The 56435-nt window shown below is 63.9% G+C and carries 54 protein-coding genes, 1 other RNA gene and 1 pseudogene (2 of these 56 running past the window's edge); 24 read left to right on the forward strand and 32 right to left on the reverse strand.

What is annotated here, in order from left to right:
• A protein-coding gene (gene serB / locus QUH67_RS27865) for a phosphoserine phosphatase SerB (RefSeq protein ID WP_300942661.1) crosses the window boundary here: on the forward strand, positions 1-356 show its 3' end. Its footprint begins 550 nt before the window's first position; only the last 356 of its 906 coding nucleotides appear in the window; its start codon lies off the left edge, out of view; its stop codon occupies positions 354-356.
• 171 nt (positions 357-527) lie between these two features.
• Here the strand turns inward: serB and QUH67_RS27870 are convergent, their stop codons facing one another.
• The 12 genes from QUH67_RS27870 to QUH67_RS27925 form a co-directional block, all read right to left on the reverse strand.
• Positions 528-2039: a Do family serine endopeptidase gene (locus QUH67_RS27870; RefSeq protein WP_300942663.1), complete on the reverse strand. Its 1512-nt coding sequence runs from the start codon at positions 2037-2039 to the stop codon at positions 528-530.
• A 202-nt stretch (positions 2040-2241) separates the two neighbouring features.
• Positions 2242-2442 carry a DUF2065 domain-containing protein gene (locus QUH67_RS27875; RefSeq protein ID WP_300942664.1) on the reverse strand — a complete coding sequence of 67 codons (201 nt, stop codon included), beginning with the start codon at positions 2440-2442 and terminating at the stop codon, positions 2242-2244.
• 92 nt (positions 2443-2534) lie between these two features.
• Positions 2535-3434, reverse strand: a complete 900-nt coding sequence (gene hflC, locus QUH67_RS27880) for a protease modulator HflC (RefSeq protein WP_300942666.1) — start codon at positions 3432-3434, stop codon at positions 2535-2537.
• Complete coding sequence (gene hflK, locus QUH67_RS27885) at positions 3431-4570, reverse strand: FtsH protease activity modulator HflK (protein ID WP_300942668.1); 1140 nt, start codon at positions 4568-4570, stop codon at positions 3431-3433. Before hflK ends, hflC begins: the two co-directional genes overlap by 4 nt.
• A gap of 167 nt (positions 4571-4737) precedes the next feature.
• Complete coding sequence (locus QUH67_RS27890; protein WP_300948199.1) at positions 4738-5250, reverse strand: dihydrofolate reductase; 513 nt, start codon at positions 5248-5250, stop codon at positions 4738-4740.
• A complete protein-coding gene (locus tag QUH67_RS27895) occupies positions 5250-5735 on the reverse strand; it encodes a GNAT family N-acetyltransferase (protein ID WP_300942670.1) in 486 nt (161 codons plus the stop codon). The genes QUH67_RS27890 and QUH67_RS27895 overlap by 1 nt, the downstream gene beginning before the upstream one ends.
• 22 nt (positions 5736-5757) lie before the next feature.
• On the reverse strand, positions 5758-6552 hold the full coding sequence (locus QUH67_RS27900) for a thymidylate synthase (RefSeq protein WP_300942671.1): 795 nt from the start codon (positions 6550-6552) through the stop codon (positions 5758-5760).
• 176 nt (positions 6553-6728) lie between these two features.
• Entirely contained in the window at positions 6729-7712 is a 984-nt protein-coding gene (locus QUH67_RS27905) for a tripartite tricarboxylate transporter substrate binding protein BugD (protein WP_300942673.1), read from the reverse strand.
• 121 nt (positions 7713-7833) lie between these two features.
• Positions 7834-9351, reverse strand: a complete 1518-nt coding sequence (locus QUH67_RS27910; protein WP_300942674.1) for a tripartite tricarboxylate transporter permease — start codon at positions 9349-9351, stop codon at positions 7834-7836.
• A gap of 7 nt (positions 9352-9358) precedes the next feature.
• Positions 9359-9859, reverse strand: a complete 501-nt coding sequence (locus QUH67_RS27915) for a tripartite tricarboxylate transporter TctB family protein (RefSeq protein ID WP_300942675.1) — start codon at positions 9857-9859, stop codon at positions 9359-9361.
• A 76-nt stretch (positions 9860-9935) separates the two neighbouring features.
• Positions 9936-10469 (reverse strand): chromate transporter, encoded by a 534-nt coding sequence (locus QUH67_RS27920; protein ID WP_300942676.1) that lies wholly within the window; start codon positions 10467-10469, stop codon positions 9936-9938.
• A complete protein-coding gene (locus QUH67_RS27925) occupies positions 10466-11077 on the reverse strand; it encodes a chromate transporter (protein WP_300942677.1) in 612 nt (203 codons plus the stop codon). The genes QUH67_RS27920 and QUH67_RS27925 overlap by 4 nt, the downstream gene beginning before the upstream one ends.
• A gap of 73 nt (positions 11078-11150) precedes the next feature.
• Between QUH67_RS27925 and ssrA the strand changes: the two genes are divergently transcribed.
• From ssrA to QUH67_RS27955, 6 genes and pseudogenes are all read left to right on the forward strand, one after another.
• Positions 11151-11508: a transfer-messenger RNA gene (gene ssrA, locus QUH67_RS27930) on the forward strand.
• Between the two features lie 143 nt (positions 11509-11651).
• Entirely contained in the window at positions 11652-12170 is a 519-nt protein-coding gene (locus QUH67_RS27935; RefSeq protein ID WP_300942678.1) for an SspB family protein, read from the forward strand.
• A gap of 72 nt (positions 12171-12242) precedes the next feature.
• The gene (gene fumC / locus QUH67_RS27940) at positions 12243-13658 is read left to right on the forward strand and encodes a class II fumarate hydratase (protein WP_320416104.1); all 1416 of its coding nucleotides are present in this window, start codon (positions 12243-12245) and stop codon (positions 13656-13658) included.
• A 269-nt stretch (positions 13659-13927) separates the two neighbouring features.
• Complete coding sequence (locus QUH67_RS27945; protein WP_300942680.1) at positions 13928-14116, forward strand: DUF4169 family protein; 189 nt, start codon at positions 13928-13930, stop codon at positions 14114-14116.
• Entirely contained in the window at positions 14113-14376 is a 264-nt protein-coding gene (locus tag QUH67_RS27950) for a ribbon-helix-helix domain-containing protein (protein WP_300942681.1), read from the forward strand. Before QUH67_RS27945 ends, QUH67_RS27950 begins: the two co-directional genes overlap by 4 nt.
• A 290-nt stretch (positions 14377-14666) precedes the next feature.
• Positions 14667-14858: pseudogene (locus QUH67_RS27955) on the forward strand (LysR family transcriptional regulator); the annotation flags it as partial.
• Positions 14859-14884: 26 nt separating this feature from the next.
• On the opposite strand, the gene QUH67_RS27960 reads toward QUH67_RS27955, so the two are convergent.
• Entirely contained in the window at positions 14885-18565 is a 3681-nt protein-coding gene (locus QUH67_RS27960; RefSeq protein ID WP_300942682.1) for an AsmA family protein, read from the reverse strand.
• Positions 18566-18746: 181 nt separating this feature from the next.
• On the reverse strand, positions 18747-19979 hold the full coding sequence (locus tag QUH67_RS27965; RefSeq protein ID WP_300942683.1) for a cytochrome P450: 1233 nt from the start codon (positions 19977-19979) through the stop codon (positions 18747-18749).
• 112 nt (positions 19980-20091) lie between these two features.
• Between QUH67_RS27965 and QUH67_RS27970 the strand changes: the two genes are divergently transcribed.
• Positions 20092-20745 carry a TetR/AcrR family transcriptional regulator gene (locus tag QUH67_RS27970; protein WP_300942685.1) on the forward strand — a complete coding sequence of 218 codons (654 nt, stop codon included), beginning with the start codon at positions 20092-20094 and terminating at the stop codon, positions 20743-20745.
• A gap of 9 nt (positions 20746-20754) precedes the next feature.
• Positions 20755-21804 carry a M23 family metallopeptidase gene (locus tag QUH67_RS27975; protein ID WP_300942687.1) on the forward strand — a complete coding sequence of 350 codons (1050 nt, stop codon included), beginning with the start codon at positions 20755-20757 and terminating at the stop codon, positions 21802-21804.
• Positions 21805-21808: 4 nt separating this feature from the next.
• Here QUH67_RS27975 and QUH67_RS27980 read toward each other — a convergent pair whose 3' ends face one another.
• A complete protein-coding gene (locus tag QUH67_RS27980; protein ID WP_300942688.1) occupies positions 21809-22753 on the reverse strand; it encodes a LysR family transcriptional regulator in 945 nt (314 codons plus the stop codon).
• 105 nt (positions 22754-22858) lie between these two features.
• Between QUH67_RS27980 and QUH67_RS27985 the strand changes: the two genes are divergently transcribed.
• Together QUH67_RS27985 and QUH67_RS27990 are read left to right on the forward strand one after the other, a co-directional pair.
• On the forward strand, positions 22859-23830 hold the full coding sequence (locus QUH67_RS27985) for a Bug family tripartite tricarboxylate transporter substrate binding protein (RefSeq protein WP_300942689.1): 972 nt from the start codon (positions 22859-22861) through the stop codon (positions 23828-23830).
• Entirely contained in the window at positions 23827-24696 is an 870-nt protein-coding gene (locus tag QUH67_RS27990) for an MBL fold metallo-hydrolase (protein WP_300942690.1), read from the forward strand. Before QUH67_RS27985 ends, QUH67_RS27990 begins: the two co-directional genes overlap by 4 nt.
• A 30-nt stretch (positions 24697-24726) precedes the next feature.
• Here the strand turns inward: QUH67_RS27990 and QUH67_RS27995 are convergent, their stop codons facing one another.
• From QUH67_RS27995 to QUH67_RS28020, 6 genes are all read right to left on the reverse strand, one after another.
• A complete protein-coding gene (locus QUH67_RS27995) occupies positions 24727-26028 on the reverse strand; it encodes an MFS transporter (RefSeq protein WP_300942691.1) in 1302 nt (433 codons plus the stop codon).
• A gap of 123 nt (positions 26029-26151) precedes the next feature.
• Positions 26152-27414: a tetratricopeptide repeat protein gene (locus QUH67_RS28000; protein WP_300942692.1), complete on the reverse strand. Its 1263-nt coding sequence runs from the start codon at positions 27412-27414 to the stop codon at positions 26152-26154.
• The gene (locus tag QUH67_RS28005; protein ID WP_300942693.1) at positions 27398-27808 is read right to left on the reverse strand and encodes a hypothetical protein; all 411 of its coding nucleotides are present in this window, start codon (positions 27806-27808) and stop codon (positions 27398-27400) included. The genes QUH67_RS28000 and QUH67_RS28005 overlap by 17 nt, the downstream gene beginning before the upstream one ends.
• A 74-nt stretch (positions 27809-27882) precedes the next feature.
• Positions 27883-31251, reverse strand: coding sequence for an ATP-binding protein (locus QUH67_RS28010; protein WP_320416105.1), 3369 nt, complete (start codon positions 31249-31251; stop codon positions 27883-27885).
• Positions 31252-31402: 151 nt separating this feature from the next.
• The gene (locus QUH67_RS28015; RefSeq protein WP_300942695.1) at positions 31403-32395 is read right to left on the reverse strand and encodes a hydroxyacid dehydrogenase; all 993 of its coding nucleotides are present in this window, start codon (positions 32393-32395) and stop codon (positions 31403-31405) included.
• Between the two features lie 79 nt (positions 32396-32474).
• Positions 32475-34517, reverse strand: coding sequence for an adenylate/guanylate cyclase domain-containing protein (locus QUH67_RS28020; RefSeq protein ID WP_300942696.1), 2043 nt, complete (start codon positions 34515-34517; stop codon positions 32475-32477).
• 201 nt (positions 34518-34718) lie between these two features.
• Between QUH67_RS28020 and QUH67_RS28025 the strand changes: the two genes are divergently transcribed.
• From QUH67_RS28025 to QUH67_RS28070, 10 genes are all read left to right on the forward strand, one after another.
• Positions 34719-35450, forward strand: coding sequence for a cytochrome c biogenesis CcdA family protein (locus tag QUH67_RS28025; RefSeq protein WP_300942697.1), 732 nt, complete (start codon positions 34719-34721; stop codon positions 35448-35450).
• 147 nt (positions 35451-35597) lie between these two features.
• On the forward strand, positions 35598-36062 hold the full coding sequence (locus QUH67_RS28030) for a DoxX family protein (RefSeq protein WP_300942698.1): 465 nt from the start codon (positions 35598-35600) through the stop codon (positions 36060-36062).
• 89 nt (positions 36063-36151) lie between these two features.
• Entirely contained in the window at positions 36152-37933 is a 1782-nt protein-coding gene (locus QUH67_RS28035) for a DUF255 domain-containing protein (protein WP_300942700.1), read from the forward strand.
• A gap of 378 nt (positions 37934-38311) precedes the next feature.
• A complete protein-coding gene (bufA2, locus tag QUH67_RS28040) occupies positions 38312-38575 on the forward strand; it encodes a BufA2 family periplasmic bufferin-type metallophore (protein WP_300942701.1) in 264 nt (87 codons plus the stop codon).
• Between the two features lie 194 nt (positions 38576-38769).
• Positions 38770-39027, forward strand: coding sequence for a BufA2 family periplasmic bufferin-type metallophore (bufA2, locus tag QUH67_RS28045; protein ID WP_300942703.1), 258 nt, complete (start codon positions 38770-38772; stop codon positions 39025-39027).
• A gap of 105 nt (positions 39028-39132) precedes the next feature.
• Entirely contained in the window at positions 39133-40026 is an 894-nt protein-coding gene (gene bufB / locus QUH67_RS28050) for an MNIO family bufferin maturase (protein WP_300942704.1), read from the forward strand.
• Positions 40023-40808 carry an HvfC/BufC N-terminal domain-containing protein gene (locus QUH67_RS28055; protein WP_300942705.1) on the forward strand — a complete coding sequence of 262 codons (786 nt, stop codon included), beginning with the start codon at positions 40023-40025 and terminating at the stop codon, positions 40806-40808. Before bufB ends, QUH67_RS28055 begins: the two co-directional genes overlap by 4 nt.
• A gap of 15 nt (positions 40809-40823) precedes the next feature.
• A complete protein-coding gene (locus QUH67_RS28060; protein ID WP_300942706.1) occupies positions 40824-41612 on the forward strand; it encodes a creatininase family protein in 789 nt (262 codons plus the stop codon).
• The gene (locus tag QUH67_RS28065; protein ID WP_300942708.1) at positions 41609-42607 is read left to right on the forward strand and encodes a hypothetical protein; all 999 of its coding nucleotides are present in this window, start codon (positions 41609-41611) and stop codon (positions 42605-42607) included. Before QUH67_RS28060 ends, QUH67_RS28065 begins: the two co-directional genes overlap by 4 nt.
• A 313-nt stretch (positions 42608-42920) precedes the next feature.
• Positions 42921-43313, forward strand: a complete 393-nt coding sequence (locus QUH67_RS28070; RefSeq protein ID WP_300942709.1) for a hypothetical protein — start codon at positions 42921-42923, stop codon at positions 43311-43313.
• Between the two features lie 39 nt (positions 43314-43352).
• On the opposite strand, the gene QUH67_RS28075 is transcribed toward QUH67_RS28070, so the two are convergent.
• Positions 43353-44690, reverse strand: a complete 1338-nt coding sequence (locus QUH67_RS28075) for an MFS transporter (protein ID WP_300942710.1) — start codon at positions 44688-44690, stop codon at positions 43353-43355.
• 139 nt (positions 44691-44829) lie between these two features.
• On the opposite strand from QUH67_RS28075, the gene QUH67_RS28080 reads away from it, so the two are divergent.
• Both QUH67_RS28080 and QUH67_RS28085 read left to right on the forward strand, forming a co-directional pair.
• Entirely contained in the window at positions 44830-45753 is a 924-nt protein-coding gene (locus QUH67_RS28080; protein ID WP_300942712.1) for a LysR family transcriptional regulator, read from the forward strand.
• Between the two features lie 140 nt (positions 45754-45893).
• Positions 45894-47090, forward strand: coding sequence for an MFS transporter (locus QUH67_RS28085; protein WP_300942714.1), 1197 nt, complete (start codon positions 45894-45896; stop codon positions 47088-47090).
• Between the two features lie 126 nt (positions 47091-47216).
• Here the strand turns inward: QUH67_RS28085 and QUH67_RS28090 are convergent, their stop codons facing one another.
• The 9 genes from QUH67_RS28090 to QUH67_RS28130 all read right to left on the reverse strand — a co-directional run bounded on the left by QUH67_RS28090 (position 47217) and on the right by QUH67_RS28130 (position 55045).
• Positions 47217-48272, reverse strand: coding sequence for an ABC transporter substrate-binding protein (locus QUH67_RS28090; protein WP_300942715.1), 1056 nt, complete (start codon positions 48270-48272; stop codon positions 47217-47219).
• Positions 48273-48274: 2 nt separating this feature from the next.
• Positions 48275-48607: a hypothetical protein gene (locus QUH67_RS28095; protein ID WP_300942717.1), complete on the reverse strand. Its 333-nt coding sequence runs from the start codon at positions 48605-48607 to the stop codon at positions 48275-48277.
• Positions 48604-49362, reverse strand: coding sequence for an ABC transporter ATP-binding protein (locus QUH67_RS28100; RefSeq protein ID WP_300942718.1), 759 nt, complete (start codon positions 49360-49362; stop codon positions 48604-48606). Before QUH67_RS28100 ends, QUH67_RS28095 begins: the two co-directional genes overlap by 4 nt.
• Positions 49359-50165, reverse strand: coding sequence for an ABC transporter permease (locus QUH67_RS28105; RefSeq protein WP_300942719.1), 807 nt, complete (start codon positions 50163-50165; stop codon positions 49359-49361). The genes QUH67_RS28100 and QUH67_RS28105 overlap by 4 nt, the downstream gene beginning before the upstream one ends.
• The gene (locus QUH67_RS28110; RefSeq protein WP_300942722.1) at positions 50162-50932 is read right to left on the reverse strand and encodes an ABC transporter permease; all 771 of its coding nucleotides are present in this window, start codon (positions 50930-50932) and stop codon (positions 50162-50164) included. Before QUH67_RS28110 ends, QUH67_RS28105 begins: the two co-directional genes overlap by 4 nt.
• Positions 50933-51069: 137 nt before the next feature.
• Positions 51070-51870 (reverse strand): FadR/GntR family transcriptional regulator, encoded by an 801-nt coding sequence (locus QUH67_RS28115; protein WP_300942724.1) that lies wholly within the window; start codon positions 51868-51870, stop codon positions 51070-51072.
• Positions 51871-52354: 484 nt separating this feature from the next.
• Positions 52355-52555, reverse strand: coding sequence for a hypothetical protein (locus tag QUH67_RS28120; RefSeq protein ID WP_300942725.1), 201 nt, complete (start codon positions 52553-52555; stop codon positions 52355-52357).
• A gap of 84 nt (positions 52556-52639) precedes the next feature.
• Positions 52640-53176, reverse strand: coding sequence for a DUF421 domain-containing protein (locus QUH67_RS28125; protein WP_300942726.1), 537 nt, complete (start codon positions 53174-53176; stop codon positions 52640-52642).
• A 450-nt stretch (positions 53177-53626) separates the two neighbouring features.
• Positions 53627-55045, reverse strand: coding sequence for an FAD-binding oxidoreductase (locus QUH67_RS28130; protein ID WP_300942728.1), 1419 nt, complete (start codon positions 55043-55045; stop codon positions 53627-53629).
• Between the two features lie 78 nt (positions 55046-55123).
• Between QUH67_RS28130 and QUH67_RS28135 the strand changes: the two genes are divergently transcribed.
• Positions 55124-55651: a thioesterase family protein gene (locus tag QUH67_RS28135; protein ID WP_300942729.1), complete on the forward strand. Its 528-nt coding sequence runs from the start codon at positions 55124-55126 to the stop codon at positions 55649-55651.
• A gap of 12 nt (positions 55652-55663) precedes the next feature.
• Here QUH67_RS28135 and QUH67_RS28140 read toward each other — a convergent pair whose 3' ends face one another.
• Positions 55664-56435, reverse strand: partial view of a helix-turn-helix domain-containing protein gene (locus QUH67_RS28140; protein WP_300942731.1) — the 3' portion only. 764 nt of this gene lie beyond the right edge of the window; the window shows 772 of its 1536 coding nt (coding positions 765-1536); its start codon lies off the right edge, out of view; it ends in the stop codon at positions 55664-55666.

Genomic DNA, 56435 nt, shown 5'->3' on the forward strand with positions numbered 1-56435 from the left:
CGCTGTTCACCAACGCGGTTGCCGCCATGATCGGCTTCCAGGAAAACCGCGCCAACCGGCTCGGGATCGAGAACGGAAAATTGACCGGCCACGTCATCGAGCCGATCGTCGGCCGCGCCGCAAAACTTTCCACCCTGGTCGAGCTCACCGAAAGCTTCGACCTCGACGATATCGACACGCTGGTGACCGGCGACGGCGCCAACGACCTCGGCATGATCCAGGCGGCAGGCCTCGGCGTCGCCTATCACGCCAAGCCTGCGGTCGCGGCGGCAGCGGCGGCGCGGATCGACTACGGCGACCTTACGGCGTTGCTGTATGCGCAGGGATATCGGCGCGAGGAGTTTGTTGGGGGATAGCGCGTTACGTCGTCCCTGCGAACGCAGGGACCCATACCGCGTTGTGCTATCGGTAAAAGCAAGACGGTTGACGCCGTCCAAAACAATTGGCGCCGCGGCGTTTGGGTCCCTGCGTTCGCAGGGACGACACTGTCAATCGGAGCACCAGCAAAATCACTCGACGTCAGCGTCCTACTGCACGCTCAGCGCGACAAAACGCAATTCGCCCTCGCCGTTCGAGACCAGCAGCAGGACCGACTTCTTGCCGTCCTTCTTAAGCTGGTCGACACGCTTCTTGATATCGGCCGCGTTGGTGACGGCTTCCTGCGCCACCTCGACGATGACGTCGCCGGCGGAGAGCCTCTTCTCGGCGGCGTCGGAATTGCCGTCGACACCGGTGACGATCACGCCCTTGACGCTTTCCTTGATCTTGTACTTGGTGCGCAGATCCTTGCTCAGCGCGGCGAGATCGAGCCCGAGCGCCTTTTGCGTCACCGGCTTTTCGACCGGGTCTTCCTTGGTCTTGGCGGCGGCCTGCTGCACCTTTTCATTATCCTCGAGGCGGCCGAGCGTGACCTTGCGGCTTTCCTCCTTGCCCTTGCGGATGATCACCACGTCGACTTCCTTGCCGACCGCGGTGTCGGCGACGACGCGGGACAGATCCTTCGGGTCCTTGACGTCCTTGCCGTCGAACTTGACGACGACGTCGCCGGGCTCGATGCCGGCGGGCTTGGCCGGCCCCTTGTCGTCGACGCCGGCCACCAGCGCGCCGCGCGCGGGCTTGATGTTGAGGCTCTCGGCGATCTCGTCGGTGACCTGCTGGATTCGCACGCCGAGCCAGCCACGGCGCAACTCGCCGAACTGCTGGAGCTGATCGACCACGCGCGACACCGTCTTCGACGGCACCGCGAAGCCGAGGCCGATCGAACCGCCGGTCGGCGAGATGATCAGCGTGTTGACGCCGACCACTTCGCCTTCGAGGTTGAACAAAGGACCGCCGGAGTTGCCGCGATTGATGGAGGCGTCGGTCTGGATGTAGCTGTCGTACGGCCCCTGGCTGATATCGCGGTTGCGCGCCGAGACGATGCCGGCCGTGACCGAGCCGCCGAGGCTGAACGGGTTGCCAATTGCGATCACCCATTCGCCGAGCCGCAGCTTGTCGGAATCGCCGAACTTCACCGCGTTGACCGGCTTCACCGGCTTGAACTTCAAGACCGCGATGTCGGTCTTCTTGTCGACCCCGACCAGTTCGGCCTTGATCTTGGTGCCGTCGTTCATGATGATGTTGATCTCGTCGGCATCGGCGATGACGTGGTTGTTGGTGACGACGACGCCGGCGGCGTCGATGATAAAGCCGGAGCCGAGCGAATTGGTCTTGCGCGGCGGCTGCATCTCGCCGCTCTTCTCGCCGCCCTTGGGCGATCCACCCCCGCGGCGGTTCTTGAAGAAGTCGTCGAAGAACTCCTCGAACGGCGAGCCCGGCGGCAATTGCGGTACCGCCTCCCTGCCGCCGCCCTTGGCCTCCACGCTCTGCGATGTCGAGATGTTGACGACGGAATCGATCACCTTCTCGGCGATATCGGCGATGCCGTCAGGCCCTCGCGCGCCGGCCGGCGCCGCGGCCATCAAGCTGGCGGCCGTGAGCGAGATCGCAATCCCCATCAGGCGCAGGCGGCGGCTCAAGGCGGGTCTGGCACCTGTCATGTCGGCTTGTCTCCAAAAGGGGTCAGATGAGGCCCCACACTGCGCCCGAACGGGTCCGGGGCGCAAGCATCCGTGCCGGATATTCCGGCGAAAAACCGGCGCCGGGCGGCTCACGATTGCGTTGATGCCACAGCTACTTGCGGTGGATATTCAACAATATGGGGCGCATCGAAGATGTGGGCCGCAACGACGGTGGCGGAAACTACCGGCGCACCACCCATATCAGCACCAGACCCACGACCGCCGAGACGATGCCGACGATCCGCAGGATGTTGTCCGGAGTTGCCAGTGCGCTCTTCATGGCCCGGCGCATCCAGGCCGGGCTGGCGGCGAACATCAGGCCTTCGAGCACAAAGAGGATGCCTACACCGATGAGGAAGTCGGTGAACGCTATGGACCTCATCGGATGACCATCCCCCGCTATTCAAGCGTTTTTTGCTTTTTATGCCGGCGAAGCGGAGTCCCGCTTCGCCGTGACGCGTATCCGACCGGCGTCTATTGCTTCGGCACCGCAGCCGCCGGCGGGCGACCGGACGGATTGGCAAAGAAGCGGAAGAACTCGGAATCCGGCCGCAGCAGGAAACGGGTATCGTTGGAACGAAGCCCGGTCTCGTAGGCCGACATCGAACGGTAGAACGCGAAGAACTCCGGGTCCCTGCCATAGGCCTCGGCGAACAGGCGGTTGCGTTCGGCGTCGCCGACGCCGCGGGTCTGCTCAGCGGTCGAGTTCGCGTCGGCGACGATGACGACCGCTTCGCGGTCGGCCTTGGAGCGAATCTCCTGCGCTTTCTGGCCGCCCTGGGCACGGAACTCCTGGGCCTCGCGCTCACGCTCGGTCTGCATCCGCTTGTAGACCGCCAAGCTGTTCTGCTCCGGCAGATCGGCGCGGCGGATGCGCACGTCGACCACCTCGATGCCGTACTGATCGGCCTCGCGGTCGAGCTGGTCCCGGATCCGCGTCATCAGGCCCTCGCGTTCGTCACGCACCACGTTGATGAACGTGACCTCGCCGAGCACGCGGCGCAGCGCCGCGTTCAACAGTGTGGTGAGCTGGATGTTGGCGGCCTGGATCGAGCCGATGCTCTGATAGAAGCGCAGCGGGTTCTTGATCCGGTAGCGGGCGAAGGCGTCGACGACGAGCCGCTTCTGGTCGGAAGCGATGACTTCCTGCGAGGGATTCTCCAGGTCGAGAATGCGCTTGTCGATGCTGATGACGGTGTCGATGAACGGCGCCTTGAATTTGAGGCCGGGCTCCGACACGACGTCGACCGGCCGACCGAGCCGGACCACGAGCGCCTGTTCGGTCTGCGACACCGTGAAGATCGAGCTGTAGCCGACGACCACCACGAGGAGCAACAAGACCAGGGTGACAATACCTGCGACTGGAGACCTCATCGCGTACCTCCGGTCTGCTGCTGGGAAGCCGTTGACGGCGGACGCCGCGGCGTCAATTCGCTGAGCGGCAGATACGGCACCACGCTCTGTCCGGAACCGCCGCCGTCATAGACCAGCTTCTCGGAGCCGCCGAGAATCTTTTCCATCGTCTCGAGATAAATACGTTGCCGCGTCACGTCGGGCGCCTTCTTGTATTCGTCGTAGACCTTCGTGAAGCGCGAGCTTTGGCCCTTGGCCTCGGCGACCGCCTGTTCCTTGTAACCTTCTGCGACCTGCAGGATCTGCGCGGCGCGGCCGCGCGCGTCGGGAACGACACGGTTGGCATAGCTCTGCGCCTCGTTCTGCAGCCGCTCGAAGTCGGCGCGCGCGGCCTGCACGTCGCGGAACGCGTCGATGACCTGCGTCGGCGGATCGACCTTCTGCATCTGCACCTGAGTGATCAGAACGCCGGAGCCGTAGGTGTCCAGCGTCTTCTGCATCAGTTCCTGGACAGCCTGCTCCGTCGTATTGCGGGCGCCGGTGAGGATCGGCTGGATCTGCGAACGCCCGATCACCTCGCGCATCGCGCTTTCGGCCACCGCCTTCACGGTGCCTTCAGGGTTCTGGATGTTGAACAGGAAATTGCCGACGCCGTTGGGCTTGATGCGCCACAGCACCGTGAAGTCGACGTCGACGATGTTTTCGTCGCCGGTCAGCATCAGGCTTTCCTCCGGCACATCGCGCATGGTGCGGCCGCGCCGCGCCGGATCGTCGATCAGCGACATGCCGATCGAGAGGGTGGAGACGCGCAGCGCCTTCGGCAGCAGCACGGTTTCGATCGGGTACGGCAGGTGATAGTTCAGGCCGGGCTCAACGGTGCGCACGTGCTTTCCGAAGCGCAACACGACGCCGAGCTCTTCCGACTGCACGCGGAAGAAGCCGGACAATCCCCAGATCGCCAGCGCGCCGACCAGCACCAGGGCGATGCCCATGCCGCTGAAATGACCGCCCGGCAGAAGCTGCTGCAGCTTGTCCTGGCCGCGCCGCAGAAGGTCCTCGAGATCGGGGGGCCTTGGCCCGGCCGACTGCGGACCGCCTCCCCATGGTCCCTTGGGACCCTGGCCCCAGGGGCCTCCGCCTTGATTCTTCCACGGCATATAAACTCTCCTCTGCGGGGGGCCGGATCCACCTGTTGGGATGGCTTGGGCCTCGCATATCCGCCCGGCTTTATAGGGGACCGCTAGCCCCCTTACAACGCAAGCTTCCGGCTCGAAGCAGCTATGATCGAGGCCATAATTGTCAATGCAAACATCGGTTAGCGAGGTTAACGCGGCTTGCGCCGACGATATGTCACATAGGAAAAATCGGCACTGTCCTGCAGACCGGCCGGATTTCGCACGCGCCCAACCTCTTCCCATACGGACGGATCGACGGCCGGGAAACGCGTGTCGCCATCGGGGCGGGCGTGCACTTCGGTAATTTCCAGACGATCGGCGCTGTCCATCGACTGCGCATAGATTTCCGCGCCGCCGATCACGGCGATCTCAGTGGCGAAACGCCGCAGCGCATCGCCGGTCGCAATCGCCTTCGCATCGGGGAAGGAATGGGTAACCACGACGCCACCCGCGCGAAAATCCGGATCGCGGGTCACGACGATATTGGTCCGCCCCGGAAGCGGCCTGCCGATCGATGCGTGGGTCTTGCGTCCCATCACCACGGGCTTGCCCAACGTCAGCGCCTTTAATCGCGCCAGGTCGGATTTCAGCCGCCACGGCATGGCGCCGTTCGCCCCGATCACACCGTTCTCGGCGACCGCAGCAATGAGAACGATTTCCATCACCGGGTCCCCTGTGCCAGAGCCGTCAGCGCCGGACCGCCGACCCGGCAGATCGTCCACTCGCCCATCAGTTCGGCGCCGAGCGATTTATAGAATGCGATCGACGGCGCGTTCCAGTCGAGCACCGACCATTGCAAGCGCGACCAGCCGTTCTCCAGGCATTGCTGCGCGAGGTTCACCAGCAATGCCTTGCCGATGCCCTTGCCGCGCAGAGCGGGACGCACGAACAGATCTTCCAGATAGATTCCGGAGCGGCCGCTGAAGGTCGAGAAATTGACGAACCAGACCGCGAAGCCGGCAGGCTCACCGTTCCACTCGGCGATCTCACAGAACAATCGCGGATCGTCGCCGAACAGAGCCGCATCGATATCGGCCTCCGTCGCCTCCATTTCATGAAGCAGCTTTTCGTATTCGGCGAGTTCGCGAACAAAGGACAGGACGAGTCCCGCCTCGCCCGGCCGCGCCCGGCGGATGTTGAGAGACATCAGGCGCTCATACCGCTGCTGCTCATACGGCGACTTCGGCCTTGATGTGCGGATGCGGATCGTAGCCCTCGAGCGAAAAGTCCTCATAACGGAAGGCGAAGATATCCTTCACGTCCGGATTGATCTTCATGACCGGCAATTGGCGCGTCGGCCGCGTCAGTTGCAGCCGGGCCTGCTCCAGATGGTTGACGTAGAGATGCGTGTCGCCCAACGAGTGTACGAAGTCGCCCGCCTTCAAGCCCGTCACCTGCGCCACCATCATGGTCAGCAGCGAATAGGAGGCGATGTTGAAAGGCACGCCGAGGAACACGTCGGCGGAACGCTGATAGAGCTGGCACGACAGCTTGCCGTTGGCGACATAGAACTGGAACAGGCAGTGGCACGGCGGCAGCGCCATCTTGTCGACGTCGGCCGGATTCCATGCACTGACGATCAGCCGCCGCGAATCCGGGTTACGCCTGATCATGTCGATGACGTTGGAAATCTGGTCGATGCTGCGACCGTCCGGCGCCGGCCATGAGCGCCATTGCGAGCCATAGACCGGGCCGAGATCGCCATTGGCATCGGCCCACTCATCCCAGATCGAAACGCCATTGTCCTTGAGGTATTTGATGTTGGTGTCGCCGGCGAGGAACCACAGCAATTCGTGCACGATCGCCTTCAGCGGCAACCGCTTGGTGGTCAACATCGGAAACCCTGCCGACAGGTTGAACCGCATCTGGTGCCCGAAGATCGACAGCGTGCCGGTGCCGGTGCGGTCGTGCTTCTCCGCACCGTCGGCGAGAATCCGTTCAAGCAGGTCGTGATACTGGTTCATGGCTGACGTTTCGGGCCCTTTGTCGAAGCGGCGAATTTAGCGGCCGGAATAGCCGATCGACACGCCGATTCGACTTCCCGCCGTCGATTATACCCGGAAAAATGATCATCCCCCGCGCAAACGACAAGGGGCGGAACTTGCGTCCCGCCCCCGACCTATCGTCTTGATTTTGTGGATTAGTTGACCGGCTTGAGCACCGGCGTCCACTTTGCGATTTCGCTGTTCACGAGCTTGCCCAGCGCCGCCGGGGTGCGATCGGCACCGGCCGGGATGACGCTGCCGAGCTCGAGCAGTCGCTTGCGCACCGCCTCGTCATCGAGCGCCTTGACGACCGCCTCGTTCAGCTTGGCGACGACTTCCGGCGGCGTGCCCTTCGGCGCGAAGATCGCATTCCAGGCCTGGGCCTGGAACGCCGGCAGGCCCGCTTCCGTGGTGGTGGGAACATTCGGCAAGGACGGGTTGCGCTCGGCAGTCGCCACCGCATAGGCCTTGATCGTACCGCCGTTGACCTGCGGCACGGCGTTGACGATCTGGTCGCACATGTAGTCGACCTGCCCCGCCACCAGCGCGTTCATTGCTGGACCCGTGCCGTTGAAGGGTACACCGACCGGCTTGACACCCAGCACCGAGTTCAGCAGTTCGCACGACACGTTCGAGACCGAGCCGACGCCGGCATGCGCTGCGTTGACCTTGGTTTCGTTCGCCTTCACGTAGGCGACGAATTCCTTGAGGTCCTTCGGTGGGAAATCCTTGCGCGCCAGGATCAGGATCGGCGTGCCGGCCAGCAGCCCGACCGGCTCAAAGCTCTTCTCGGGGTGGTAGGCGAGATTGGGATAAAGCGGCACCGAGGCCGCATGCGTGCCCATATGCCCCGTAATCAGCGTATAGCCGTCATTGGCGGCGCGCGAGGCACGCGTGGTGGCGGTGGTGCCGCCGGCGCCCACCACGTTCTCGATGATGATGGTCTGCCCCAGCGTTTGCGCCATATGGCCGGTGACGATGCGCGCGATGACATCAGTTGGTCCGCCGGCCGCGAACGGCACGATCATCGTGATGCTGCGCGTCGGATAGGATTGAGCCTGCGCCTGAGCCGTCAGCGATGCGAACCCGGCAAGTGCAGCCAGGCAGCCGCTCACAAGCGAGCGTCCATAGAAGTTCATGTCGAGTTCCTTCAACCCTTAAACAAATGCCGGCTCTCCCAAGCCGGCATCTGCATGTCATATCAGTTGGCGCGAAGTCAAACAGGTTGCAACCTGCGGCGCACCGCCGCAGGTTTAAAGGTTAATTCTCGGATTCGACGAACACCTCGTCGCGCTTCTTTCGGAGGGTCGGCAAGACCGCCAGCACGAGCAGGCCGGCGGCGATCGCAATCAGCACCGCCGACAACGGACGGGTCAGGAATACTGACCAGTCGCCGCGCGAGATCAGCAGCGCGCGTCGCAGGTTCTCTTCCATCAACGGCCCGAGCACCATGCCGAGCAGCAGCGGCGCCGGCTCGAAATCGTGCTTGATCAGCCAGTAGCCGACCAGTCCGAACACGCCCGCGAGGATGACGTCGGTAGGCGCGTTGTTCACCGAATAGATGCCGATGGCGCAGAAGATCACGATGCACGGAAACATCAGGCGGTACGGCACCCGAAGCAGCCGCACCCAGATGCCGACCAGCGGCAGGTTTATGATCAGCAGCATCAGGTTGCCGAGCCACATCGAGGCGATCATGCCCCACACCAGTTCCGGCTGCTTCTGCATCACCTGCGGACCCGGAACGATGCCGTGAATCGTCATGGCGCCGACCATCAGCGCCATCACCGCGTTCGGCGGAATGCCGAGCGTCAGCAGCGGAATGAACGAGGTCTGCGCCGCGGCATTGTTGGCGCTCTCGGGCGCCGCAACGCCTTCGATCACGCCGTGGCCGAACCGCTCCGGATGCTTAGAGATCTTCTTCTCGAGCGTGTAGGCCGCGAACGACGCGATCACCGCGCCACCGCCCGGCAGAATGCCGAGAATCGACCCGAGCACGGTGCCGCGCAGGATGGCCGGCGCCGAATCCTTGAGATCCTTGGCCGTCGGCATCAGTCCCGTGACTTTCTGCTGGACCAGTTCGCGATCGCTTTCGCTGCCGGCATCGAGGTTGCGGATGATTTCGGCAAAGCCGAACAGGCCCATCGCCACCGTCGCGAAGCCGAGACCGTCGGCGAGTTCCGGAATGTTGAAGGCCATGCGTGAGGCGCCGGTTTCGATGTCCGAGCCGACCATCGAGAGCAGCAGTCCGAACACGATCATGGCGATCGCCTTCAGCACCGATCCCTTGGCGAGCACCACCGCGAAGATCAGGCCGAGCACCATCAGCGAGAAATATTCGGCTGGGCCGAACGCCAGCGCGAGCTTGGTGAGCGGCGCGCCCAACACGGCGATCAGAACGGTCGCGACGCAACCGGCGAAGAACGATCCGATCGCGGCGATCGCCAGCGCCGGACCGGCGCGGCCCTGCTTCGCCATCTGGAAGCCGTCGAGCGCGGTCACCACCGACCCGGCCTCGCCGGGAATGTTGACCAGGATCGAGGTGGTCGAACCGCCATACTGCGCGCCGTAATAGATGCCGGCGAGCATGATCAGCGCGCCGACCGGCGGCAGGCCGAACGTGATCGGCAGCAGCATCGCCACCGTGGCGATGGTGCCGATGCCCGGAAGCACGCCGACCAGCGTGCCGACGAGCGCGCCGATCAGGCACAGCATGAGGTTGATAGGGGTGAAAGCAACGCCGAAACCGAGGGCGAGGTTGGAAAACAGATCGGCCATTACGCCCTCACTGAATCAGGAAACGTGGAAAGAGCTGCAGCGGCAGCCCGAGCGCATAGGGGAAAAGCAGGCTGCAGCCGATCGTCAGGCAGATTCCGACGATGATGGTCTCCTTCCAGCGCGTCTCCGGCGTTCCCATTCCCGCGACCATGAAGGACACGAATGCCGAGACGACGAGGCCCATCGGGCGGATGGAGACCGCAAAGCACAGAATCGAAAGTGAGACGAAAAACGGCCCCCGCCAATGATACTTAGCGACATGCGGCCCCTCGAAAATCAGACCCATGACAGCAATCCCTGCGCCAAGGAGCAGCAGCAAGACCCCAAACATGCGCGGCGCCGTGCCGGCGCCAAAGGAGAAGCCGCGCATCCCCTGCAGGTCGCTCGACGCCCACAGGGCGAAGGCTGCGACCGCCATGAGGACAATCCCGCCAACAAAATCCTGCGGGCAACGGACCCATTTCGGCATGACGGAACTGACCGGCCCATGGCTCGGCGTATCACTCATCGATCTCTCTCCCCAAAGCTTCTGCACTAACTGGATAGCTGTTTGAGCTGGCCCGGGGCCTTGCTAGCGATTTTCGTCAGATAAGGCCAGCAAAACCCAAAGCGCCTCCAGCCAGCAACATCCATAGCGGATTAAGCCGCGTAGCAAAGGCCAGTACTGCCGCGGCAACCGAGATCAAGGCGGCCACCCAGCTACGGTCGGAAGTTTGCGCCAAAATCAGGCCGCTGGCGCCCATCAGGCCGATCGAAAGCGGAACGAGTGCCGCCTGGATGATGGCGGGCCAGCGCGCATGGCTCGATCTGGCCAAAAGCCCGCTGACATAATAGGCCACCACCGCCGTCGGACCGCACATCGCAACCGTAGCGGCCAAGGCACCCGCGATGCCCGCCACGTGATATCCGATCAGCGTCACAATCAGCACGTTCGGTCCCGGCGAAAGCTGGGATATGGCAAAAATGTCGGCAAATTGCCGCTCGTTCATCCAGTGCCGAACGTCTACCGCAACGCGATGCATTTCGGGAATAGCCGAATTCGCGCCACCAACCGCGAAAAGCGACATCAATGCGAAACTCCAAAAGAGTGTCGCGACCGGATTGGCGTCGGAGTTCATGCTTTCCCCCGGCGCCGGACCAGGACGGTAATGGCGAGGCTCAGCGGAATCGCTATCAGCAGCACCATCTGCAGCGGCAGCCGCAGCACTCCGATCGCAAAAAACACAGCGATCAGGATCATTAGCCCGGTGGCATCGCGCCGCGTGACCAGCGGCATTGCCATTTTGAAGACAACCGCGATCAGCAGCCCGACCGCCGCGCAGGATATGCCGGCCAGAATCCGCCGCAGCGCATCGATCTCGCCGTAACGGGCATACAGCGCCGCAAGGACGATCGCGATCAGCATTGGCGGAAAGACCAATCCCGCAAAGGCCGCGATGCCGCCGGGAATGCCGCGGAAACGTGAGCCAAAGACGACGGACAGATTGACGATGTTCGGGCCTGGCAGGAAATGGCACAGCGCGAAAGTCTCGTTGAATTCGTCCGCCGTCATCCAGCGGTGCTGGTCGACGATGCCGCGCCGGGCCCAGACCAGAACACCGCCAAAACCCGCCAGCGACATTTTGGCGAAGGCGACGAACAGTTCGAGCAGACCGGGCGGGGTTGGCGGCGGGAACGGGGAAAGATCCGGCGCCGGAGCGCCTGCGGACGTGGAATTTTCGGGCATGCCCAGAATCTAGAACGGCGGCAGGTCGGAGGCCAACCCAATCGACGAATTGTCCAGTCCGTTGGGTACCTTCGGCCTGTTTTTCTACAGATTTGCACCCTATATTGGGGGTGCCGGTTCGCCGGATATGGAAATAAATGACCGTCGCAATAAACCATTCGGACCCGGGGGCAGTACCCGGCGCCTCCACCCAAGCCCACCCCCTCGAGGCGGGTTTCGGCGGGGGCGAACCAGGATCGACGAGGGCGTAAAGGGCGAGTTTTTTCTCGGTATGGTTCCGCCGTTATCGGGCTATGCAATAGTTGCAAACGACAACTATGCTCCGGTTGCTCAGGCTGCGTAACGCAGTTTGAAAGACCAAGTCTAAAGTCCTGATGGGTTAAGCTCCGTCAGGCGGGGTTCGGAGGCACCTGGCAACAGAAGCCTCCACTTCAACTTTTTTACTACCTGCCGCCGCCTCCGTTCTGCCGCAAATTCGCACAGTCACGCCTGCTGACCTGCGGCCTCCGCCGGGGTAGCATGTGTCAAGGGGCGAGTCGGGCGACCGGCGGCCATCCAACGTAACAGGACGACCATGGCGACCGATCATATCCGTTATGACGTGCTGGCGCGCGACGCGCTGCGCGGCGTGCTGCGCCGCGTGCTGACCGACGCCGCCGAACACGGCCTGCCGGGCGAGCACCATTTCTTCATCACTTTCCTGTCAACCGCCGACGGCGTGAAGTTGTCGCCGCGGCTGCTGGCGCAGTATCCGGAGGAAATGACGATCATCCTGCAGCATCAGTTCTGGGATCTGGTGGTGACGGAGGATCGTTTCGAAGTCGGCCTGTCGTTCGGCGGCATCCCGGAGCGGCTGGTGGTGCCGTTTGCGGCGATCAAGAGCTTCCTCGATCCGTCGGTGCAGTTCGGCCTGCAGTTCGAGCCGTCGGAGGCGACGGCCGAGGCACCTGCAGCCAAACTGCCGACAGTTCCCGCATCACCTCCCCTGCCCGTCGTCGCGGCGGAGCCCGCGGCGGAAAGCAAGGACGACGAGCCGGCGAAGACGGGCGAAGGCGCGGAAGTGGTGCGGCTGGATCGTTTCCGCAAGAAATAATCGGCACGCTGGACCATCGTCGACGCTGTAGTGTTAACGTTGCGCCCTTTCATGGCGCAACGGACACGGTGCATGGCCCGCAGAGAAACATCCGGAAACAAATCCACCCGCAGCGAGACCGATAGTTTTGGTCCGATCGACGTTGCCGCCGACCGCTATTGGGGAGCGCAAACCGAGCGCTCGCGCCAGAACTTCAAGATCGGCCACGATCGCATGCCGATGCCGATCGTGCACGCGCTCGGCATCGTCAAACTCGCCTCCGCCCAGACCAACCGGGAACTCGGTCTGCTCGACGCCCGCCGCGCCGGCGCCATCGTCCGCGCCGCGCGAGAGGTGATCGAAGGCAAGCTCGACGATCACTTTCCGCTGGTGGTCTGGCAGACCGGCTCCGGCACCCAGACCAACATGAACCTCAACGAGGTGATCGCCAACCGCGCCAACGAGATTTTGGGCGGCAAGCTCGGCGCCAAGGAACCCGTGCATCCCAACGATCACGTCAACATGAGCCAGTCGTCGAACGATTCATTTCCGACGGCGATGCATATCGCGGCTGCGGAGCGCATCCTCACCGACCTGATTCCGGCGCTCACCGAACTGCATCGCGAATTGCGCAGGAAGGAAAAAGCGTTCGCGAAAATCGTCAAGATCGGACGAACCCACACCCAGGACGCGACGCCGCTGACGCTCGGACAGGAGTTTTCGGGCTACGCTGCACAGGTTGAGAGCGGCCTGGCGCGGCTGCGCATCGCGGTGAAGGAATTGTTCCCGCTGGCGCAGGGCGGAACGGCCGTCGGCACCGGTCTCAACTCGAAACCGCGATTTGCAAAACTGTTCGCTCGCCACGTAGCGAAAATCACCGGGCTGCCGTTCAGCAGCGCGCCAAACAAGTTCGAGGCGCTGGCTTCCAACGATGCCTATGTCATGGTGCACGGCGCGATCAATTCGGTGGCCACCGGTCTGTTCAAGATCGCCAACGATATTCGCCTGCTCGGCTCCGGGCCGCGATCCGGTCTCGGCGAACTGATCTTGCCGGAAAACGAGCCGGGCTCGTCGATCATGCCGGGCAAGGTCAATCCGACCCAGTGCGAAGCGATGACCATGGTCTGCTGCCAGGTGTTCGGTAACCAGACAACCGTCACCGTCGCCGGAAGCCAGGGACACTTCGAATTGAATGTTTACAAGCCGGTGCTTGCATATTGTATGATACATTCCATTCAACTGCTGTCGGACGCGTCGCGCTCGTTCACCGAACATTGCGTGGCGGGCATACGCGCCGACGAAAAGCGAATTCGCGATTTGATGGAGCGTTCGCTTATGCTGGTCACCGCACTGGCTCCGAAGATTGGATACGACAACGCCGCGAAGGTCGCCAAGTCGGCGCACGCGCGCGGCACGACGTTGAAGGAAGAGGCGGTGCGCCTCGGCTTCGTCAGCGCTGCCGAGTTCGAACGCCTCGTGCAGCCTGACAAAATGACACACCCGGGATGAACGCCGCGGCGACCCAGCCCCGGGAAACTACGGTGAATGATTATTGTTCTGGATCATACGCAAAGAATGAGGTTGATCATCTATCGTGATTGCGTCGACGCATGCTAGGAGCAGCGATATTCGGTTTTCGCAGAGCGAAACTTATTTTTAAATGCTATCAGCAATGCTACACGGGGATTCCGAATGAAATTTGTCCGCGTTCGATATTTCGACGTTTTTGCAGCCGATGAATTATCATGCCTTCGAGTCGCCGGATGATGGAGGCGAACATGGCAGACCTGATCAACCTGAAGCGATTCAAGAAGCGTAGCGAACGGGAACAATCGGCGAAACAGGCCGATGCCAACCGCGCACGGTTTGGCCGCACCAAGGCGGAGCGTGCACTCGATGAACGGCGCAAGGATCTCGCCGGCAATTTCCTGGATCAGCACAAACTCGATGACGGAGGCGCATCATGAAATCACCCGTCGTCAAACGCTCTATCGTCGTTGCCGGCCACAAGACCAGCGTCAGCCTCGAAGAGGCCTTCTGGAACGGCATGAAGGAAATTTCCGGACTGCGGAACATGACCTTGTCGGAACTGGTCGGCGAGATCGACGGCAACCGCCAGCAGGGCAACCTGTCCTCGGCGATCCGTCTCTTCGTCCTCGACTATTTCCGCAACCGCGCCATGCCGCCTGCGGCCGTCGTGCAGGACGGGCCGCGGGCGCAGGCCTAGGGCATCGGTGACGAGCGGACGCGCCTCGCGCTGGCGAGCATGCTGATCGCGGCGCCGGATCTGCTGCGGCTCGACGAGCCGACCAACCATCTCGATCTCGCACCCATCGAAGAACTGGAAAACGCGCTCAGGGGCTTCGACGGTGCGTTGATCGTAGTCAGCCACGATGAGACGTTTTGTGGGCGATCGGAATCGAACGGGAGATCGCGCTGTAGGGCGAGGCGATCGCACCGGTGGTTTGTCAGGCCTGCGCAAAAATTCGTCGGACGCAGCGGCGCCCTCCGTAACCACTGGAGAGCGGCGACGTGGCCGCCGGAACGCTGGTGCATTGGGGTGCCGTCGGCGGACCAGACATCAACCTGTGGACCCTCCACCCGTCGCGGCGGCTGTTGAGCGCCCGCGTATCCGTGTTCCTCGATTATCTGAAGAAAGCCTTTCCGAAGGGCACGCCCGACGAGTTGGCGTCCGACATCGGGGGATGACCCAGAACGTCCAGTGCTAATTTAGTCTAATTCGGGCGCGGCGGCGGATTGCCGACCTGCGGCGTCAGCGCGAGCGGCGGACGCGGCGAAGGCTTCGGCCTCGGGGCAGAGCCCGGCGCCGGACGCACCTCGATCGGGGGCGGCAACGGCGCGACCTGCGGCTGGCCTGCGGCTTGTGCCGGTGGCGCATTGACCGCGGGCGCGGTGGGCGGGCGCGGCGACGCGGCCTTCTTCGCCGGCGGCCGCCGCGGATCTCGGCCGCCCTTCTGGATCGCCGGCGCGGCCGGGACGGCGGCTTCCGGAAGCGGGCTCACGCCCTCCGGCGGCAGCACGATCGGCGCCGGCGCGGGCGGCGGCGGCTCGCCGCGTTCGATCGCATCGAGCCTTTTTGTTTCGTGGTCGATTGCGCGCACCGCCAGCCACGACGACAAGGGCGCGACGTCGACGCTGCGGTTCAGCGCGTCGGGCGTGCCGACGGCGAGCAGTTGGATTTCGGGACGCCCGGTGGTCATCGTGAGCGAAAGTGCGGCGCGGATATCGGCCTGATCGGCGGTGATGTCGTAGCCGCCGGAGATGGTGGCCCGCACGCCATTGCCATCGAGCGCGGTGGCCCCGACCCGAAGCCGGCCGTCCCTGATCGTGAACGGAATCTGCGCGGACGGAATCACCAGCGCGCCGGCCGGCAAGGCGGCCTCGACGATCTGCTTCAGGCGGACATCGTCCTTGGCCTGCCCGCTGTCATGGGCGCGCACCGCGACTTCGAAGGCACGCGGATCGAGACCTGCGATCTTCGCCGCCTCCAGCGTCAGCGTTCCGCTGCCGGACAGCGCGCCGGCCAGCGCCGCGGCGCTGCGGCCCTGGCTCGTCAACGTCATCTGCATCGACGCGCGCCCGACGGGCATCGCCAGGTTGCGATAGCGCAGCGCCGGGCCGTCGACACCGGCGAACTGGACGCTCGCGTTCAGCGCGACGCCGTTCGCACCCTGCTTCGCGTCCATGCTGGCGGTGACCTCACCGCCGCCAATGATGCCCTTGATGCCATCGAAGCTGAGCGACTGGCCGTCGCTCTTGACGATGCCGCTCACCGGCTGCAATTCGCTGCCGCCCGGAAGCTGACCCCGCAACGCCTGGAACGCGATCCTGCCGCGCCAGCCCTTCGCCAGCCCGGTGCCGAGCGGCTCACTCGGCTCGTGCCCGGCGGCGCCGAGCGCGAGCGCAAAGGCCGGCGCCAGCGCAAACTGCTCGACGCCGATCTCGCCGTCGATCTCCTTCTCCTCGCCGAGCGTCACCGTCACGTTGCCGCGCAGGCGCGAACCGCCAAAACTGCTGTCGAGATCGTCGAAGGCCAACTTGTTGCCGGTCAGTTGCACCCGCGACGTCAGACTGATGTTCTGCGCCAGCGTGTCCCCCGGCTTGAGATCGAGCAGCGGACCGAAATCGGCGCCGCGCACTTTCAGTGATAGGTTTGCCTTGGCTTCCTGCGCCCATGGTTCGGCGGTTCCATCCGCCTCGGCCGCCAACGCCGTTCCCGAAAGTTTTGCCTTCAGCCGCAACGGACTGCCCCATCCGCCGGTCGCGCTGCCCTCGAATTGCGCCGGGCCGTCGCCCGCCGCCACCATGCGATCGAGGCCGAGCAGGACGAGCAGCGCCCGCCCCTGCTCGGACGATAATTTCGACTCGACCCCGACGTCGCTGCTCCGGAGTGCGGACAGGTCGAGGACCTGTAGCGCGGCAACGGCCGGCTTGGCGGTGATCGTGGTGACCCCCTTGAGCAGCGCCGAGTCGAGATCGGCAGTGGCGCGCGCCTGGACGCGATCGGGCTGCCCGGCAATCCCGGCGAGATCGACCGCCAGTTTCAACCGCGCCGGGCCTTGGTTCGTTCCTTGGCTGGTTCCTTGGTTCGTCCCCATCGCATTGATCCGCGCGGCCAGCGCCGGCGACAAGGGAACGATCAGGCTGGTCAGGCGGTCGAGCGAGACGGCGCCCGAATTGAGCGCGAACCATCCGGTGGCCGTGCCCCGGTCGAAATTGCCCGCCCCGTCCAACGTGACGTTTTCAATCTGGCCGATCTTCAAATGCTCGAGCGTCAGCTTCGCGGGTGAGTAAGCCAGGCGGGCCAGCAGCGGACTGAGTTCCTGTCCGGCGGAGACGGCGCGGCCGACATCCAGCGAAAGCTTGCCCTCATCCGGCCAGTCGCCTTGCGGCCCGGCCAGCGATTTCAGAAAGGCCGTGGCGGCATCGAGATCGAGGCGCTCGGCCTTCAGATCCGCTTCGACCCGGGAGCCGTGATCGGCTTGCTTGTAGGATACAAGCACCCGCCCCCCGACCGTGCCGCCTTCGATGTCGGCCTTCATGGCGTCGATGGCAAAGCCATCCGGCGCCACGGTCACGTCGCCGCGCAGCCGAAGCGTCTTCTGGCTGCGATAGGCGGTGTCACCGCGGCCCTGCAGCCAGGTCAGCAGCGCCTCGGGATCGGACGATTCGACGCTGAGCGCGACCTTGAAACGATCCGGCGCCAGGTTCTTCGCGCCAGCGTCGCTGAGCGAAACCCTGGTTGCGCCGGGAGCGCGAAACTCCAGCCGCCGCAGGCTCCAGGATTTGTCGTCGCCATGCACCTCGGCGGAAATATCCTGCAATGGGCGTCCGCCCAGCATGACCTGCTCAGATGCCAGTTCGACCTGCACCGGTACAGGCAGATGCGGCACGAGGGTGGCGAGCGCCTGCAACGCCGGCAGCGCCCGAACCGGCTCGGTGGAATTGTCCCTGGTGAAGAACCTGTCGGCATCGAGCTGGCGCGCCGACAGGCCCGCCCGCAACAGCGGCGCCGCGCCAAACTTGATGTCGCCGCTACCCGAAAGCTTCAGCGCGCGCTCCTCGGGACCAAAACTCGTCTCGATCTGGTCGAGCCGCGCTGCCAGGTAATCGGCCTTGATTTTTGTCGCGATCCGCCACGGCGGATCGTTGCCCCGTCCCTTCTGGCCGGGCGGGGCGACCAGCGTCAGCGCGCCTTCAAAGCGCGGGCTGCGCGAATCGAAGTTCAGCACACCGTCGAGATCCGCCAGCAGCGCGCGGTCACCCGGATCGATATTGAGATGGACGCGGGTGCCGTTGCCATCCGGCCCCTGCCCCGAGGAGATGCGGAACGGATAGCGCGCGCCCTTCAGCAGAAAGTTGCCGTCGCCGCGGACCGAGCCCGCCAATGAGCGCACATCGCCGCTGAAGGCGATATCGTTCAGTTCGAGCGTCGAGCGGCTGGCAGCGTCGTGCAGGGCGATACGGCCGGTGAGATTGAGCCGGTCGATCGCCAGCGAGGCCAGATTGACCGTTCCGGTGGATGCCGGCCAATCGATCCGCCCCTTCGCATCGAGCCCGAGATCGAGCGACAGGCCGTTGATGGTCAACTCGGTGGCGCGCACCTCGCCGCGCATCAGCGAGCCCAGGCTGAATTCGACGGCGAGCTTGTCGGCGCGAACCTTGCCGAGATCGTTGGCACCGCCGACCGCGACCGAATGCAGTTGCAACGATGGCGCCGGCAGCAACCGGGCGTCGAGCTTGCCGCCGATCCGGACCGGCGCCCCGATGATCCGGGCCGCCTCGGCCTCGAATTGCGGCCGGAACTTGTTCCAGTCAATGAAATACGGCCCGACAAGTGCGGCGATCAGCGCAATGATGAAGGCGATGGCCAGGCCGAGCAGCGTCGTCTGCACGGTATCTCCCCTTGAACCGCCCCGGCGCGCGAGCCGCGCCACGCCGAACCCGGCCCCGGAGCTATCCGGAATATAGAGAGAAGTACGGCGAAGTCACAGCGGCATACTGACAGCCGTCCCCACCCGGCTCCGTTCATCGGGGCCTAGGGTTAAGGCGGCCGCGCAAGGCAGTGCGGGCCGGCTACCAGCTCGCCGGCAGGCGCTTCAGGCCGCGCAGCACGAAGGTCGGCCGCCATTCCGGATTGACGGCGTCATCCAGCCGCAGATCCGGGAGCCGCCGCAGCAGGGTCGCGATCGCGACCTCCGCTTCGAGCCGCGCCAGCTGGGCGCCGAGGCAGAAATGGATGCCGCCGCCGAAGGATAGCGGCCTGACGTTGGGCCGGGTGATATCGAGCCGTTCCGGGTGGTCAGGATAGACCGTCTCGTCGTGATTCGCCGAGCCGAGCAGGCACAGCACGCTCTCGCCCTTCGGGATGCGCTTGCCGCCGAGGTCCTCGATGTCTTCCAGCGCCACCCGGCCGGTCAGCTGCACCGATGAGTCGTAGCGCAAAAACTCCTCGATGGCGTTGGTGATCAGTTCCGGTTTGGCCTTGAGCAGCGCGAGCTGGTCGGGATTGCGGTACAGCGCCAGCAGGCCGTTGCCGATCAAATTGACCGTCGTCTCGTGGCCGGCACCGAACAGCAGGATGATGTTGGCGGTCAGTTCCTCATTGGAGAGCTTGCTGCCATCTTCTTCGGCCTGCACCAGCTGCGTGGTCAAATCGTCGCCCGGATTCTTGCGCCTCAACTCGAACAATTGTTGAAAGTACATCGCCGCCATCGCATTGCCGGCGTTGCCCTTCTGGATCTCCTCCGGCGACAGCGGCACCGGATCGAGCAGCCGGCCGCCGTCGCGCGAACCGGCATAAAACGCCTCGCGATGCTCCTCGGGGATTCCGAGCATGTCGCAGATGATGGTGACCGGCAGGCGGAACGCGAAATCCTCGATCAGGTCCATCTTGCCCTGCGGGATGATGCGGTCGAGCGTCGCGTCGACGACCTGCTGGATGCGGGGGCGCATGTCCTCGACCCGGCGCGCGGTGAACGCCTTCACCACCAGCCCGCGCAGGCGGGTGTGGTCCGGCGGATCCTGCTGCAGCATCCAGTGGCTCATGCTGCGGAACACCGGCTCGTCCATGATTTTCGGGCCGTAGCGGCGGATGGTGCGCTCGACGTAATCCTTGCCGAACCGCTTGTCGCGCATCACGAGGCTGACCTCGGCGTGGCGGCTCGCGACATACATGCCGAGCGGCGTCAGGTGCACCGGGTCGGTGCTGCGCATCCGCTCGTAATGCGGATAGGGGTCGCGGATGAATTCCGGCGACAGCGGATTGAACAACGGCGCGCTGGCGGCAGTCTGAACATGCTCGTTCATGGTGACCTCAACTGGTTACAGGCTGCGCGCGGTTCAGCGCGTTTTCTCCCGGCCGATCGATGAAATTCGATACATTGTTGTATTGAGTTGCATTCTCGCCTAAACTTGCCCGATGTCAAGACTGCGAACCAGGCCGACCCGTGACGACACCCGCGAAAAGCTGTTCGAGGCGGCGGCGCGCGTGTTCGAGGAACAGGGCATCGGCGGCGCCAGCATCGAGGCGATCGCCGCGGCGGCAGGTTTTACGCGCGGCGCATTCTATTCGAACTTCAAGAGCAAGGACGAACTGATCATCGCCATGCTCGAGGATCACGTCGAGCAATCGATCGCGCGCATCCGCGACCTCCTCGAGCGTCACAAGAACCTCGCCGACTTCATCGAGGCGCTGAAGACCATGGGCCGCAGCCAGCAGGATCCGCTCGGCCGCTCGCCGCTGCTGCACATGGAGATGATCCTGTTCGTGGCGCGCGCCGAGAAACGCCGGCCCGAACTCGCCGAGCGGCTGCGCGCCCGCAGAAAGCTGGTCGCCGACATCATCGAGACCACGGCGAAGAACAGCGGCCGGCAGACCATCCTCGATCCGTCCTGGGCCGGTGCGCTGGTGCTGGCGCTCGAAGACGGCTTTCGGCTGCACCGCCTGATCGATCCCGAGACCACCTCGCCCGGCAGCTTCTTTCGTGCGATCGGCGACCTGCAACGCGCGATGGGCATTTCACAGGCGTCAGATGCCGATCTTCGCCTCGCGAAAGTCATCACGACCCGCTAGTTTGAGTGGATGACTGCGAACGCCGACACCACGCATTCGACGCATTCCGCGCAGCGGGGACGACCCCTGACGCGCCTCGCCCTGATTTTCCTGTGCCTCGGCGCTGTAACCCACGCCAAGGCGGAAGAAGCCATCTCGCTCGCGCTCCCGATCAAGTGCCAGCCAGGCGTGAGTTGCTTCTTTCAGAACTATGTCGATCACGACGCCTCGGACAAGGTCCGCGACTACCGCTGTGGCGCACGCAGCTATGACGGTCACGATGGCACCGATATCCGGATTCGAAATCTGGAAATTCAAAGACGAGGCGTCGAAGTGCTCGCCGCGGCGCCCGGCCGCGTGATCGGCGGGCGAAACGACATGGACGACGTTTCGATCAGGGCCGCAGGAAAGGCCGCTATCGCCGGCAAGGAATGCGGCAACGGCGTGCTGATCGAGCATGCGAACGGCTGGCGCACCCAATATTGCCACATGGCCAAGGGCAGCGTCCGGGTCAAGCCCGGCGACCGGATCGCGACCGGGCAACCGATCGGCCTGGTCGGGCTGTCCGGAGATACCGAATTTTTTCATCTTCACTTCACCGTGCGGTATCGCGACAAGGCCGTGGACCCGTTTGCCTATGGCGCGCCGGAAAAGGCCTGCGGCGGCGGCCGGTCGCTGTGGGCCGCTTCGCTCGGCGAGCAGATGCAGTACAAGCCTCGTGAAATCATCGATTACGGTTTTGCCGGGATCGCCCCGACCATGGCGCTGATTGAATCAGGTGAGATCGAGAAGCATCCGGTCGCGACGACCTCGGATGCGCTCGTCGCCTATGTCAGGGCGATCGGCCTGCAGGCCGGCGACCAGCAAACGCTCGCCGTGCAAGGCCCCGGCGGCACTGCCTTGCCGAACAACGCCCTTCCCGCGCTCGATCGCGACAAGGCGCAGTTTCTCGTGCTCGCCGGAAAGAAGCGCACCGAGGCGGCGTGGCCGGCTGGGCGCTACGTTGCGACGTACACGGTGACGCGCGATGGCGCGGAGGTATTGCGGAAGACGTTCGAGGTGGAAGCGGGCGCGCGGTGATTCATCAAGTCGAAGTGCGGCCTCGCATCTTTGCAGCCGCTTCGCGCGCCACGCGGCAGAACAGGCTGAGGGTCGGGCTCACATGGCGGTGCTTGAGCCGCACCAGTCCGACCGGCCGGCGCGTCGTCGGCATCCGCATGCGAAGCGGCACCAGTGTGGGGTGCGGCGCCGGATAGCGCAACGTGGCCCTGGGAAGGATGGTCAGGAACGGACCCGCCGCAAGCATATTGATCTGCATCGCATAGGAGCCGCACGTCACCGTCGGGGCGGGAACGCTCAGGCCTTCCGCACGAAAGGCTTCCTCGATGAATGGACGGAGAAAGGAGGTCTCCGGCCTGCCGAGCAGCCATTTCTCGTTCATCAGACTCCGGAGCGTGAGATTCTGGCGACGGACGAGCGGGTTATGCTTTCCCGCGATCACGGCGAGTTCGTCCTCAAACAGCGCCTCGCCCGCAAGATCCTCGTAGCGGTCGAAATCCGCCGCCATACGGGTCACGGCAATGTCGATCTCGCGTTGACGCAACCTTTCGTGCAGCCCCAGCGTATCGTCGGCACGGATGACGAAGCCGATCTTCGGATAGGCCTGCGACATCGTCTGGATGATGGTCGCCGTCAGCGCCGTCATCGGTTCCGTCGTGCCGATCCGAATTTCGCCCTGGGTGGGGTCCGCCAGGGACGTCAGTTCGCCCAGCCCCTGCTTGAGCTCATCGGTAACGGCAATGGTGCGGCGGCGCAGTGCACGGCCGAACCTCGTCAACTCCACGCCGGTCGAGGTCCGGTCGAACAGCGGCACGCCGAGCAGGTGCTCCATGTCGGCGACGACACGGGAAACGGCCGGCTGCGACATGCCGAGCCGCGGCGCCGCCTTCGCCATGCTGCCCGCTTCGGCGACGGTGTCGAGAATCTGGAGATCGCGGAGTTTCAGCCGCCGCAGGCGCAGATCCTCCATCCCGCCTCCCCTATCTGGTTTCCTGATATCCATATTCGATAATCGAGCTTCCGGGTATAGCCGAAAGCCGGCGATGATGAGGCCGCATCCGAACAGGAGGTCAACATGCGGCTTACCCGGATTGTCGTCGCGATCGCTGGCCTTGCCACGCTGGCGCTTGCATCCCCTCTCGCGGCCCAGACGCGCACTCCGCCGCTTCGCATCATCTATCCATTTCCCGGCGGCGGCTCCGGCGACGCCCTGACCCGGCTGATTGCCGACCGGCTCGGCACCGCGCTGGAACGCCCCGTGATCGTCGAGCCACGTCCGGGGGCTGCGGGACGTCTCGGTGTGCAGGCCGTCAAGACGTCGGAGCCGGACGGCAACACGCTGCTGGTGACGCCGATCGCGCCGATGGCGGTGTATCAAAGCGTCTATCCCGCGCTGGAATACGATCCAGTCAAGGATTTCACGCCGGTGTCGCAGGTTGCCACGTTCGATTTCGGCATCTGCATCGATCCGAAGATTCCGGCCGGCAACCTCGCCGAACTCGTCGCCTGGCTGAAGGCGAACCCGGGCAAGGCGAATTTCGCCACGCCCGGCCCGGGCACGCTTCCTCATTTCTTCGGATTGATGTTCGCCAACACCGCAGGCGTGCCGCTGCAACATATCGCCTACAAGGGCGGCGTTCCCGCACTCACCGACCTCATGGGTGGCCGGATGCCGGTCGTCCTGCTGTCCACCAATGAACTGGTGGAATTGCACAAAGCGGGCCGGATACGCGTGCTGGCCACATCAGGCGCAGAACGATCGGCGTTCCTGCCTGATATCCCGACCTTCAAGGAAAGCGGATACGACATCGAAGGCCGCGGCTGGTGGGGTTTCTTCGCGCCGGCCGGCACGCCCAGCGCGGCGGTGTCAAAACTGAGCGGCGCCATCGCGAGAATTGTCCAGGGCGAGGACGTCAAGGCGCGCATCGCGCAGTTCGGGCTGAAGCCGACAGGAACGTCGCCGGAGGAGTTTGCCCGCATTCAACGTGAAGACATCGACCTCTGGGCCGCGCCGATCAAGGCGTCCGGCTACAAGGCTGAACAATGACAACCGCCACGGACGCGCCATTCAGGGTGACGCTGCTGGGCAGCGGCATGCCGTCACCCGATCCGCTCAGGTTTGGGCCCGCGACGTTGATCGAGGCCGGCTCGCAGAAGATCCTGGTCGATGCCGGCCGCGGCGCGACGATACGCCTGTCCCAACTCGGGATTCCGATCGGCAGCATTGACCTCATGCTGCTAACCCACTTCCACTCCGACCACGTGGCCGGCCTGCCCGATATCTGGCTGACCGGCTGGCTCGGCGGCAAGTTCGGCGGGCGGACCCGGCCGATGCGCGTGCTCGGGCCGAAAGGCACGCTTCATCTGACGCATCATCTCGAAGAAGCGTTCGGCGCCGACATCGCCATCCGCATCGCCGATGAAGGCCTGCCACCCGATGGCGCTCGCATCGATGCCGACGAATTCGAGCGTGATGGCGTCATTCACGATCGAGACGGCCTGCGCGTCACCTGCTTCGAGGTCGATCATGGCGACAGGGTCAAGCCGGCCTTCGGCTATCGGTTCGATCACGCGGGAAAATCGGCCGTACTGTCTGGCGACACGCGCTATTGCGAAAACCTGGTCGCGCACGCCGATGGCGTCGATCTCCTCGTTCACGAGGTCGCCATGACCAGCCCCGCTTCGATGGCCATCGAACGTATTCGCCGCGTCATGGAACATCACTCGACGCCGGCCGACGCGGCGCGGGTTTTTGCAAGATGTACGCCCTTGCTTGCCGTCTACAATCACCTGGTGCTGATCAGCGACGGCGTGAACGCTACACCATCCGTGCAGGAACTCATCGACGCCACCCGGCAGGAATATGCGGGTGCCTTCGTGGTCGGCGAGGACCTGATGGCATTCTGTCCGTGAGCGCGGATCACTTCCGCCGCGCACCCTGAACTAACCTGCGCGGCTCCCGACATGCGCCTTGTGCATCTGGCCGGCGACCGCCCTCACCTTGCGCGGCGATGCCTGCCAGATCGCAAAGGCCGACAGCAGGCTGACCGCGATGCCGAGCGCAAAGGCCGAGGTGTAGCTGCCCGACAGATCATACAGCAGCCCGGTCGCCCACGGGCCTGCGGCGCCGCCGGCCAATGCGGCCAGCATGATGGTGCCGAAGATGCTGCCGTATTGCTTGCCCTGAAAAATTTCCAGCACCATCGCGCCCATCACCGAGGTCAGGCCGTAGCCGAGCGCGCCCTGCGTGAAAATCATCAGATAGACCAGCGGCAAGACCGGCGCGAATTTCAAAGCGATCAGCGCCGCAAAACAGATCGCAAAGCCCAGGCAACTGATCGCCCAGATCCATTCGCGGCCGATCCGGTCGGAGAGATGTCCGAGCCAGATCTGGCCGGGAATGCCGAGCAGGCTGACGACACCGAGCGCCCACACCGCGACGTTGGCGGAAAAACCGACGTCGAGCAGGAATTTGGTCTGGTGCACCTGCACCGCGTACCAGATGTACAAGCCGCAGAAATAGCCGAGCGAGATCCACCAGAATCGCGCGGTACGCAGCGCGCGGCGCAGCGTCCAGTCGGTATTGGCCCACACCGGATCGACGACGTTCGAGCGCGGGGCGGCCGATGTCGCCGACGGCGCGGCGGCGCCATCCGGCAGCAGGCCGATATCTTCAGGCCGCTTGCGCAGCAGGAGATTGATCGGCGCGAGAACGACGAGGATCAAGATGCCCATCGCGGTGCAGGCGGTGCGCCAGCCGGTCTGCTCGATCATGTGCTGCACCCAGGGCAGCAGGGTCACCGAGCCGATGCCGACGCCGGCAAAGGCGAGCCCGATGGCGAGGCCGCGGCGGCGGATGAACCAGTTCGGCAGGAACAGCGATTGGCCGGAATAGCCGAGGCACACGCTGCCCGCGCCGACCAGCACGCCGATGGTGAGATAGAGATGCCAGGGCTGTGTCGTCAGCGGCGCGAGCAGCAACCCGCCGCCCATCAGCCCAACGCCGAGTTCCATCACCGCGCGCGGACCGAAACGATCCATCATGCGCCCGATCAGCGGGCTGGCAACGGCAGAAGCCACGAAGCCGAACGAAAACGCACCGGCGGTGACGCCGCGCTCCCATCCGAACTCGGAAATGATCGGCGGGAAGAACAGCGAGAACGCCGTCCGCGCATTGACGCCGATCGCCATGGTGACAAACGTCACCGCGACGATCAGCCAGCCGTAGAAGAAGGGGAGAGGCATCAGGCCATCATTCCGGTTCTGGTCCGTCGGACCGGGCACAAATCGACACTTATGTCATCACCAGAACGGACATTGGCGACCAGTCAATTGCGAGTTCAATCATGCTTTGGAGACGGAGAGCAATCACAATCGTATGTTGGCGCGGGCCCATTGCTTGAGCGTGTCGAAAACGTCGACGTCTGGCAGGTCGAATATTTCCTGACGCGACGAAATTCCGCCCGGATCCATTTCAAGCGTCTCCTTGAACAAAACGGCGGCCAGGAAATCCAGACCCAGTTTACGGAAACAAACGCCCGCCATGTATCGCCCCACCGCACTTGCCGGCGGCCCCAACATCGCCGCGACGACGTAGGCTTCGGCCGCCTTCTGCCAATTTTCCCGAAGGTAATGCACTTGGCCAAGCTCGGCCCAGGCCTTTGAATCATACGGGTCCACCCTGGTCAGTTCGGCCGCGCGCGATGCCGCCAACGCGAGATCATTCAGCCAAAGCGCCTCCTTCGTCCGGCTTTCCAGCACGGCGTGCAGGTTTTCCCGATAAAGGATTTCTTCCCCGGCCGTCGATGGCGCCAGTTCCCGCGCCCGGCGTTCTGCATCGTCCATCGTCCTGATCATCGCCACGCGGTCGCCGGCCGCCTGGGGCAGGAAACCCATTCCGCGAGAAAACCGGCTTCCGAACAATCGCGCGGCGAATCCGTTCTCGCTATCGCTTACGGCGGCAAACGCCGTCTCCAGCCGCTTGCTCCAATCATCGAGATCCGCAAAGGCGGCACGAGCCTTGGCCTTCTGAACGAAGACCATTGCCGTCGCATTGAAGCGCACCGGCGCGCTCGCCCGCTCGTCGAATGCAATGCTCTCAAAAGCCGCCATGGTTTCGGATACGTATCCCGATCGCTTCGGCAAATCCTGCATGAATTTTGCCGACGCGCGGCAGAATGCGAGTTGACCGGCACGAGCGTCAGCATCGCTTGCAGCCGCCCGTTCTGCAGGAATGAGCGCGAGTAGCGGTTCGTACAGGCACATTGCGTGAAGCAGGGCCGCGAGGCGGCATTGGCCCGCGGACGAAAGCTCCGGCCAAACCTCCAGGTCCCGGCAAAGCCTGCTCCACCGGCCTGTCCGCTGATCCCCGGCAAGATCGCGCGGATCGCTAATCGCGTAACGCGGCCCGGCCTGTTCCGCGAGCTGCGCGCGAAAGCCGGGCGACAACGCACGCTGTGGAAAGAACGAAGGGCTCTGCGGATCGGCATAGGCCTGCCAGGCGGCATCGACGGACCTGGCATGGGTCGGCCCGGCCTGGGGAAGCCCCAGGTCAAGGTACGGGCGGAGCAGCCAGGTCGAAAAACGGGAGTCGAGACTCCCTCCGAAGGCCCGGTCAGCCAAATCGCGCATGCAAGAGGCCACCGCAGGCGGCGCTGACATAAGCCCCGCTCTTTTTTTTCTTCTTCAGCCACGCACGGTAGTCGGCATTCAGCTTCTCGAACTCGGCGGCAAATTCCGGCGCATCCTGCCTGAAATATTTGATCGCGGGTTCGAGCGCATCGTACATGTGACAGATCGGCGTGACTTCGTAGATCTTGTCCTTGGCTCTGACGCCGCGCAGCAGCACCGCGATCGATTCCCAGGTCACGATGAGCAGCCGAGCCGCCGCCTGGCCTTCGCTGGTCGATCCCGACTCGACCAAAGACCGAGCGCCGCCAACCTCTCGGCGCATCACCTCCGCCGCGTAATAGTCGGAATTGCTTCTCATCAATTCGATACCAAGCAGAAGTTCATTCTGATCCACGACTGCCCTCCCAATGCTTTGTCCAAACGTCAGGTAAAAATGAAACCTATCCCGACCTCAAACGCTTCACAAGCTCACCCCCAGAAGCGCATTTCCATTGCCTCGACCATTGCTTTCGAAATGCCGTGATAGTGCTCTGCACTCGATTTCTGATGGCTGAGATCGAACACGTCGGCGAGCCCCTTGTGACAGTTCGCTTCAAGCGGCCGCATGCCCAATTGCTCGGCCAGCGCGACGCCCTGATTGAACCAGTCCTTGGCATCGCTCAGGTTTCCCCGATACAGATCCACCTCGCCCAGCATTCGCAGCGAATAGGCTTCGTTGGCCCGCTCCCCATGCTTGCGGGCCAGTTCGAGCGCGCGCGTTGCCGCCTTCAAAGCCTCACTTTCCCGGCCGAGCGAAAGGTAAGCCTCGCTGATGTAAGCCAGCCTGAGCGAGTGCCGGGCAACGAAACCCTTGGATTCCGCAAGCTCGATGCTCTGCTCCAAAACTGGAATTCCCTCGTTCGCGCGACCCGCCAGAGCCAGGGCATAACCGAAATGCAATGCAACGTAAGCAAAGCCAACGGGACTGTCTGCAAACGCGCCCGCCGCCAGCGCGCGTTCGAACGAGCGCAAGGCCCGGCGTAAGTTTCCCTGACGTAGGGCAACGACACCCAGTCCGATATGCGCGTATCCACAACTGAAGGGATGGCTCGCATTCTCGGCGATGCGAAGGGCATCTTCGCCGATATTGAATGCTTCGGAGAATTGTCCGGTGTCGGCGAGGCCCCAGGCGATGAAGCTACGCGAGAACGCCGCAGGCAGCACGAACATCCCGAAGCGTTGGCTGGCCAGGCTGCCTTCCAGATGAATGGCGTTCCAGCCAAAACGTTCGCGCGCCTTCTGATAGTCTCCCTGGGTGTGATGCGCCAACCCAAGAGGCAAATTAGTGACGACCTGGAGCGGCAAATCGGACTCCGCGACGGCGAGCGCCCGCTCTCCCGCCTCGATCGCTTCCCGGTACCGGCCCAGCATCCAGAACTGCTCGGTCAGATACGACTGCACCCATCCGTCGCGCTGCCTGTCACCGATACGACGAGCCAGTTGCTCAGCTTCACGCAGGCGCGAAGCAATGCGGGCGCGATCTCCGAGGGGCTGCAACACGTTGCGGATATCGAATCGGATATCGATCGCCTGTTCGATCGTTTCCTTGCTTTGCGGCAGCCCAGCCAACGCTTCGAGAGCTTGCTCGAAGAGAACCACAGCTTCGGGATAGGCTTCCCGGTCCGCTGCCTTGGTTCCCGCCTGACGCAGATATATTACGGCCTTCTCCTGAAGCCCGCCACGGAGCGAGTGATCAGCAAGACGTTCAACCTGCTCGCCGATGCGGCCGGAGTAGACCTTCTCTATCGCGAGAACGACGCGTTGATGGATATCGCGGCGCCGTTCGCTCCGCAGGCCTCCGTAAGCGACATCGTGAGTTAGAGCGTGCTTGAATGAATACCGAAGGTCGGGAAACAGCTGGGTGGGAAATACAAACTCGGCGGTCTGCAAATGGTCGAGAACGCCGCGGAGTTCGCTGTCGGGAAGGTTGCTGATCTCCTTCAGCAGCGAGAGCGGAACGTCGTGTCCGATGACCGCCGCCTCCTGCAGCAACCGCTTCTCCGCTTTCGGCAGCGCGTCGATACGGGCGGCGAGGACGGCCTGTACGGTGGGCGGAATTTCGTTTCCGGAGATCGGCTTAATGAGCTTGTAGTTCTGTCGAGATCCCTCCAAAATTTTGCGGTCGACCAGCGTCCGTACAAGCTCCTCTACGAAGAACGGATTCCCACCAGCACGATCGAGGACAAAATTCTTGAGGCTTTCAAGCGCCGGGTCCGACCCCAGCAGCGAATGCAAAAGCGTGGTGAGGTTTCCGCTCTCAAGAGGCTCAAGGCGCAGATTGCGGTAATTCGGCCGTCCCTTCCAATCGTCGTGGAACTCGGGTCGATAGGTTACCAGCAACAGCAGGCGCGCGTCGCGCGCGTTGACGACTATTTCGTTCAGCAGGCCAAGGGTGAGAGAATCGTTCCAGTGCAAGTCCTCGAACACCGCCACGACCGGCTGCACATGGTTCTCGCGCAACAGCAATCGGGTAATGGCCTGGTAGGTGTGCTGCCGGTGCTGGAGCGGATCCAGCGACTGGAAGGGATGCCCCGCATCCAATGCATCCAGCAGATCGAGCAGCGGCGGGATGACGTCCTGCAGCGATGGATCGAGCGCCAGAATTTTTTCGGTCACCTTCTCGCGGATCGACCTCGCATTGTCGCGCTGATTGATCTTGAAGTAGTAGTGCCGAAGCAACTCGATCACCGGCAAATACGATGCCGCATGGCCGTATGAAGCCGAGTTGGTTTCGAGGACCAGACAGTCTTCGGTCATGGACGAATGAACAAATTCGTGGATCAGGCGCGACTTGCCCATTCCAGGCTCACCGACGACTGCAACGACCTGACCGCGGCCGCCGCGGGCCTGATGCAGCGCCTGGGTCAGCTGTTGAATTTCAAGGTCCCGGCCGACAAAGGGCGTCAACCCGCGCGAGGCGGCCGCCTGCAGCCTTGTCCGCTCGAAGCCGCCTTCGGTGATCTCGAACACCTCAACCGGATGCGCAAGGCCTTTTATCGGCATTTCGCCGAGTGACTTGGCCTCGACGTATCCCTCGACCAGCCGGATCGTATCGGCAGCGGCGAGCACGGAGCCCGGCATCGCCATTTGCTCCATGCGCGATGCCAGATGGGCCGTCTGTCCGACGACGGTATAATCCATGTAGAGGTCGTTGTTGATTGACGAGACGACGATCTCCCCCGAATTGATCCCGACCCGGATCGTGATGGGTACGCCGTGCATGCGGCGGATCTCTTCCGCGTAGCGAGCGATCGTCTGCTGCATCCTGAGCGCGGCGTAGCAAGCCCGCACCGCATGATCCTCATGCGCCAGGGGAGCTCCGAACAGCGCCATGATGCCATCGCCCATAACCCTGTTCACCATGCCTTCATAATGGTGAACGGCTTCGAGCATGTGGTCGAGAACCGGGTCGAGCAGCCTCTGTGCTTCCTCGGGATCGCGATCCGCTATGATCTGAAGAGATCCGACGATGTCGGCAAACAGCACGGTCACCTGCTTGCGTTCGCCTTCAAGGTCGCGTTTCGTCGTCAATATCCGGACGGCGAGATGCTTTGGCGTATAGTTCTCGGGCGACAGGAAGCGGTTTACCGCACGATGCTCTTCATCGAGTCCAATCGGGTGCGCGCATTGAGAGCAGAATTTGGCGCCCTCCGACACGAAGCTACCGCAATCGGGACAGCGGCGGTCGAAAGGAGCGGCACACTGCTCGCAGAACTTGGCTTCAGGTCGATTGTCGTGTTCGCACCTGGGGCACTGCATCTGAACCGTCAGCTGAGCGGTTAGTACGCGACACAACATCCTACTTCGCCGGACGGCCGACAACAACCCGGAAGCGCGATGGACGGCATATCGGCCATCTACAAACCGGAAGAAGCGCGCGCCAAGCGGACCGAGCGGGCAGGCCTGCCAGGCTCGAAAAGCTCGTACACGTTGAGCCGGTTCACAGGCGCTATCTTGACGGTTCGAGCGATCGCCGCCGCCAATGAGCGGCGTTGACCGCGCCCGGCGGAACGTCGCAACGAATAACAGCCTCGACCTGCCGCACCGTCTCCAGCGCCTGGCTTTCGATCGCCGGCGGCGTCAGGCCGCCGATATGCGGGGTGGCGATGACGTTGGGCAATTTTGCCAGTTCCGGCGACGGCATCTGGTCCGGCGCGCGGCCGACATCCATCGCGGCGCCGGCGATGCGGTTGTCGCGCAGCGCTGCCGCCAGCGCGGCTTCGTCGACGAGATTGCCGCGCGACAGGTTGATGAAGAACGCATGCGGCTGCATCCGCGCCAGCGCGGCGTGCCCGATCAGGTTTTCGGTCTGCGCGTTGGCGACGGCAAGACACACGACGTAGTCGGCGCGGCGGAGCAGATCGTCGAGCGGCACGTGCCGGATGCCGGCATCGCTGACGGTTGCAAAAGGATCGGCGACCAGCACCTCCATGCCCAACACCTTGGCGATGTCAGCCAGATAGCGGCCGATGCTGCCATAGCCGATGATGCCGAGACGGCTGCCCGCGAGTTGCCGGCCCATCACAATCTCCGGCTTGCGCCCGGCGTGATAGTCGGCGGTGGCGCGCGAGACGCCGCGTGACAGGTCGACCATGAAGCCGAGCGCGAGTTCGGCGACCGACGGCACGAACCCCGGCCCCGCCCGCGTGACCAGAATGCCGGCCGCAGACGCTGCATCGACATCGACGTTGCGGATATCGACCGCGCAGCGGACGAAGGCGCGCAGGTTCGGCAGCGCCGGAAATATCTCGCCCGGCCCGGCAGTGAGGCGATCGGCGACGATGATGTCGACGTCGCCCGCGGCCTCGATCAGGCCCGCGGCGTCGAGCGCGTCGCTGGATTCGTGCAGCTTGACCTCGGCAATGGCCTGCAGGCCGCTGATGGCGCGCGCGCCGTAATATTGGGCGCGGGATTGCGGCGTGTGGGTCAGCAGGACTTTCAACGCAGGGCGCTTTCTGATCGAACGTTGCGGCCGGCGCATTTATGGCCAAACCGCCGCGGCGTGCAAGGCAACCCGGCTGCTACTTCGTCCGCGCCACCGTCGTGCCGTCCCAGTCTTCGCCGGCGGGATTGTCCAGTTGCTGCCGGCAGCGTTCGATCATCGCCGAGGAGGCCACATCATCACGGGTTTGCAGCACGGTCTCGAAGGCTGCGACCGCCGCCTTGAAATCGCGGGCGCGAAAAGCGGCGAGACCAGCTTCATAGGAGACCGCCCAGTCGGGCTTGCCCTCCAGCCCGCCGGCCATGCCAAGCAGTTCATAGATCTGCAGGCCGCCGGCGCGGCCATAGACGGCGAGCCGGTCGAGTTCGCGAACCACGATACTATCCCCCGCCAGCCGGCGCGTTTCGGGGCCGATGATGATGGTGGAGCCATACGCCTTGTTGGTGCCCTCCAGCCGGCTCGCGATGTTCACGGCGTCGCCGATCACGGTATAGTTCAGCCGCACTTCGGAGCCGATATTGCCGACCAGCATGTCGCCGGAATTGATGCCGATGCGGATCCTGACGGGCTCGCCGCGGTCGTCGACGAGGCCCGCCGCCTCCATGGCGCGCCGGCATGCCAGCGCCGCGCGGCAACAGTCGACGGCGTGATCCGGATTGGGCGCCGGCGCGCCCCAGAATGCCATCACGGCATCGCCGATGAATTTGTCGATGGTGCCGTTGTGATGTTGAATTTGCGCCGAGACGCCGTCGAAATAGCGCGACAGCAGCGGAATGATGCGGTCACCGAGCCGCTCCGACATGCCGGTGAAGCCGGCGAGATCGATGAACATCACGCTCATCGGCCGGATCGCGCCGCCGAGCCGCGCGCCGTTGCCGTCGCTGATCAGCCGCTTGACCAGATCGGCGGGAATGTATTTTCGGAATGCGGCCAGCCCCTGCGCCATGTCGCCGATGGCACCGGAAAGATTTTCGATCTCGGTCAGCCGCGACGGATGCCGCTGCACCTTGTCGAGGTCGAAACGCTCGACATGCCTGATCTCGTTCACCACCTTGATCAGGGGCGCTGCGATCAGGCGCTGGGCCAGCCACGCCGACAGCAATCCGGCGAACACGATCAGCACCGCAAGCCCGATCAGCAGATTGCGGATCGTCATCTGCACCGGGCCGAGAAATTCCGACTCGGGCACGACAGTGACCAGCGACCAGCCCGGGAATGAAATCGGCGTCAGCACCGCCTGATACGGTTTTCCGTCCCGCGTCACCTTGGTGTGGAACGGCTCGCCTTCGCCGGGGCTGTAGGCGCTGGCGTTCCGGATTGCATCCACCGCGATAGGAAACAGCGGGTGCTCGAGCTTGAGCGGCGTCAGCTCGTCGGCGTCGCTGTCGGGCACCGCGATCGGCGCGCCGTCACGGGTCAGGATGAAGGCGCCGGCCGATTTTCCCACGGTGAGCTGCGACAGGAAGTTCGAGACCCGCGTCAGCTCGATGATGATCGCCAGCACGCCGGCGCGCTTGCCGTCGACGTCGATCGGCGCGGAGAACACGGCGGCCGGGCGATCGCCGTTGGGGTGCGAGGTCAGGGTCGTCCAGTTGTCGTCGCCGGACTGCACCACCTCGCGAAACCATTCCTGATCGGTAACCGAATAGGTGGTGTCCTCGACACGGCTCTCTTTCAGAACGAGATCACTGCCGGCCAATTCGTAGCGATCGGTCCGCAGCTTGCGATCGGGAACGGTGATCTCGATCGTCTCGATGCCGTTGCCGCCCCGCTTGTGGCCGGCGGAGAACGATCCATCCGGCGCAGCGAACGCCACCCAGGAAATCGTCGTCTGCGAGCGCAGCTGCGAAACCAGCACCAGCTGACGTTTCCTGACGTCGTTGATGTCGATGACCTGCCCGGCGAGCAGCGTCCGCAAGGCGATGCGCGAGGAGCGCGCTTCCCCGGTGATCGACTGTAGTTCGTCGCCCACCGCCGAGACGATCTGGTCGTTGATGGTGCTGGCCAGGGTCTGGCTAACCTGGTGGGCGGTGCGCCACCATAGCAAATGCACGCCGACGGCGCTGACGACGATGGACGTCAGCACGAGGGCAGAAATGGCAGTGCGGATGCCAAGGCGCATGCCGGGGTCCAGTTTCGCGAGGCCGCTTATGGGCTTTACGCGACCATAGCAGCGTCCGTTTCGTCCGCGAGACCAATTTGGACACCCGGACACGGCTCTGTGACCGAACTTGAGCCGCAATGCCGACGAAACTTATCGATTGGCTGTTCCGTATGGGCAAAGACGGCGCTATGCCTTGCGGCAATTCTCGAAGGTCATGCAATGCAAGATGTTTCCATCCCGGCGGCCCTGATTGCCGGTCTCGTCAGCTTCCTCTCGCCCTGCGTGCTGCCGCTGGTGCCGCCCTATCTGATCTACCTCACCGGCGCGACCATCGAACATGTCGCCAATGACGAGACGGAGCAGGCCTCCAAGCGGGCGGTGATGATCTCGGCGCTGATGTTCGTGCTGGGCTTTTCCACGGTGTTCGTCGCGCTCGGCGCCAGTGCCTCGCTGGTCGGCGGGCTGATCCGGGCGTGGTCGGCCGAGCTGTCGATCGTGGCGGGAATCGTCATCATCATCATGGGCCTGCATTTCCTCGGCCTGACCCGGATCGGCCTGCTGATGCGCGAGGGCCGGATGCCGATGCCGAAACCGGTCGGGCTGTGGGGCGCCTACGTGATGGGTCTGGCCTTTGCCTTCGGCTGGACCCCATGCATCGGCCCGATCCTGGCGGCGATCCTGTCGGTTGCAGCGGCCGAGGCTACCGTCGCCAAGGGCGCCGGCCTGCTCGCGGTTTATTCCGCCGGCCTCGGCATCCCTTTCCTGCTCGCCGCCTTCATGATCGAGCAGTTCTCCTCGCTGTTCGCGCGCATGAAAAAGCATCTGAGCAAGGTCGAGCACGCCATGGGCGTGCTGATGGTGATCACCGGCATCGGCTTTTTGACCGGCGCCGTCTCCAATGTCAGCATCTGGCTGCTGGAGACTTTCCCCGCACTGCAAAATTTCGGTTAGTACCCGTAACAAACGGACGGGCCGCAGCGAAATGCTGTCGGGGCCGAACTGCCGCCATCCTGGCCGGCCGCGTTTTCGGCACGCCGGATTTTGGAACACCTCAGACCGCAGTCTCCTTCTGCGCCAAATACTTAGAGCGGGGTTCGCATGAATTTCATCATCCATCTTCTCATCCTGCTGCCGGCACAGATCGCGTCGCATTTTTCCTGGACCGGGCCGCTGATCATGCGACTCGTGGTCGGCTACACCTTCATGCTGGCGGGCTGGGGCAAGCTCAACAATCTGCCGCTGATGATCGAGAATTTCGCGGGCTGGGGAATACCTTTCCCGAACATCCTCACGCCCTTCGTATCCGCCGTCGAATGCTTTGGCGGCGCCATGCTGATCCTCGGCGTGTTTACGCGAATTCCCGCCGCGATGCTGGCGGTGGTCATGGTCGTCGCGATCATTTCGGCGAAATGGAGCGACGTCGACTCGCTGCAAGCGCTGCTCGGCTTCGAGGAAGCGACCTACTTTGCCGGCTTCATGTGGCTTGCCATTGCAGGTCCCGGTGCGGTGTCACTGGACCGCCTGCTGCTGAATGCGGCCGGCCACAGCGAGAAATCGACCTGATGCCTCACAATCCTGTGACAGCGGCGAAAGGCTGAGCCCGGATTTTGGCACGCCCGTAGCTGTCGACACGCCAGCTTTCGGGAGCCGCCATGAAACTCGTCCGCATCGTCGCCTTCACCCTCGCCACGCTCGCCTCGCCATCGTTTGCCGCCGATGGCCCGAAATGGAGCGAATGGAGCGATGACCTGTTCGCCCGCGCGCAGGCCGAACAGCGCTTCGTCATCCTCGATCTCGAGGCGGTGTGGTGCCACTGGTGCCACGTCATGGAGAAGACGACCTACGCCAATCCCGAGGTCAAGGCGTTGCTGGCCTCGAAATATCTGCCGGTGCGGGTCGACCAGGACGCCAACCCCGACCTGGCGAGCCGCTACGGCGACTGGGGCTGGCCGGCGACCATCGTGTTCGGCCCTGATGGCACCGAGATCGCCAAGATCAGGGGCTATATCGAACCGGAACGGATGCAGGCGCTGCTCAAGGCCATCATCGACGATCCCTCGCCCGGCCCTTCCGTCGGCGAAGCCCTCGAGGTGACGCCTTCTACGTCCGCCTTCCTCGACAAGGAACGACGCGCCGCGATGACGAAGGCGGTCGATGAAGCTTACGAGGAAACCCTCGGCGGCTGGGGCGAGAACCAGAAATACATCGACGCCGACAGCATGGACCTGGCGATCACCCGCGCCGAGGCCGGCGACGCCGCGGCCGCCAAGCGCGCGCGGCAGACGCTGGATGCCGCAATCGCGCTGATCGATCCGGTGTGGGGCGGCGTCTATCAGTATTCCGAAGGCGGCTCTTGGACGAAGGTGCATTTCGAAAAGATCATGTCGTTCCAGGGGCAATATCTGCGGCAGTACAGCCAGGCCTATGCGCTGTGGAAGGACCCGAAATATCTCGCCGCCGCGCGCAACGTCGAACGCTACCTCGCGGAATTCATGACCAGCCCCGACGGCGCGTTCTATGTCAGCCAGGACGCCGATCTCAACCATGACGTCGACGGGCACGCCTATTACGCACTCGGCGATGCCGAGCGTCGCAAGCTCGGCATGCCGCGCATCGACAAGAATCTTTACGCACGCGAAAACGGCTGGGCGATTTCGGGGCTTTCGGCCTATTACAACGTCACCAACGACCCCAAGGCGCTCGAGAACGCCGAACGCGCGGCGAAATGGGTGATCAGTAACCGCGCGCTGCCGGAGGGTGGCTTCCGTCACGGCGAGAAAGATCGCGGCGGGCCATTCCTGGGCGATACGCTGGCAATGGGCCAGGCATTCCTCGATCTCTATGGCGCCACCGGCAATCGCGACTGGCTCGCTTCGGCCGCCAAGGCCGGCGATTTCGTCGCGACATTCCGTGACGATGCCGGCGGCTTCGTGACCTCGAAGACCGCGGAAGGCAAGACCGGCGTGCTCGCAAAGCCCGCCAAGCTGATCGACGACCAGGTACAGGTCGCACGGTTCATGAACCTGCTGAATCGATACTTCGGCAGCGAAGGTTATCGCGAGCAGGCCGCCCACGCGATGCGCTACCTCGCCAGCGCTTCCGCAAGCCTGATGCGCCCGATGCCCGGCGTTCTGCTCGCCGACGAGGAACTCGCGGTCGAGCCCACCCACATGACGATCGTCGGGCACAAGGATGACGCCCGCGCGAAAAGCCTGCATGCCTTGGCCCGCGCGCTGCCGGCCCGCTACAAGCGGCTGGAGTGGCTCGATCTGCGCGAAGGCAAGCTGCCCAACCCCGATGTCGAATATCCCGACCTCGGCGAGCCCGCGGCGTTCGCCTGCAGCAACCGGATCTGCTCGTTTCCTTCGTTCAGCGCCGAGGAGTTGAAGGCCACGGTCGCCCAGATGGCCAAGCTCAAACCCGCACGGGGATAATGGGAATCTATTGTGCAATGCAAACCCGCGGCTCGTGCGGCCGGTCTGATCGGTCAAAGCGGCATGCTTTCCAGCCGGTTCGCGCGACCACCGCCATGTCGCGACGCAAGGAAATACTCCAGCGCCGCCGCGGTTAGACATCGACAGGATGTCCAATCCAAAAAAGGAAAATTTTCTTTCGAAGCTCTGTAACCAAACCGCCTGATGCCCCGTAGCTAGTCCTTGATGCGCGCTCAAGTCACGGCCCGTCGGCCTCCGGCGGGTCTTCATGACCTGATTGCACGTCCACCTGCCCCGGCGTTGTGGACCGGCGACCGACGGTCGAAGGATATTCACGGCGTCACGTCCTGTCTTCCAACACTCATCGAGGAGATCGTCATGAAGTTGAATTCCAAATCCGGTGCCACGCTCGCCGCTGCTGCCGCCACCCTGTTCCTCGCCGGCACGGTCGTGTCGACGGTGTCGACGCCTGCGAACGCGTCCCAGGGCAAGTGCATGGCCGGCAACGCCTGCAAGGGCCAGAGCGCATGCAAGGGCGCCGCCAATGCCTGCAAGGGCAACAACGCCTGCAAGGGCAACGGCTTCTCGATGACCTCGGAAAAGCAGTGCGCCGCCACCGGCGGCAAGTTCGTCAAGGGTTGATCGGCGGATCAAGCACGAGCGAGGGCCCGGCCAGCCGCCGGGCCCTCGTGGTTTCGATCCGGCAGCTGCAATAAATTCAGCCCCGCGTAACAATATCAAACTCGCCCGCGTAGCTGTCTCAGGGTGCCGTTCGTCAGCTTGAGCTGTCGCTGCTTGCGGGCGGTGTACCCTCACACTTCTTCTGGAGGATACAAATGAAGATGACATCCAAGTCCGGCGCTGCGCTGGCTGCCGTCGCGGCCACCTTGTTCCTGGCCGGCACCACTGTCTCGACCGTGACCCATGCCGCCGGCGAAGGTAAGTGCGTCGGCGCCAACGCCTGCAAGGGCCAGAGCGCATGCAAGGGCGGGGCAAATGCCTGCAAGGGCCAGAACGCCTGCAAGGGCCAGGGCTTCTCGGCCATGACCAAGGAAAAGTGCGAGGCCGCCAAGGGCAAGTATATGCCGTCCTGACGACGGCCAGATCGGGGCCCGGTGTAGGCCGGGCCCCGTATCCATGATAGGTTGACGGCACAGTTTGGGAGACGCCGCCTCGCTTGGCGGTGAAGCGGAGACGAGATGAACGTCGCAAGCAGATTACCGGACAGCTCGGCGGCGGCGCTTGCAGACCGTCCGGCGACATCGGCCAAGCCGCCCTTCCTCGGCTTCGGCCTCGGCCTGCGCCACCAGCATTACGACGAGATCCTCAACGGCAATCCGCCGATCGACTGGTTCGAGGTCATCAGCGAAAACTACATGCTGCCCGGCGGCCAGCCGCTGCGCACGCTCGACCGCATCCGCGAACGCTATCCCGTCGTGATGCACGGCGTGTCGATGTCGATCGCCTCCACCGCACCGCCGAATTTCGATTATCTGCAGGCGCTCAAGGAGCTCGCAGGACGCGTCGAGCCGAAATGGATATCCGACCATCTGTGCTGGACCGGCGTTCACGGCAAGAACCTGCATGACCTGCTGCCGATCCCCTACACCAAGGAAGCGCTCGATCACGTCGTCAGCCGCGTGCAGCTGGTGCAGGATTTTCTCGGCCGCGCCATCGTGCTCGAGAATGTCTCGACCTACGTCCAGTTCAACAATTCCGAAATGACGGAATGGGAATTCCTGTCCGAACTGTCGCGCCGTTCCGGGTGCTGGCTGCTGTTCGATGTCAACAACGTCTATGTCTCGGCCTTCAACCACAGCTACGATCCGATGACGTTCCTGAACGGCATTCCGGCGGATCGCGTCGTGCAATTTCACATGGCCGGCCACAGCCACATGGGCACCCACATCATCGATACCCACGACCATCCAGTGTGCGAGGATGTCTGGGAGCTCTATGCCGCGGCCCTGAAGCGCTTCGGCCGGGTCTCGACCATGATCGAGCGCGACGACAACATCCCGCCGCTCGACGAGCTGCTGCTCGAAGTCGCCAGGACGCGCGAGATGGCCGAAAGGGTCTTGCCCACGATATGAGCGACTTCGCACGACAGCAGGCCGAGTTTCAGCGCGGCATCCTCGACGGCGACGAGACGGTGCTGGCCGAAATCCTCGACAGCCCGCGCGAGAAGCGCGACGTGCTGTTCGGCGTGTATCGCTACGCCTATGGTTCGCGGCTGGTCGAGGCCATGCGCAACGACCACGAGCTGCTGCATCTCTACCTCGGCGACGAGATGTTCGACGAGATGGGCCACGCCTATGTGAGGGCACGCCCGTCGGGTCACCCCAACCTGCGCTGGTTCTCGCAAGGCCTGCCGGAATTTCTGAAATCGACCGCGCCCTATGCCGGGCATCCTGTGCTGTCCGAACTCGCCGCGCTCGAAAAAGCGCTCAGCGACGCCTTCGACGCCGCGGAAGGCAAGGTCGTCGAATTGAACGACATGGCGGGCTTTGCGCCCGAAGCCTGGTCGGACCTGCGGTTCGTGCCGCATCCCACCGCGGCCAGGCTGGATCTTGCGACCAACGCAGCCGCGATCTGGCTGGCGCTCAAGAGCGACGAGACGCCGCCGGAGGCGGCCACGCTGGAAGAGCCCACTCGTCTCCTGATCTGGCGCCAGGACGTCACGCCAATGTTCCGCGAGCTTCCGGCGGAGGAAGCGATGATGTGGGACGAGGCTGCGGACGGCATTCCGTTCGGCGTGCTCTGCGAAATGTTGGCGACTTATGATGATCCCGACAGCGCGGCGGGCCGCGGCGCGGGCTATCTGCACGGCTGGATCACGGCGGGACTCTTGATGGACGTTTCCGTCGGGTCGTAGAGGGGCGCGCGGCGAATGGGAACGGACACCGATCGCCATTTCATCGAGCGCATGCATTGGGACGACGTTGCGCGGCGTATCGGGGATGGCGCAGTAGCGATATTGCCAATCGGCGCCGCAGCCAAACAACACGGCTTTCACCTTCCCCTCAATACCGACCGCATCCAGGCCGAATGGCTCGCCGGCCGGATGGCGCAGAAAATCGACGCGTTGATCTGGCCGACGCTGACCTACGGCCATTATCCTGCATTCGTCGAATATGCCGGCAGCAACAGCCTGACGATTTCGACCTTCGAGGCGCTGGTGCGCGAGGTCGCGGGACAGATTCTCGGCGGCGGATGCACAAGGCTTCTCGTGCTCGATACCGGCATCAGCACGCTGGCGCCGGTCGACCGCGCGCTGGCGCGGCTGGCGAGCGACCGGGTCAAGCATGTGTGGATCCACGGCGGGCCGCGCTATCCACGCATCGCCCGGCAGTTGGCCGAGCAGAGCCATGGCAGCCATGCCGACGAAATGGAGACCTCGCTGATGCTGGCGCTGGCGCCGCATCTGGTCGACATGGCGCGCGCCGAAGCCAGCCCCGCCCTGCAACATGAAACGCCGGGCGCCTTGACGCCGTCGGACCCGAGCTCGCCGAATTACAGCCGTTCCGGCAGCTTTGGTGATCCAACACGGGCGACGCCGGCCAAGGGCGAAGCCTTGCTTGCCGCGATGCTCGATGATCTCGACGAACAGGCTGCGGCCTTCATTGCGAAGGGCAGCGAGCTGCAACAGCCGGCCCGCATGGAAAGCGTGATGCGATGAAAATCGCCGGCGCCTTGCGCTGGAGCATCGCCGTCGCTGTCGTTGCGGCGATGCTGGCAGGCGCGCTGTCGTTCCGCGCCGGCGCGCAGTCGGAATATATGCGGGGCGACCGCATGCCCTATGATGCGTTCGACCGGTTGCCGAAGACCGATCTCGACGTATCCGGCGGCACCATCCATGTCGCATTCGCGCCAGGCCATTTCACGCTGCCGGAGGAAAAGCTGATCGGCTGGGTCAGGATGTCGGCCCGCGCCGTCACGGCCTATTACGGACGGTTTCCCGTCACATCGCTGCGGCTGCTGCTGGTGCCCGTGGATGGCGCGCGCGTCAACGGCGGCACGACGTGGGGCTATCGCGGCGCCGCCATTCGCATTCCGCTCGGCCGCGACGCTACCGAGAATGTCCTGCAGCGCGACTGGGTGATGGTGCACGAGATGGTGCACACGGCGCTACCCGACATGCCCGATCGTTATGGCTGGCTCTCCGAGGGACTGGCCGTCTATGTCGAGCCGGTCGCGCGGGTGCAGGCCGGCGACCTCCCGGCACGCGAAATCTGGCAAGCAATGATGCGCGACATGCCGAAGGGATTGCCGCTGGCCGGCGACCAGGGTCTCGACAACACGCCCACCTGGGGACGCAAATACTGGGGCGGCGCGATATTCTGCTTGCTGGCGGATATCGAAATCCGCAAGCGAACGAACAATCGTGTCGGCCTCCAGGACGCGATGCGCGGCGTGCTCGCCGCCGGCGGCAATCACGCGCAGGACTGGACCATCGAACGCGTTCTCGCAACCGCCGACAAGGCCGTCGGCGTCGACGTGCTGACCCGACTCCACGACGAGATGGGACCGAAACCGGTCACGCCGGACCTGGCCGCGCTGTGGCGCGACCTCGGATTGAAGCGGGTCGGCGAGCATATCGAATTCGATGACAGCGCGCCGCTCGCGGCGATCCGCGAGGCGATCACCGCGCCGCGCTTGCAGCAGGGCGACTGAAGCGGCCGATGATCCGGTGGCGATCGCCGCCGGATCGTTCAGCAAGAAAGATTGGAACCGGCAGCTGGCCGACGCTAACGAGATGCATCTCGCGGCTGGCGTTAAAGTTCCGAAAGCGGACACCAGGCAGACCGGCCGGTAAGCCCCAAAAATTTAAACATAAGACACGGACGCAGGTCAGCCGCCAAAGATTCACCTCAGATCTGAAGCAATCTCTCCATGTTTGCGACGACGTGGCATTGCGCCAGGCGGGAGGACTTTCAACGTGCGCGGAATGTTACCGAACAGTGAAGCGCGGATGCGGATGTGCATCATGAGGGTCGCGCACCGCGGACGCTGGACGTACCGGGACTGGACCCGGTGGAACTTCCTGTGGAAGTACTTTCCCTGGTACGCGCGCGAGATGCGCTATCGAGGAGATTTCTGCATCGGACAAGGCTGCATGCACTGGTTCTGGGAGAATCCCGATACCAAGGAGCGCGGTTATTGTTCGGCCGCGGTCTCGCGGACGCAACACATGATGTGGGCGACGGAACTGGAGGAAGCTCGAGGGCTCCCTGGGCAGCTCGGACAGAATGAGCAGGTAGCGCTGCTTCCCAATCCGGCTGGCAATGCGCCGCCACGTCGAACCAATGCGCTCAGGACGGTCGCAGGAATCGCCGCCTGGAGCGCCGTTATTGGATTGGCTGTGTATTGGCTGTGGTAACGGCTTGCGCCTGAGAAGATTCCCATACGCCAGACGCAGCTACTTGTCAGCCGGTGTCGGCAACAACACCAGCGCCGCGACCAGTCCCGCGGCGGCCGCCGCAGCAGCAGCGACGAACGGCCAGAGATAGCTGACCGCCGATCCCTGATCGCCTAGCATCGCGCCGAGAATGGCGATCCCGACCGCAAAACCGCCCTGGCGCATGACGACGGTGACGGCGGCGGCGATGCCGGCCAGATCCGGCGGCGCGAGTGACACTGCCGCGCCTGACAGTTGCGGGTGAGCCAGGGCGACGGCGACGCCGATCGCGGCAATTCCGCAGAAGGTGGGAATGAGCGGCGGCGCCGCGCCGCCCCACAGCAATGCGATGGCCATGGCGGCATTGCCAGCCGCAAGAATTCCCAGCGCCAGCGCGAAGTGCAGCCGCCATCCCAGCCGGCCGACGAGCCGGCCGCCCCATGGCGGCAGGAACAGCATCGGCAGCGTGGCCGTCAGCAGCGCGAGGCCGGCCACTTCCGAGGACCAGCCATAGGCCGCGGCGAGGAAAAGCGGCAGATAGACGAGGACGGCCCAGTAGCCGACCGATACGGCGCATAGCAGGATTGCGATGCCGATCATGGCCGGCCGGGCGAAGATGCCGGGATCGAGAATTGGCGCAGCGCGGTTTCTCTGCTGAATGCCGAACGCGGCGAAAAAGACCGCACTCAGCGCCAAGCCGGCCAGCAAGTGCGACGTCGAGGTACGGCCATGCAGCAGCGCCTCGACAAGCGCGGCCAGCGCCGCGGTGAACAGTGCGACGCCCGGCAGGTCGAGCGGCCGCGGCGCCGCCTCGCGCGCTTCCGCGACCAGCCGCGGCACGCCCCACGCTACCAGGGCGCAAGCCGGCAGGTTGATGAGAAAAATCCAGCGCCAGCCGATCCACGACGAGACCAGTCCGCCCATCGTCGGACCGAATGCCATCGCCACGCCGGACATCACGCCGACCAGGGCAAACGCATCCGCGCGCGCCCGCGCCTCGACATAGCGGCCTGCGATCAGCGCGTAGCCGCCGGTCACGATGAAGGCGGCCCCGATGCCCTGAAGCCCGCGCGCGGCCAAAAGCGTTGGTCCATCCCACGCCAGCCCGCACGCCAGCGAGGCGAACGCAAAGATGGCGTTGCCGACCAGCATCGCCCGCCGCCGACCGTGGCGATCCGCCAACGCACCCGCAAAGAGCAGGCAGGACGTGAAGGCCAGGCTGTAGGCATCCATCACCCAGGCGTATCCGGCGACATCGAATTCGAGTTCACGCGCGATCGCCGGCAGCGCAATGACGACCGCCGTCACGTCGAAATTGGTGAGGAAGGCCGCCATGCCCAGCAGCAACGCGGGCAGCATGGATTGTGCGGTCCGACCGGCATCGCCGCCGGGGATACTTGTTGGCTGAGTCATCGTGCGACCAGTCGTGTGCCGGATCGCCGGTTTTCGCCAACGCCAATTGTTCACATCGCCATGAATATCGTTCATAGTGCAGGACATGCGTACCCTTCCCCCTTTTGACGGACTGATTGCGTTCGACGCGACGCTGCGTCATCGCAGCATGACGCGCGCGGCCAGTGAGCTCGGACTCACCCAGAGCGCGATCAGCCACCGGCTCAGGAAGCTCGAAGGTTTTGTCGGCACACGGTTGCTGGATCGCACGTCAGGCGGCCTGTTGCCGACCGCAGCCGGCGTCACCCTAGCCGAGGGACTCGGGCGGATGCTCGACGAGATGGCGGAGCTGCGGGCGCGCTCGCGCGCCTCGTTGCGGCCGCAGACGCTCAAGATCGGCCTGGGCTCGGCACTCGCCAACCACTGGCTGGTGCGGCGCCTGCCGGCGTTTGCGTCTGCACATCCCGATGTCGCGATCGAACTCTGCATCGTCGAAGGCGACGTTCAGGCGCGCGCCCTCGATCTCGACATGCAGATCCGATGGATACCCAAAGCCGGCGCGCGCGCCACCTCGACCCAGCGCCTGCTGTTCGACGAAATGGTTTTCCCGGTGGCAGTCCCGTCCCTGCTGCCGCGCGGGCGGTCATTGCGCAAGCCTGACGTGCTCGGCACCTTGCCGGTGCTGCACAAGGGTATCGCCGGCCGCAACGACGGCGATGAGTGGTCGTGGCCGGCGTGGTTCGAACGGCTGGGCGTCGCCGCTCCCGTTCGAGCCGGACTTCGCTTCGACAATCTCGGCACGGCGCTCACGGCCGCCCTGCAGGGCAGCGGCGCTGTTCTGGCAAGGTCGTTGCTGGTTCACGATGCACTCGCGGAAAGGCAGCTTTGCCGCGTGTTATCGCCGGACTGGGATATGATGTGCAGCAAGGCGCACGTCATCCGCTGGCCCGCCGCGCTGGCGAGCGACAGGCGTGTCGCACTGTTCGCCGACTGGGTTACAGGGGAAGCGGAACGAACATCCCTTCAGTGAGAGTGTGCCGACGTCCACCGCCACCACCATCAGCCATCCCCTCCAAAATTCTGCCGTACGTCGAAAAGGGCTTGTGCAAGCCGCTTGCTGCCAATAGTGCAGGCGTAAGGGGCAGCAGACCCCGGAGAGGATGCCATCCCGTGAGAAGCTTGCCGTTCCGGCGGATCATCGAGGCCCCGGACTTCTGGCGCTTGTGGTATGTCGGCCTGGTCGTCGCCACCGTGCGCTGGCTGGAAACCGTCGTGGTCGGGATTGTCGTCTACCAGCGCACTGACTCGGCGTTCCTGGTCTCGATGATGACCATGCTGCGCCTGCTTCCGATGGGCCTGTTCGGGGTTTTTCTCGGCGCGCTCGCGGAGCGTTTTGATCGCGGGCGAACCCTGTTCGCGGTCGTGCTGATGATGAGCGGCACCTCCGCGGTGCTCGCCGTTCTGGATCAGGCCGGGCAACTCGAGGTCTGGCACTTCGCCGTCGCCAGCTTCATCAACGGCTGCGGCTGGTCCACCGACAACCCGGTGCGCCGCGTGATGATGGGCGAAGTCGTAGGCCGCGACAAGGTGGGCACCGCGATGTCGCTGGATGTCGGCGCCAGCAACGCCACCCGCATGATCGGCCCTGCCGTCGGCGGATTTCTCCTCGCCGGGACCGGCATCCATGGCGCCTTCATCCTCAGCGTGCTGATGTACGGCACCGCGCTGTTGGCGATCCTGACCATCCGAGCGCGGATTCCCCGCGCCGCGGGATCGAACGCCGTGCTGGCGCGGATCGGCGAGGGGCTGGCGCTGGTACGTGGCGACAGGCGGCTGATTGGCGTGCTGGTCGTCACCGTGATCTACAATCTCTTCGCGTGGCCCTTCACCAGCATGATCCCCGTCATCGGGCGCGACCGCCTGCACCTGGGCCCCGAAGGCGTCGGCTTGCTGGCGACCATGGACGGCATCGGCGCCTTCGTGGGCGCGATGCTGCTGGCGCTCTGGCTGACCCCGCGCTGGTATGGCCGGGCCTATATTGGCGGCGTCGTCTGCTACCTGATCACGGTGGTGATTTTCGCGCTGGTGCAAAGCCCGGCGCTGGCGGCCGCGGCCTTGCTGCTGACGGGACTGGGTGGCGCGGGATTCGGAACGATGCAGGCGACCCTGGTCTATCTCGCCGCGCCGGTGGAAATGCGCTCGCGTATCCTGGGCGTTCTCACCGTCTGCATCGGCACCGGGCCGATCGGCTTCGTGTGGCTGGGCTGGCTTGCCGACCACATCGGCGCCCACAACGCCACGGCCGTGACCGGCATTCTCGGCCTGGTCGCCATGGCTGCGACCTGGCGCTGGTGGAAGGATATTTGAGGAGACGAGGTTCGGCGACAGCGGCAGGCGGAACGTCCGTCACCGGCTATGATACCAATCCGTCCAGCGGACACCGGTCCGCTGGCCGTGACTTACGCTTCATTCGACGAGAGATCGGCCGCGTTGTCAGGGTTTGAAGACGTACCCTGGCCCGATGGCCACCGCGTCCGGAATGGGCGGCAGGTCGGAAAACAGCTCCGGCTTGTCCTTCATCACCTTCAAGATGTACTTCGGCTCGATGTGTGCATTGACATCGAAAGTGGACTTCAGGATTCCAAGCTTGGCCAGGCGTTCTTCAGCGCTGTTAAGCGCGCGATAATTGTTGGCTGACAACCGGCGATCCGCCTGCTGGATGTTAAACTGCATGGCCGCTTCGGCGATTTCCTGCTTGAGGCCGGGGATCCACCGCGTGGCAACCTGGGCGGCCAGCTTCGGATTCTTTCGCATCCATTGATCGGCCTCCGACACGGCGGCCAGGAATTTCTCGATGGTTGCGCCATTGGCCTGCACCCAGGGCCGGAGCGCGACGTTAAAGCCGATATACGAGATCACGTCGCCGCCGCGAATGAGTTCGAAGGCGCCCGGCACATCCTTGCCGGCGACGATCGGCCATGGATCCCATCCGGAAAATGCGTCGATGCCCTTGGCGAGCAGCGCCACCGTCATGTCCGGCGGCGGCGTATTCACCAGCGTGACGTCTTCCGGTTTCAGCCCGGCCTTCTCGAGGGTGGCTAGAACATAGAGATGGTTGATGGTGCCGAACGACGCCGCAATCTTCTTGCCGCGCAAGCTCGACAGGTCGCCCTTGACGATGCCGGAACCCTCGCGGGCAACGATCGCAACGGTGGCATCGGAACCGGCCTTGGTGGCGTTGCCGCTGTAATTGCCCAGCGCAACGAGGTCCATTCCGCGCAACACGGCGCCGATCATGGGCACACCGACCTGCACGATCTCGCTTTCACCGGCCTGCAACGCGTTGAGGGCGTCGACCCCGGTGGCATAAGGCCGGGCAATCGTCACATCGAGGCCGTTCTTCTCGAAGAAGCCGCGTTCGAGTGCGATCGGCAGGCCGATCTGATCGATCCCGGTCACCATGCCGGCCTTGAGTTTCGTCAGCGTTTGCGCACCCGCCGGCGTCCAGGCCAGCGCGAGCGCTGCCGCAAGCATCACCAATCTCTTCATTGTCATCCTCCCTGTTTTATCGGTCCCACCGCCGTCACCCAGTACGGCCGGGCAACGGCGTTGAGGTCCGTTCGTTTGACACCACGTAGTTCGATCGAATGGTCATCGGTGCCGGTGACCCTTCCATATGGCTGGAACGCCAGAACGTGAAACCGCTCGGGCGTGAACGGCAGCTCGATCTGGACATTGACCTTTTCCGACGAACCGCCGAGCTCGGGCGAAATCTTCCCGGGTGCGGCCAGCGTCAGCCAGAGCTGGAAGCCGGCCCAGGCGGCGATGACACCGACGACGATGCGAAACTTGCCTGAACCCACGGCTTCCGAGACGAGACTCATGCCGCACGCACCATCTGCAGCACGCTGGCCGAGAGGCGCTTGAACTCGTCATCGTTGACGAGGTCGTCCCAGACCCGGGGCCGCGGCAGGTTGACGTCCACCTGGTCGAGAATGCGCCCTTTCGACAGCACGACAACGCGATTGGCCAGGAAGACCGCTTCGGCGACGTCATGCGTGATGAAAACCACCGTCGGCCGGCGCTCCTGCCAGATCCGCGTCAGCTCTTCCTGCAGCGTCATGCGGGTTTGCGCATCGACGCTGGCAAAGGGTTCGTCCATCAGCAGCACCGCCGGATTGTTGGCCAGCGCCCGCACCACGCCGACGCGCTGCTGCATGCCACCGGACAATTCGTTGGGATACCGGTTGGCGGCGTGCGAAAGCCCGGCCAACGCCAGATACTCCCGGGCGATCTTGTCACGCTCGGCCTTCGGTACGCCGCGCATTTTCGGACCGAACCCGACATTGTCGAGCACGGTCTTCCACGGGAACAAGGCGAACGACTGGAACACGACGCCGCGTTCCGGGCCGGGCCCGATGACGGGTTTGCCGTCGAGCAGGATTTCGCCACCGGAATACGGAATGAAGCCGGCGATCATGTTGAGGATGGTGGTCTTGCCGCAGCCGGACGGGCCGACGACCGAAACGAACTCGCCCTGCTGCACGTCGAGCGAGACATCGTGGACCGCCGTGACATGCGCGCCCGCGTAAGGATCGAAATAGGTCTTTGCCAGGTTGCGGAGCGAGAGCGTCTTCATGATGTCACCAATCCCCAACGCTGGCCAGTTGCGCGTTCAAGCGGCGCCAGGATCCAGGCGTCCACGATGTACCAAAGCAGGCCCAGAATGATCATTCCGAGCAGAATCTCATTGGTGGAGCCGGCGCGTCGCGCATCGAACATCATGAAGCCGATGCCGCTGGTGCCGACGATGATCTCGACGGCGATGAGCGCACGCCAGCCATAGCCAAGCCCGTTGCGCAAGCCGGTGATGATGTTGGGCAGCGCGCCGGGCAGCGTCACCTCCCAGAGCACGCGCGCCGGCGACGCGCCGAGACTGCGCGCGGCCCGCGCCAGATCGCGCGGCACCGACTCCACGCCGAGGACCGTGTTGAGCACCACCGGAAACAGCACGGTATAGACGATCACGAACGTCATCGTCGTCAGCCCGAAGCCGAACCAGATCAGGAGGATCGGGAGCCAGGCAATGTCTCCGATGGCCTGGAAGAACAGCAGGATCGGCCAGCAGATGCGATGGGCCCACCGGCTGGTACCGATCAGAACGCCGAGCGGAATGCCAAGCGCCATGCCCAGCGCAGCGCCGGAAAAAAGACGGATCAGGCTGTCCTGCAGATAATCCGGCAGAATGCCCTTGTACGTCAGCGTGGCGAACGACCTGGCGACGTCGAGCGGCCCCGGCAGAAATGCCCGCGGAAATACCCCGGCTTCGGTGACAGCGGTCCACAGCGCGACCACGGGAATGAACGGAATGATGGCGGCAAGCGCCGGCCATCGCTGCGTCAACCGCAAATATCCACTCCAGCATTGCAGCGATACGTTCATGCGCGCCTCACCATGCCCCAGCGCTCGATGGTGGAGCGTTCGAGCGGAACCAGCAGAAGGCGGTCGATCAACAGCCACAGCACGCCGATCACGATCATGCCGAACACGATGACTTCGGTCCGGTAGAAGTCGCGGGCCACGAACAGCATGTAGCCAAGGCCGACATTGGTCGCGATCATCTCGGCTGCGATCAGGCCGCGCCACGCGAAGCCGAGCCCGGTGCGGATGCCGGTGACGATGTTCGGAAGCGCGCCGGGCAGCAGGACCTCCGTCAGCAATGCCCAGCGCCCGGCGCCGAGCGAGGCCGCCGCGTTACGCACGGCGTGCGGAATGGTTTTGACACCGAGCAAGGTGTTGTAGGCCACCACGAAGAACACCGCGTTGAAGATGACAAACACGATCGCGCCGAAGCCGTAGCCGAACCACAGCGTCGCAATCGGAATCCATGCGATGCCGGCCAGAACCGAGAAGAAGCGAAACAGCGGCGTCAGGAACGCGGCAACCCCCGCACTGACACCCATCGCAATGCCGAGCGGAACGGCGGTGACGACCCCGATCAGGGTGCCGAGGCCGACGCGCAGCAGGCTGGCGCCGATATGGGCGATCAGCGTGCCGTCGCGGATCGATTCGAGCGCAGCGGCACCCACCGCGCCGACGGACGGAAACACCCGGGGATTGATCTGGAACAGCGGCACGACGACGGCCCATACCGCCACAAGCGCCAGCAGCGGCGCGACGAACATCGCGGTCCCGGCGAGCGAATTCACGCTTCGCACGATCCAAGGCCGCCGCGGTTTCGCTTCCGTCGTCACCTGCACTCCATCTCCCCGCACGCTACCGACATTTTTGCCGGCCTTGTTGTTATCTCTTAGAACGGCATCGTCGTCAGCGACGCCTCTTTACATCACCGTTCAAGGCGCTTTCCCTTCACCTTGGCAGTCGCGAGCGCGACGCCCCCGTTGCGCGCGGCACCGGAAGCTGCAGCCTTCTTGTCGGAAATCTTGAACTTCGTGTATCCGAGCACCCGCTCCATCGCGGCCCGCGCCTTCTCGGCGTCACCTGCGTCAATGGCGCGCGCTGCAAGCGCATGGTTCGGCAGATTGTCCTTGAACCAGCCGGCGCTTCCGATGGCGACGACGAACACCGTGCTGAGGATGGTATCGATCGCGCCCCGAAAACCCTGCAATACAGGGTTGTGCGTCGCGTCCAGAATCGCGAGATGGAATGCCTTGTCGGCGGCGGTCGCGCCGGCGTGGTCCTTGGAGGCTTCCATCGCCGCGAGCGCGGCGTTGATCCGGGCGCGATCGGCCTTGGTCGCGCGCTGGGCCGCCAACGCAGCCGCGGCCGGCTCGATGATGGAGCGGACTTCCTGGATCGCCAGTAGCAGCTCGCGGTCCGGCTCTCCCTGCCCTATCAGCCAACTCAGGACATCGCGATCGAGAAGACTCCATTGGTGACGGGGCAGCACATGCGTGCCGTGACGCGGGCGCACGCTGACGAGACCCTTGGCGGCAAGCGTCTTGACGACCTCGCGTACCACGCCACGCCCGACACCAAAACGCGCTTCGAGGTCCGGCTCCGGCGGCAGCGCGGCGCCGACCGGAATTCGGTCCTGCGCGATCTCGCGGCCAAGCGTCGCAAGCACGGCTCCGATGCGGCCGGGCTTGATCGGCTTGTCTACGGCGTTCAGCCGTGTCCTGGCCACGCACGTTCCTCCCTCCCTGCTTGTTTGCGCAGGTGAGCAGTCCGCTTAGCACGCAAATGGACATGCTGGCAATCATCGGATGTTTAACATCGGATGATTGAACGTTTTCGGGCAGCCTCGTTATTTGGACCGATGTCCGCATGCCCAGCAGCTGCCGTTCCAGGCCGGCTGAGCCAATTGAACCATCGGTATGGATTTCGGTCTGTTAACGAAGCGCGAGGCCGTCCTTCAGCCTGTTGGTAGGGTCACGGCTGTCCCGAGCGGGACCCGCTTTTATCGGAACGATGTCGGCGCAACCGCATTGCATCTCAAACAGGCGCCCCGCACTCCGGGGCTTTTCTTTGGGGACTGGTCATGTTCTGGATCGAAGCTATCATCAACATTTCCGCTTTCGCCGGCTTCATCGGCCTCGCCAACCGTCGCTCGATAGCTGATCCGTCCGATTGATTCCAATATTGCGATGGGCCGTATCGCGCGGTGAGAACTATCCGCTCGTGCTGTCGCCGCTTTCTCCCGGCTCGGGCAGAGCACCCGCACCCGGCGTTTTGCTGTTGTCTGTCAGCTCGGGTTTCGCGTGCGGCCCCGCTGCGGGCGTTTTTGACGATTGTTGCGCGCGCTGTTTGTCCTTGGGTTGATCTTCCCCGCGAGCGTCCCGGATTATGCCGTGGTCTTTGCTGTTTTCCATGCGGAACAAGTCCCGACATGGCGCGTGGTTCCCTGACGGGTGGTGTCCGGCGCATCACCTTTCGAGTTGCACGGTCCCACCCTGCTAGATCGGCTTCTTGCGCTTGCCGGCGCTATCGTCGTTCGAATCCATCTTGACGACACTTATTTCACCATTCGCCTCCAGGTGGGCATGCTTGACCTCCGACATGTCAGACACGCCCTGCTGGCGCAGTTGGCCCCGCAACTCCTCCTCGGTGATGAATTGCGAGCGCATGTTCCTACGGTTCATTTTTCCGTTGTCGATAAGAACGAGCGGTGCGGGGGCAAGCAGGCGCTCAAAAATCTTGAAATGATAGCTCAGCCAGTTCAGGAAGATGTCCCAGAACACGATGGTGAGCACCAACAGAACACCTTCCGTAACCGACTTATATTCCTTCGCGAACCCGTTTTGCGCTGCATCCGCCATCAGGACGATGACCAGGATGTCAGCGATTCCGATCGTCGATGATTGCCGGAGCATGACGAACCGGAGGATCAGGAACAGGGCGAGATACATCACCGTTCCGCGGATCACGATCTCGGCCAGAGAATGCGTGGGAATCAGGAGTTCCGACCACTCGATGAGAAATATCTTGTCCAATGCGCCCTCGCATTTCTGTGGTTGAACCAGTGCGAATGTCGCAGGCTCAAAGGAACACCTCAGCCTGTGACATTTTCGCTGTCCCAAGAGCAGCAAAGAGACGGTGACATCAATCGAAAATCCAATGAAGACATTTCGGAGCAAACGGCAGGGAACCGACACTGCGATTCTCTCAACGCAAAGGCAAGGCGGCCAGATTGCAAATCGTCCGATGAGCTACAGCGGTGACGTGCCGCATGACGGCACGCCCTATTGCTTCACTTGAGCGGCGCGGGCAGTCGGCGGTCCTGCTGAAGGCTGATGGTTCCGCGAGACGGACAGCTTACCTTGATTGGCGAACTCCAGCCGCTTCAGACATACCAGTCACGTCCCTCGAGATCCGCTTCGCCTCGCAAAGCGGATACCGGTCAAAGCGGCCACTGAATTGGCTTCGGGCGGCTTCGAGCGCCCCTACGCGACCGGCACGATCTTGCCGGGATTGAAAATGTTCTGCGGGTCGAGCGCCTGCTTCAGCGCGCGCATGGCGTCGATCGCCTCTACGCCGAGTTCGGCCTTGAGGTATTTCTGCTTGCCCTGCCCGATGCCGTGCTCGCCGGTGCAGGTGCCGCCCATCGCCTGCGCGCGCTCGACCAGGCGGTGCATGAAATCCTCGCCGCGCGCCATTTCTGCGGCATTGTCGACATCGCAGACCAGCGAGCAGTGGAAATTGCCGTCGCCGACATGGCCGACAATCGGCGACAGCAAACCAAGCCGCTTCAGATCGTCCTCGGTCTCGGTGACGCAATCGGCCAGCCGCGAGATCGGCACGCAGACGTCGGTCGCCACCACGCCTGCGCCCGGGCGCAGCGCCTTGACCGACCAGTAGGCGTCATGGCGGGCCTGCCAGAGCTTGGTGCGGTCCTCCGGCTTGGTGGTCCAGGTGAAGTCGCCGCCGCCGCATTCCTTGGCGATCTCGCTGAAATTTCGGGACTGCTCGGCCACCTCGACCTCGCTGCCGTGGAACTCCAGCAGCAGCAGCGGCGTCTCCGGCAGGGTGAGCTTTGAATAGGCATTACAGGCGCGGACCTGTTCGGCGTTGAGCAGTTCGATGCGCGCCAGCGGGATGCCGGTCTGGATGGCAAGGATCGTGGCCTGGCAGGCGCCGCGTACGGTCTCGAACGAGCAGGCGGCGGCCGCGATCGTCTCGGGGATGCCGCGCAGCTTGATGGTGAGTTCGGTGATGATGCCGAGCGTGCCTTCGGCGCCGATGAACAGGTGCGTGAGGTCGTAGCCGGCCGATGATTTCTTGGCGCGCGTGCCGGTCGTGATGATCGCGCCGTCGCCGCGCACGACTTTCAGCGCCAGCACGTTATCGCGCATGGTGCCATAGCGCACGGCATTGGTGCCGGACGCCCGCGTCGAGGCCATGCCGCCGAGCGAGGCGTCGGCGCCGGGATCGATCGGGAAGAACAATCCCTGGTCGCGCAGATGCTCGTTCAGCGCCTTGCGGGTAACGCCAGGCTGAATCACGCAGTCCAGATCCTCCGCATGAACGTCAAGAATTTGGTTCATGTCGCGCAGGTCAATGCAGACACCGCCGGCCGGCGCGTTGACCTGCCCCTCCAGCGAGGTGCCGGTGCCGAAGGCGATCACGGGAACGGAATGTTTGGCGCAGATCCGCACCACATCCTGGATGTCCTGGGTTTCCTGCGCCATTACCACGGCGTCCGGCGGCTGGGTCGGCAGCCAGGTGGTGGTATGGGCGTGCTGCTCGCGCACCGCCTGCGAGGTGATCAGCCGGTTGCCGAACCGCGCCGCCAGCGCCTCGATCGCACCCGCCAGCGCCTGCGGCTCCGGCCGCTTCGGATTATTCGTTATCGTCGTCGCCACAGCCAAATTCCTCCGGATTTGAGCGGACCGTGGCAAAGGATATAAGGGGGGTCAAGAGCCGCAAAAACAAAGGGATGGATGATGACGAGCGCTGTAGCCGATGAGAACAGTTTGAAGGATATGCCGTTGCCGCCGGCGCCGTTTCTGTCCTCGGTGATGCAGATCGAACCGCAATGGATCGATTATAACGGCCACCTCAACATGGCCTATTACAACGTGATGATGGACCGCGCGATCGACCAGATGTGGCTGCATCTCGGGATCGGGCCGGCCTACATGAAGGAGCGCCACGGCTCGACCTTCACCGCCGAAGCCCATGTTCGGTACCTGCGCGAAATCCACCTCGGCGATCCCGTTCAGATCTCGGTTTACCTGTTAGGCCATGACGAGAAGCGGCTGCATACGTTCGAGGAATTGCGCCACGCCACCGAAGGCTGGCTCTCCGCCACCTCGGAAAACATGACGCTGCATATGGACATGAAGGCACGCAAGGTGGCGCCGTTCCCGCCGGACATTCGCGAACGCATCGAGGCGGTGGTGGCGTCGCATGCCGCCGTGCCGCGGCCCGAAGGGATCGGCCGCACGGTGGCGATGCCGAAAAAATAACGTAACGACTGTTCAGGCCGGCAGCCCGGCCTCCTGCAGCGCGCCGACCACCAGATCGCACTGGCTCGGCGGCAGCGGCGGCATGCCCTGCTGCACTTCCGATACCGTGAGATCGGGATAGTGCTGCCGCAGCGCGTCGAGGCTGCGGCGGGCCTGCGGCACCTGCCCGGCGAGCACATGGGCCGGACAAAGCGTCCGATGCACCCAGATCGACGACGGATGCTCGGCCAGCGCCCGTTCCTGCCAGCGGGCGCCTTCGGCATATTGACCGGCGGTGAAAAGCGCGCAGCCGATTCCAACCATGCTGTTGAATGCCAGCGGATCGTGCGGCGCAAGGTCGAGCGCGATCTTGAAGCGCTCGACGGCGGATTGCGGATCGCCCTTGTAGACGTCGATCCATCCGCCGCGGCTCCAGGCCCATGCCGATCCGCCGTCGATCGCCAACGCCTTGCGCGTGACGAGATCGGCGGCATCGAACTCGTTGAGCAGCGACAGCGCATTGCCCAGGATGGCGAGCACCGCGGCGTCGTTGCTCAGGGTCCTCGCCTTGTGCACGAGTTCGAGGCTTCGCGCACGCTCCGGCGAGGGCGCGGACGTGAAATGATAGACGACACGCTGAACATGCGCCCAGGCGGCAAGCGCGGTCGCGAGGGGATGGTCCGGGTCCATCTGCAGCGCGCGATCGAGCAGTTCCAGCGCGCGGGCATTACCGTTGGCGTCAAGGGAGAGAACGCCGGGCATGGCGCGAAGTGCGAGATCGTAAGCGCCGAGGCAGGCCACAGGT

It is taken from the genome of Bradyrhizobium roseum, assembly GCF_030413175.1.
Lineage (GTDB): Bacteria > Pseudomonadota > Alphaproteobacteria > Rhizobiales > Xanthobacteraceae > Bradyrhizobium > Bradyrhizobium roseum.

Excerpts from the sequence above, each read along its gene's own strand:
- QUH67_RS28055 (WP_300942705.1), top strand. The coding sequence starts at position 40,023 with ATGAGCGACTTCGCACGACAGCAGGCCGAGTTTCAGCGCGGCATCCTC.
- QUH67_RS28025 (WP_300942697.1), top strand. The coding sequence starts at position 34,719 with ATGCAAGATGTTTCCATCCCGGCGGCCCTGATTGCCGGTCTCGTCAGC.
- QUH67_RS28070 (WP_300942709.1), top strand. The coding sequence starts at position 42,921 with ATGAGGGTCGCGCACCGCGGACGCTGGACGTACCGGGACTGGACCCGG.
- QUH67_RS28105 (WP_300942719.1), bottom strand. The coding sequence starts at position 50,165 with ATGAACGTATCGCTGCAATGCTGGAGTGGATATTTGCGGTTGACGCAG.
- QUH67_RS27900 (WP_300942671.1), bottom strand. The coding sequence starts at position 6,552 with ATGAACCAGTATCACGACCTGCTTGAACGGATTCTCGCCGACGGTGCG.
- QUH67_RS27910 (WP_300942674.1), bottom strand. The coding sequence starts at position 9,351 with ATGGCCGATCTGTTTTCCAACCTCGCCCTCGGTTTCGGCGTTGCTTTC.
- QUH67_RS28065 (WP_300942708.1), top strand. The coding sequence starts at position 41,609 with ATGAAAATCGCCGGCGCCTTGCGCTGGAGCATCGCCGTCGCTGTCGTT.
- QUH67_RS27990 (WP_300942690.1), top strand. The coding sequence starts at position 23,827 with ATGACAACCGCCACGGACGCGCCATTCAGGGTGACGCTGCTGGGCAGC.
- QUH67_RS28095 (WP_300942717.1), bottom strand. The coding sequence starts at position 48,607 with ATGAGTCTCGTCTCGGAAGCCGTGGGTTCAGGCAAGTTTCGCATCGTC.
- QUH67_RS27925 (WP_300942677.1), bottom strand. The coding sequence starts at position 11,077 with ATGCCCGAAAATTCCACGTCCGCAGGCGCTCCGGCGCCGGATCTTTCC.
- QUH67_RS27915 (WP_300942675.1), bottom strand. The coding sequence starts at position 9,859 with ATGAGTGATACGCCGAGCCATGGGCCGGTCAGTTCCGTCATGCCGAAA.
- QUH67_RS27985 (WP_300942689.1), top strand. The coding sequence starts at position 22,859 with ATGCGGCTTACCCGGATTGTCGTCGCGATCGCTGGCCTTGCCACGCTG.
- QUH67_RS27935 (WP_300942678.1), top strand. The coding sequence starts at position 11,652 with ATGGCGACCGATCATATCCGTTATGACGTGCTGGCGCGCGACGCGCTG.
- QUH67_RS27870 (WP_300942663.1), bottom strand. The coding sequence starts at position 2,039 with ATGACAGGTGCCAGACCCGCCTTGAGCCGCCGCCTGCGCCTGATGGGG.
- QUH67_RS27945 (WP_300942680.1), top strand. The coding sequence starts at position 13,928 with ATGGCAGACCTGATCAACCTGAAGCGATTCAAGAAGCGTAGCGAACGG.
- hflC (WP_300942666.1), bottom strand. The coding sequence starts at position 3,434 with ATGAGGTCTCCAGTCGCAGGTATTGTCACCCTGGTCTTGTTGCTCCTC.
- QUH67_RS28075 (WP_300942710.1), bottom strand. The coding sequence starts at position 44,690 with ATGCTGCCCGCGTTGCTGCTGGGCATGGCGGCCTTCCTCACCAATTTC.
- bufB (WP_300942704.1), top strand. The coding sequence starts at position 39,133 with ATGAACGTCGCAAGCAGATTACCGGACAGCTCGGCGGCGGCGCTTGCA.
- QUH67_RS27905 (WP_300942673.1), bottom strand. The coding sequence starts at position 7,712 with ATGAACTTCTATGGACGCTCGCTTGTGAGCGGCTGCCTGGCTGCACTT.
- QUH67_RS28035 (WP_300942700.1), top strand. The coding sequence starts at position 36,152 with ATGAAACTCGTCCGCATCGTCGCCTTCACCCTCGCCACGCTCGCCTCG.
- QUH67_RS28120 (WP_300942725.1), bottom strand. The coding sequence starts at position 52,555 with ATGGAAAACAGCAAAGACCACGGCATAATCCGGGACGCTCGCGGGGAA.
- QUH67_RS28030 (WP_300942698.1), top strand. The coding sequence starts at position 35,598 with ATGAATTTCATCATCCATCTTCTCATCCTGCTGCCGGCACAGATCGCG.
- QUH67_RS27890 (WP_300948199.1), bottom strand. The coding sequence starts at position 5,250 with ATGGAAATCGTTCTCATTGCTGCGGTCGCCGAGAACGGTGTGATCGGG.
- hflK (WP_300942668.1), bottom strand. The coding sequence starts at position 4,570 with ATGCCGTGGAAGAATCAAGGCGGAGGCCCCTGGGGCCAGGGTCCCAAG.
- QUH67_RS28000 (WP_300942692.1), bottom strand. The coding sequence starts at position 27,414 with ATGCGCGATTTGGCTGACCGGGCCTTCGGAGGGAGTCTCGACTCCCGT.
- QUH67_RS27920 (WP_300942676.1), bottom strand. The coding sequence starts at position 10,469 with ATGAACTCCGACGCCAATCCGGTCGCGACACTCTTTTGGAGTTTCGCA.
- QUH67_RS27965 (WP_300942683.1), bottom strand. The coding sequence starts at position 19,979 with ATGAACGAGCATGTTCAGACTGCCGCCAGCGCGCCGTTGTTCAATCCG.
- bufA2 (WP_300942703.1), top strand. The coding sequence starts at position 38,770 with ATGAAGATGACATCCAAGTCCGGCGCTGCGCTGGCTGCCGTCGCGGCC.
- QUH67_RS27875 (WP_300942664.1), bottom strand. The coding sequence starts at position 2,442 with ATGAGGTCCATAGCGTTCACCGACTTCCTCATCGGTGTAGGCATCCTC.
- QUH67_RS27950 (WP_300942681.1), top strand. The coding sequence starts at position 14,113 with ATGAAATCACCCGTCGTCAAACGCTCTATCGTCGTTGCCGGCCACAAG.
- bufA2 (WP_300942701.1), top strand. The coding sequence starts at position 38,312 with ATGAAGTTGAATTCCAAATCCGGTGCCACGCTCGCCGCTGCTGCCGCC.
- QUH67_RS28080 (WP_300942712.1), top strand. The coding sequence starts at position 44,830 with ATGCGTACCCTTCCCCCTTTTGACGGACTGATTGCGTTCGACGCGACG.
- QUH67_RS28100 (WP_300942718.1), bottom strand. The coding sequence starts at position 49,362 with ATGAAGACGCTCTCGCTCCGCAACCTGGCAAAGACCTATTTCGATCCT.
- QUH67_RS28135 (WP_300942729.1), top strand. The coding sequence starts at position 55,124 with ATGATGACGAGCGCTGTAGCCGATGAGAACAGTTTGAAGGATATGCCG.
- QUH67_RS28090 (WP_300942715.1), bottom strand. The coding sequence starts at position 48,272 with ATGAAGAGATTGGTGATGCTTGCGGCAGCGCTCGCGCTGGCCTGGACG.
- QUH67_RS28060 (WP_300942706.1), top strand. The coding sequence starts at position 40,824 with ATGGGAACGGACACCGATCGCCATTTCATCGAGCGCATGCATTGGGAC.
- QUH67_RS27970 (WP_300942685.1), top strand. The coding sequence starts at position 20,092 with ATGTCAAGACTGCGAACCAGGCCGACCCGTGACGACACCCGCGAAAAG.
- QUH67_RS27975 (WP_300942687.1), top strand. The coding sequence starts at position 20,755 with ATGACTGCGAACGCCGACACCACGCATTCGACGCATTCCGCGCAGCGG.
- QUH67_RS28020 (WP_300942696.1), bottom strand. The coding sequence starts at position 34,517 with ATGCGCCTTGGCATCCGCACTGCCATTTCTGCCCTCGTGCTGACGTCC.
- QUH67_RS27995 (WP_300942691.1), bottom strand. The coding sequence starts at position 26,028 with ATGCCTCTCCCCTTCTTCTACGGCTGGCTGATCGTCGCGGTGACGTTT.
- QUH67_RS27980 (WP_300942688.1), bottom strand. The coding sequence starts at position 22,753 with ATGGAGGATCTGCGCCTGCGGCGGCTGAAACTCCGCGATCTCCAGATT.
- fumC (WP_320416104.1), top strand. The coding sequence starts at position 12,243 with ATGGCCCGCAGAGAAACATCCGGAAACAAATCCACCCGCAGCGAGACC.
- QUH67_RS28010 (WP_320416105.1), bottom strand. The coding sequence starts at position 31,251 with ATGTTGTGTCGCGTACTAACCGCTCAGCTGACGGTTCAGATGCAGTGC.
- QUH67_RS27895 (WP_300942670.1), bottom strand. The coding sequence starts at position 5,735 with ATGTCTCTCAACATCCGCCGGGCGCGGCCGGGCGAGGCGGGACTCGTC.